Below are 57,671 nucleotides of genomic sequence, written 5' to 3' on the forward strand. Positions count from 1 at the left end.
CATGACCCAGGCAGGTGTGCAGCGTGCCGGTACAGGTCATGCGGATGCGGTTGCAGCCGGCGCAGAAATTCGCGGTCAGCGGCGTGATGAAGCCGACCCGCCCGCCGGTCTCGCCAATGCGCACATAGCGCGCCGGACCGCCTGTGCTGTCGGGCAGATCGGTCAGCGTCCAGCGCTGTTCCAGACGGTCGCGGATCGCGGTGAGGGGTAGGAATTGGTCGGCCCGGTCCGATCCCACATCGCCGACCGGCATGACCTCGATCAGGGTGAGGTCGAAACCCTGCTCATGGGCCCATTCGATCATCGCCGGGATTTCGTCCTCGTTTTCATTCCTGAGGGCGACCGTGTTGATCTTGATGCCGATTCCGGCGCGCCGTGCGGCCTCGATCCCCCTGAGTGTACAGGCGATGTCGCCGCCGCGGGTGAGGCGCGCGAACCTGTCACCTTGCAGTGTATCAAGTGATACATTGATGCGACACAGGTGCGACATAGCGAGCGCATTGGCGTGACGTTCCAGTTGCGTTGCGTTCGTTGTCAGGGTGAGCTCGTCGAGCCCGCTGCCGACATGCCGGCCGAGATTTTCGATCAGCCGGACGACATCGCGCCGGACGAGAGGCTCGCCGCCGGTGATGCGGATTTTCCGGATGCCGCGGCGGATGAAGGTTTCCGCGACGGTGGTGAGCTCTTCCAGCGTCAGAAGTTCGGATTTGGGCAGAAAGTCCGGCCGTTCCGCCATGCAGTAGACGCAACGCAGGTCGCAGCGGTCGGTCACCGACAGGCGCAGATACTCGATCCGGCGGCCGAAGCGGTCGGTCAGCGCCTCGCTGGCGGGGATAAAGGCGGGGGTGCGGTCCAAATCCTGTGTCTTTCGCCCTGTATTGAGTGTCCGGTCCTGACCCTATCGGGTGCGCCGGCGATTGACGACCGGCCTCACGCCGTCCTCCGGCAAGTGTGATCGCGCTGAAGGATTTTCCGGCGCGCACCGCCATTCTCGCATGATCTGGTGTGACCGGGGATAAGTTTCAACGAATGTTCTCTGTGACCGGGAGATTGTCCAACCATCTTGTGTTGCGCTGCAGCGGCGCCGGTCGGATCGAGGAATAAAATTGCAGTTGAAGTGCCGTTGTGTTTCTGACAAGGCATAAGCATCCCTTCAAATCGGGATATCGGGCAAAAAGTGCTAAAGGGTCGCGTGGCCGCCATCTTGTGCGGCGGCGGGGTCTGTGCTGCACTAGCGAATTCGTGACCAGATGAGGGGCATCGCTTGCTGAGATTTGTAGACATCGACCAGGCCTATCCGGAGAAGCGTTCCGAGACGGAAAGACGGCAGGATTTCAACGAGATCTATCGTCCGTTCGACCCGGTGAAGGCGAAGGACCAGGCGTCGCGGTGTTCGCAATGCGGCATTCCCTTCTGCCAGTCCGGCTGTCCGCTGCACAACAATATCCCCGACTGGCTGATGCTCGCGGGCGAGGGGCGGCTGGAAGAGGCCTACGAGATCTCCTCGGCGACCTCGACCATGCCGGAGATCTGCGGCCGCATCTGTCCCCAGGACCGTCTGTGCGAAGGCTCCTGCGTGGTGGAGAAGTCCGGCCATGGCGCCGTGACCATCGGCGCGGTCGAGCAATACATCACCGACACGGCCTGGAAAGAAGGCTGGGTGAAGCCGATCCGTCCGGGCGCGCCGCGCGGCGCAAGCGTCGGCATTGTCGGGTCCGGCCCGGCCGGCCTGGCGGCCGCGGAAAAGCTGTGCGAGGCCGGCTATGCGGTGACGGTCTATGAGCGCTCCGACCGCGCCGGCGGACTTTTGATGTACGGCATTCCCGGCTTCAAGCTGGACAAGGCCGTCGTGCAGCGCCGGCTCGACCGGCTGACCGAGGCCGGCGTGGAGATCCGCACCGGTTTCGAGGTCGGCCGCGATGCGACGCTGGCCGATCTGCGCAGTGAGCATCATGCGGTCCTGCTGGCGACCGGCGTCTATGCCGCGCGGCAGCTGACCTGTCCGGGTGCGGGCGACGGGGTCATCGCGGCGCTGGACTATCTCACCCGCTCCAATCGCAATGATCTGGGCGATGCGCCGGACAGCGGCGACCGCCTGTCCGCCAAGGGCAAGCGTGTCGTGGTGATCGGCGGCGGCGACACGGCGATGGACTGCGTGCGCACGGCCGTGCGCCAGGGCGCGGCCTCCGTGACCTGCCTCTATCGCCGCGACCGCGAGAACATGCCGGGCTCGGCCCGCGAGGTGAAGCACGCCGAGGAAGAGGGCGTCGTTTTCGAATGGCTGTCCTCGCCGCTCGCCGTGCTGACCAAGGGCGAGGCGATCACCGCCGTGCGCGTGCAGGGCATGCGCCTGGGCGCGCCGGACGTGTCCGGCCGCCGCGCACCGGAGCCGGAACCGGGCCGCACTTTCGATGTCGGCGCCGACATGGTGATCTCGGCCCTGGGCTTTTCGCCGGAAGACATTCCGGCCCTGTTCCAGGCGCCGGATCTGGAAACCCACCGGGATGGCCGGATCGATGGCGATCTGGCTACCAAGATGACCAGCCTGGACGGCGTCTTCGTCGCCGGCGATCTGCATCGCGGTGCCTCGCTGGTCGTCTGGGCGATCCGCGACGGCATGGATGCCGCCCGCTCGATCGAGAGCTATCTGTCGAACCGCCTTCAGGTTCTGGGAGCTGCCGAATGACACACCAAACCTGGAATGAGGCCCGCACGCGGGCCGGCTTGTCCCTGCTCGAAAGCACGGGTCTGTGGCGTCCGGAAGACGAGCGTGATGCCTGCGGCGTCGGCCTGATCGCCGACATGCAGGGCCGCGCCCGCCGCGACATCGTGGAACTGGCCATCGACGCCCTCAAATCGGTCTGGCACCGCGGCGCGGTCGATGCCGACGGCCTGACCGGCGACGGGGCCGGCCTGCGCGTCGGCGTGCCCCAGGACTTCTTCAAGGCGGCCGTGGCCCGCACCGGTCACGAGCCGGAACGCGGCGATGTCATCGTCGGCATGGTCTTCCTGCCACGCACGGATTTCGGCGCTCGCGAACGGGCCCGGGCGATCATCGAAGCGGAAATCCTGCGCGAGGGCTTCGCCTTTTATGGCTGGCGCCAGCCGCCGGTCGACACCTCGGTGCTGGGCGACAAGGCGCGCGCCACCCTGCCGGAAATCGAGCAGGTGCTGTTCCGCGATCCGCGCGGCCGCGACATCGATACGGTCGAGCGCATGCTCTACATCGTGCGCCGGCGCATCGAGCGGCGCGCGCGCGAGGAGAATCTGCGCGACCTCTATGTCTGCTCCCTGTCCTCGCGCGACGTGATCTACAAGGGCCTGTTCCGCGCCCAGGATATTGACGGTTTCTTCCACGATCTGCGGCACCGGGACTTCGTCTCGCCCTTCGCCATTTTCCACCAGCGCTATTCCACCAACACCTTCCCGGAATGGCGGCTGGCCCAGCCTTTCCGGATGCTGGCGCACAATGGCGAGATCAACACGATCCGCGGCAATACCAACTGGATGAAGAGCCACGAGATCCACATCGCCGAAACCGCCTTTCCTGGCGAGGAGCGCGATGTGCGGCCGGTGATCCAGCCGGGCGCGTCGGACAGTGCGGCGCTCGACCAGGCCTTCGAGATCCTGGTGCGGGCCGGGCGCTCGGCACCGATGACCAAGACCATCCTCATCCCCGAGGCCTGGTCCAAGCGTGCCGACGTGATGCCGGAAGGCTGGGCGCGCATGTATGAATACTGCAATGCGGTGATGGAGCCCTGGGACGGGCCGGCCGCGATCGCCGCCTTCGACGGGCGCTGGGCCATCGCCGGCATGGACCGCAACGGGCTGCGGCCGATGCGCTATGCCACGACCGAGGACGGTATCCTGGTCGCCGGGTCGGAGACCGGCATGGCGCCGATCGACCAGTCCAGAGTGGTCGAGCGCGGCTCGATCACGCCGGGCCGGCTGATCGCGCTGGATATCGAGAACGGCCGCTTCTACCGCGAGCAGGAAATCCTCGACGAGCTGAGCGAACAGCATCCCTATTCGCGCTGGCTGGGCGAGATGGAAGATATCGAGCCGGTGATCGGCCCGGGTGCCGAAACACAGGCCTACAGCGATGACGAGCGCACGCGGCGCCAGGCCGCCGCCGGCTTCTCCTTCGAGGGGATCGAACTGGTGCTGAACGCCATGGCCGAGGACGGCAAGGAAGCCGTCGGCTCGATGGGCGATGATGCGCCGCTGGCCGTGCTGTCGGAAAACTACCGGCCGCTCTCGCACTTCTTCCGGCAGAATTTCTCCCAGGTCACCAACCCGCCGATCGACCCGCTGCGCGAAGGCCGGGTGATGGGTCTGAAGACCCGGTTCCGCAATCTTGGCAATATCCTGGCCCAGGGCGAGGCGCGCGCCAGCGTGCTGGTGCTCGACAGCCCGATCCTGACCAATGGCGCCTATGAGCGCTGGCGCGAGCATATGGGCGGGGCGGTCAAGGAGATCGACTGCCTGCTGCCGGTCGAGGGTGCGACGGGCAATGGCCACACCCTGCGCAAGGCGCTGGACGGTGTGATCGCCGAAGCCGTCGCTGCCGTGCGTGACGGTGCGGCCCACCTGGTGCTGACCGACCACCGCCAGGACGACAGGCGGGCGGCGCTGCCGATGATCCTGGTGGCCGGCGCGGTGCATTCCACACTGACCCGAGAGGGGCTGCGCAATTTCTGCTCGATCAATGTGCGTTCCGCGGAGTGTTTCGACTCCCACTATGCCGCCGTGCTGATCGGTCTCGGTGCGACGACGGTGAACCCCTATCTCGCCTTTGACACGGTCACCGCGGGACGCGAGACCATGGGCGGCGATCCCTGGGCCCAGGGCCGGGCGCGCCGGCTGAAGGACGCGCTGGATGGCGGGCTGCTGAAAATCCTGTCCAAGATGGGCATCTCGATCATCTCCTCCTATCGCGGGGGCTGTAATTTCGAGGTGCTCGGACTGTCGCGCGCCCTGGTGGAAGCCTATCTGCCGGGCGTGGTCAGCCGCATTTCCGGGATCGGCCTGCCGGGTCTGGAAGCGCGCACGGTCGACCTGCACCGCAAGGCCTGGGCGGGCGCGGCGCGCCTGCCGATCGGCGGCTTCTACCGCCAGCGGGCGTCCGGCGACCGGCACGCCCTGTCGGCGCGCGTGATCGACGAGCTGCAGACGGCGGTGAAGGATAACGACGCCTCGGCCTGGGGCCGCTATCGCGAAGCGGTCGCCGCCCAGGGGCCGATCCATCTGCGCGATCTGATCGACATGCGTCCGCTGGGGCCGGGCATCGGGCTCGACCGGGTGGAATCGATCAACGGTATCCGCCGGCGTTTCGTGACGCCGGGCATGTCGCTGGGCGCCCTGTCGCCGGAAGCGCATGGTGCGCTGAATGTGGCGATGAACCGGATCGGCGCGAAATCGGTGTCCGGCGAGGGCGGCGAGGACCCGGTCCGCTACAAGCCGATGCCCAATGGCGACAACATGAATTCGGCGGTCAAGCAGATCGCGTCGGGCCGTTTCGGCGTGACCGCGGAATATCTCAACCAGTGCCGCGAGTTCGAGATCAAGGTCGCCCAGGGCGCCAAGCCCGGCGAGGGCGGGCAATTGCCCGGCTTCAAGGTGACCGAATTCATCGCCCGCATGCGGCATGCGACGCCGGGCGTCAGCCTGATCTCGCCGCCGCCGCACCATGATATCTATTCCATCGAGGACCTGGCGCAGCTGATCTACGATCTCAAGCAGATCAATCCGAAGGCGCGCGTCGGTGTGAAACTGGTGGCGGCCGCGGGCGTCGGCGCCGTCGCGGCGGGTGTCGCCAAGGCGAATGCCGACATCATCAACATTTCCGGCTCGGTCGGCGGGACCGGCGCTGCGGCGCTGACCTCGATCAAGTTTGCCGGCGGACCGCTGGAACTCGGCCTGGCCGAGGCCCACCAGATGCTGTCGCTCAACGGGCTGCGCGAACGCGTCACCCTGCGGGCCGATGGCGGGATCCGCACCGGCCGCGACGTGGTGATTGCCGCCATGCTGGGCGCCGAGGAATTCGGTATCGGCACGGTGTCGCTCCTGGCGCTGGGCTGTCTGATGGTGCGCCAGTGCCATTCCAATACCTGCCCGGTCGGGGTGTGCACCCAGGACGAGGATCTGCGCGCCCGCTTTGGCGGTTTCCCGGACCATGTGGTCAATCTGATGACTTTCCTGGCGCAGGATGTGCGCGAGATCCTGTCGGGTCTCGGCGCGGCTTCGCTGGAAGACGTGATCGGCCGTTCCGATCTTCTCGCCCAGGTCTCGCGCGGCTCGGAATCGCTGGACGATCTCGACCTGTCGCTGATCATGTCGCGCGCCGACGCGGTGGAGCGGCCTGCCCGCTCGACCCGCAGCCAGCGCAACGAGGTCACGCCCAGCCTGGACGAGCAGATCATCGCCGATGCCGCTCCGGCCTTCGACCGCGGCGAGAAGATGCAGCTGGACTATGGCGTGAAGAATACCGACCGCACGGTGGGTACGCGCACCTCCTCGGAGATTGTCACGCGCTTCGGTCCGGACGGTCTGGGCGAGGATCATCTCACCCTGCGCCTGCGCGGTTCGGCCGGTCAGTCGCTGGGGGCGTTCGCGGCGCGCGGTCTGCGCATCGAGCTGGACGGCGATGCCAATGACTATGTCGGCAAGGGCCTGTCCGGCGCGACCCTGATCGTGCGGCCCTATGGCGGGTCCAGCCCGGCCAACGAGGCCCACGCCATCATCGGCAATACCTGTCTTTACGGCGCCACCTCCGGCCGCCTGTTTGCGGCGGGCCGGGCCGGCCAGCGCTTTGCCGTGCGCAATTCCGGCGCCGAGACGGTGGTCGAGGGCTGCGGCACGAATGGCTGCGAATACATGACCGGCGGCACGGCCGTGATCCTCGGTCCGGTGGGCGATAATTTCGCGGCCGGCATGACCGGCGGCGATGCCTTCGTCTATGATCCCGACCGGCGGCTCGATGCCCGGCTCAACCCGGAAACCGTGCTGGCCTTCGATCTGGAAGGCGAGGCCGAGCAGCGCTGCCTGGCGCTGATCGAGGCCCATGCGAAGGCCACCGGATCGGTCGTGGCAGCCCGTCTGCTGGCGGCCTGGGAGGCCGAGCGCGGCTATTTCGTGCACCTGCGCGGCGAGGAAGTGGTCAAGCGGGAACGCGTCCGTCTGACCCCGGCCAATGAGAGCCGCTCGGCCTGACGAAAACCTGTATTGCGGTGCAGCAGAGGCATTGGTTCCGGCCCGGGAACAGCGTAAGAGGTCGCCAGTTTTTCTCGTGGCCTCGCGCTCCGGCTTGCCGGCGTGTCCGTCTGGCCCCGATCGACCGGCCGTAAGGAGCATGCGATGCGGATCGACAAAATCTCCGCGGGTGAGAACCCGCCCGAGGACATCAACGTCATCATCGAAGTCCCGGTGGGCGGTCAGCCCGTCAAATACGAGATGGACAAGGATGCCGGTACGCTCTTCGTCGACCGCTATCTGCACACGCCGATGAGCTATCCGTGCAATTACGGCTTCATGCCGCACACCCTGTCCGAGGACGGCGACCCGATCGACGTCATGATCATCGGTCACACCACGCTGGTGCCGGGCTGTGTCGTGCGCGCCCGTCCGATCGGCGTGCTGATGATGGAAGACGAGAGCGGTCTGGACGAGAAAATCCTCTGCGTGCCGCACCACAAGCTGTCGCCGCTCTATGACGAGATCAAGGAATATGGCGATGTCGCCCAGCCGCAGCTGATGCGCATCAAGCATTTCTTCGAGCACTACAAGGATCTCGAGCCCAACAAGTGGGTGAAGGTCACCGGCTGGGGCGACAGCGCCAAGGCCCGCCAGCTGATCCTCGAGTCGATCGAACGCGCCGGCCCGGACGCGTAGGTCGAAGCTCGATGCCGACATGCAAAGCCCCGGTCGGAAGGCCGGGGCTTTTTCTTTCCTCCCCATGGAATGGGGAGGGGGACCCGCGAAGCGGGGGAGGGGCCGCTGCGGTACGCGGCGGAATGGAGGAGCGAGGTTCGAACGCCCCCGGCGCTTTGCGCCGCCCCTTCGACCCGATGCTGCGCATCGGCCCACTTCCCCACGATGTGGGGAAGAAAATCTCAGATCCGCCGTCTGAAATCCCGCAGGATCTCCCGGGCCGCGTTGTGGCCGGGGGCGCCGGTGACGCCGCCGCCGGGATGGGTGCCGGAGCCGCACTGATAGAGGCCTTTCACCGGGCTGCGATGATCGGCATGGCCCAGTACGGGGCGGGCGGAGAAGAGCTGGTCGAGGCTCAGCGCGCCGTGGAAGATGTCGCCGCCGACCAGGCCGAATGTGCGCTCCAGATCCTTCGGTGACAGGATCTGCCGGCCGAGGACCAGACCGGAAAAGCCCGGCGCCCAGCGCTCCACCGTGGCGATCATGTGGTCGGCCACCGCGTCGCGGCAATCGTCCCAGTCGCGCCCGCCGGGCAGGACGGGAGCGACATGCTGGCAGAACAGGCTGGCGACATGCTGTCCCGGCGGGGCGAGCGTGTCGTCGAGCGTCGAGGGGATCAGCATCTCGATCACCGGTTCGCGCGACCAGCCCTCGCGCCGGGCATCGCTCCAGGCGCGGTCCATATAGTCCAGGCTGGGGGCGATAATGATGCCGGCGGTGAGGTGGTCGCCCGGTTCGGGCCGGGCGGTGAAACGCGGCAGGTCCTTCAGCGCGACATTCATCCGGAACGTGCCCGAGCCGCAGCGATAATGGGCGATGCGTTCGCGGAAATCGGCGGGCAGCTGGGCGTCGTCGACCATGGTGCCGCCGAACAGGAGTTTCGGGTTGAGATTGGAGACGACGGCGCGGGCGCGGATCGTCTCGCCGCTTTCCAGCACCACGCCCTGGGCCCGGCCCTTTTCGGCGATCACTTCGCGCACGGCTGCGCCGGTGCGCAGCACGACGCCGCGCTCGCGGCAGCAGGCCGCCATCGCCTGGGTGATCGCGCCCATGCCGCCGATCGCATGCCCCCAGGCGCCCTTCTTGCCGTTCACCTCGCCGAACAGATGGTGCAGCAGCACATAGGCGCTGCCGGGCGTGTAGGGACTGGCGAAATTGCCGACAATGCCGTCAAAGCCGAACAGCGCCTTGATCGGTTCGCTCTCGAACCAGCCGTCCAGCCAGTCGCCGGCGGACTTGGAGAAAAGGTCGAGCAGGTCGCGCTTGGCGGTCATCGACAGCCCGCCCAGCCGGCCGCCCAGTCCGAGCGCCTTGAACAGGTCGGGCAGGGCGCCGGTCAGGCTGCCCTCGCGCAGATTGGGCGGGGTTTCCAGCACCAGCTGGCGCAGCGTGTCGGCGATGGTTTCCAGCCGTGCTTCGTATTCGCCAAGGCGGGCGGCGTCGCGGGTGGAGAATTTCGCGACCTCGTCATGCGTCAGGCCTGGTCCGGCGAGCAGACAGCCCTCATCCAGCGGCAGGAAATTGCCGACCTTGCGCTCGACGATCCTGAGGCCGTGCCGGTGCAGGTCGAGATCGGCGATCACTTTCGGATTGAGCAGGGAGACGGTGTAGGCGGCGACGGAATTGCGGAAACCGGGATGGAATTCCTCGGTGACCGCCGCCCCGCCCAGCACGTCGCGCCGTTCCAGCACGGTGACTTTCAGGCCGGCTGCCGCCAGATAGGCGGCGCAGACGAGGCCGTTATGGCCGCCGCCGATCATCACGATATCGGTGTCCGGCGCGGTCCGGGCGGCGGGTTTCAGCACGGCGTTCATGGCCGGCGAGTTTCCACGGCGCCCATGAAAAGCGCAATCCCGCGCGCAGGTTGTGGCGTCAGGCAAAGGCGCCGGCGACATCGCGCGCCAGTACGAGGGCGCGGCCGCGGGCGACCAGAGTGCCGTCCTGTGTGCGGCAGGTGGTGGCGAGGTCCACCAGATGCTTGTCCGGCCGCAGGCGGGTGATCTCGACCGTCGCGGTCACGGGCGCGTCCAGCGGCGCATCGGCGAGAAACTCGGTTTCCTGCTTGAGATAATTCGTACCCTGGCCGGGCAGGTCGACGCCCAGGAGATAGGAAAACATCCCGTTGATCAGCGCTTCGGGCACGCTGGTGCCGCTGTCGGGGGCACCCGTGAGACGCTGCAGGGCGTCGATATCGGCGCGGGTGAAAGTGCGGGTCGTCTGTGCGCTCAGGCCTTCGCTCAGCGGCATGGGGCCACCTCCGTTTCGCCGCGGCAGGTCACTTCGCCATCGGCCAGCCGGGTCACGGTGAGGGCGATTGTGATCCGGTCCGCGGTCTCGCCGGTCGTCTCGGCTTCAAAGCGCAGGGCTTCACCGGCGGGCGAGGGGGCGGGATACATGGTCGACTGGCGGATCTGCCGTCCGCCGGGCACGATCTCCTCGACCAGGCCGCGCAGCACCGAACACAGGAGCGCGCCATGCGCGACAGTGCGGCCGAACCGGGTGCGGGCCGAGAAGTCCGGGTCGACATGGATCGGGTTATCGTCGCCGGAGAGGGCGGCGAAGGCGTCGAAATCGGCCTGGGTGAAGGTCTTCTCCAGCGTCGCGCGGCGGCTCATGTGAGAGCCTCGGGCACGGGCAGGAGATGCTTCTGGACCTTGCCGGCAGCGGTGCGGGGCAGGTCGTCGGTGAAGCGGAAATGGCGCGGCACCTTGTAGGCGGCGAGCCGTTCGCGGCACCAGTCCGACAGGGTTTTCGCGTCGGCGCTCCGGCCCTGGCGCAGGATGATGTGGGCGCAGCCCACCTCGCCCCATTTCTCGTCGGGCACGCCGGCGACGGCGGCTTCCTGCACGGCCGGGTGGAGGGACAGCACGTTCTCGACCTCGGCCGGATACACGTTCTCGCCGCCGGAGATGTACATCTCCTTGATCCGGCCGGCGACATAGCAATAGCCCTCGTCGTCGAAGCGGCCGAGATCGCCGCTCTTCAGCCAGCCATCGGGTGTGAAGAGGGCGGCGGTTTCCTCCGGCCGCTGCCAGTAGCCCGGGGTGAGGCCGGGGCCGAAGAACTGGATCTCGCCGGTCTCGCCGGGCGGCAGGGCGCGGCCGTCCGGTCCGGCGACGCGCGCCTCGACAAGCACCTGCGCCTTGCCCACCGAGCCGATCTTGCGCAGGGCGTTGGCCTCATCGGAGAGGAAGGCGGTGGGCCCGGTCTCGGTCATGCCGAACCCGTTGCACACCAGCGCCCCCTTGCGGGCCATGGTCTCGACCAGCACGTCCGGCAAGGGCGCGCCGCCGCAGGACCAGTGGCGCAGCCGGGTCAGTTCGGTGGTTTCGAAATCGGGATGCAGGGTCAGTTCGCGATAGACCGCCGGCACGCCGATGAAGACATCCAGCTCGCCGGCATCGATCAGGGCCAGCGTTGCGGCCGGATCGAAGCCGGGCAGGATGTGCACCTTGCCGCCGTTTATCAGCACCGGGAGGGTGTGAAGATTGATGCCGGCCGTGTGGAAGAGCGGCAGGAAGTTCAGCGTCGCATCGCCCGGACGCAGGCCGATCGCCTGGCCGATATTGATCGCGTTCACCAGGGCCATGCGATAGGTCTGGATCACGCCCTTGGGCCGGCCCGTCGTGCCGGAGGTGTAGATCAGATACCAGGGCTCCCCGCCCGGCCAGGCCGTGCGGCCGGCGTGGGGTTCGAGGGCGTCGCGGCGGCCGGCATAACCGGTTTCCAGATCGAGGCTGGCAAGGCTGTGCGTGCGGGCCAGCACGGCGGCGGTCTCGCGATCCTCATCGCCAAAAACGATGAGTTTCGGTGTGCAGTCTTCGACCAGCCCGTCCAGCTCGCTGGCCGGCATGCGCCAGTTCAGCGGCACCAGGATGGCGCCCAGCTTGGCGCAGGCGAACAGGATCTCGAAGAACTCGACCCGGTTGCGGCACAGGATGGCGACCCGGTCGCCCGCATCGATCCCTTCGGCCGCGAGCAGGCTGGCGGCACAGGCGCTGCGCCGGTCGAGGGCGGCATAGCTCAGCGTCTCGCCGGTCTCCACAATGTGGAAGGCGGTCGCGTCAGGTGCCAGCGCGGCGCGGCGCGCCGTGATATCGGTCAGTATGTCCATGCCAGTCCTCCCGAATGGGCATGCTATTTCGCGCCGGCGAGGAAGGCGTTCATGCGCGCTCTTGTGTCCTCGCGGGCAATGCGGTCGAGAAATTCGCTTTTTTCCTGGTCCAGGCGTCCGGCCAGGTCCGGCCCGGCGATCTGCGCGTCGAGCAGGTGCCGGGATGTCAGGGCAAGGCCGGGATCGAGCGGTTCGAGTGCGGCGAGCTGCCGGTCGATCTCCGCATCCATGCCGCCCGTTTCCACCACCCGGTCGACCAGACCGATGGCCAGCGCGCCGCGGGCGTCCAGCCGTTCGTCGAAGGCGAGCCAGCGGGCGGTGCGGGCGCGGCCGATGCGTTCCGGCATCAGCGCCGTCCAGCCGCCATCCGGCGCAAAGCCCATGCGGGCATAATAGGGCTGGATGAAAGCCGTCGCGTCCATGAGGATCATGTCGGCCGCGAGCATCAGGCCCACCGATCCGCCCGTCACCGGTCCGTTGACGGCCGCGATGACCGGGCAGGGCATGTCGCGCAGGCGCAGGATCACCCGGTTCAGCGTGCCGACCACGCGCTCCGAATAGGCCAGCAGCGCCTCGCGGTCGTCCGCGCGGGCACGGAATTCCCCGACATCGCCGCCGGCGGAAAAGGCGCGCCCGGCCCCGGTCACCACCACAGCGCGGATATCGCCGGCCGTGTCCAGCGCATCGAGACAGCCGTCCAGCAGGTCCGGGACGAGCGCATTGCCCCGGTGCGGCCGGTCGAGCACCAGCCGCAACACGCCGCTGCGCGTCTCTGCCCGGACGGTGCCGGTGGAGGCTGCAGCGGCCGCGCTCACGCTTCCAGGCCCCGGCGGATCAGGTCGGCGGCCTTGCGGGCGACGTCCTCGGCACTGCTTTGCGTATCCCAGATGCCATAGCGCAGACCCAGAAACACGCTCATCCCGATCAGCGCCCAGGCGCGCACCGTCTCGTCGCCCTCGCGGATCTCGCCACGCTCGGCGGCCTCGGACAGGTTGCGGCAATAGCGTTCGGCGAACCGGTCATAGTGGGCCTTGTAGGCGTCCGGTGCGACGAACTGGGCCTCCTCGATGATGCGGTAGAGATTGGGGTGGGCGCGGGCAAATTCGATATAGGCGACCAGGCCGAGGTGCTCGGCCTCCATGCGGTCCCTTGCCCCCTTCACCCGTTCGGCGATCCAGCCGCGCACCATCTCGCCCATATGGGCGACGAGGGCGCGGAAAATCTCGTCCTTGGAGTCGAAATAGACGTAGAACGTGCCCAGAGCCACCGACGCACGGCGGGTGATGTCGCCGATCGATGTGGTGTGGAATCCGCCTTCCCCGAAAGCCCCTTCCGCCGCATCCAGCAGCTTTGCCCGGGTGCGCTGGCCGCGCGCGGTCTTCGGCTTTTTCGCCGTCGTGGTCGTGTTCAAAGTTGACATATGATTCAGTTTTCACAAAATTGCTTCCCACGCAATATGGCATGAAAGCCAGGGCGGGGGAGGATCCAGGAGTTGTCGGAACCGTGCTGAATATCCGCTCGGACAATCCGGCCGGCCGTGACGGGGTGCTGAAAAGCCTCGCACTGCCGGATGGGACGGACATGGCCTACCGGGATGCCGGGCAGGGGCCGGTCCTGCTGCTCGTGCATGGCTGGGCGGCCTCCGGACGGTTTTTCGATCCGATTGTCGATCTCCTGAAGCAGGACTTCCGCGTCATCATTCCCGATCTGCGGGCGCACGGACAGACGCCGGCGGGGCCCGGCAGGCCGGATATCGACACGCTTGCCGACGATCTCGTTGTGCTTCTCGACACGCTCGACATCACCGGTGCCGTCGCGCTGGGCTGGTCGATGGGCGCCCAGGTGCTCTGGAGCCTGATCGAACGCCATGGAGCGGACCGTCTGGCCGGCCTCGTGGTCGAGGATATGAGCCCGCGCATTCTCAACACGGACGACTGGCCGCTCGGCATGGCCAGCGGCATGGATACGGCCGGCAGCCAGCGCGCGCTCGACGCGATGCGCTCGAACTGGCCGGCCTACGCGGCCGCCTTTGTGCGCCACATCTTCTCCCGCGATCGCGCCAGCCGCGATCCGGATCTCATTCAGCGCGTGCTGGTGGAACTGCACCAGTGCGACGCCGAAGCCATGGCGGCCCTCTGGGAATCCATGGCCGGACAGGATTTCCGTCCGGCCCTGCCCGCCATGTCTCTGCCGGTTCTGGTGACCTGGGGCGAGGCCAGCCAGGCCTACAACCCCGCCACGAGCCGGTATCTCGTCGACACCTTGCCGAATGCGCAGGGCAAGGCCTTCGCCCAGTCCGGGCACGCGCCGCATCTCGAGCAACCCGAAGAGTTCGCCGAAGCGGTCCAGCAATTCGCCAGCCAGGTCCAGGCCGGCGTCACCCACCCAGAAAATATCGAGGGGAGTTTCTCGTCATGAAGAAAACGATCACCAAAGCCGTCCTCCTTGCGAGCACGGTCGCCTCGGCCGCGCTGATTTCGGCGCCGGTCCTGGCTCAGGACGATGCCGGCGCGGCTGAAACCCGCGACGTCATCACCGTCACCGCCCGCCGCCGCGAGGAAACGCTGCAGGACGTGCCGCTTTCCGTCTCCGCCCTGTCGGGTGCCGAGCTCGAGCGCACCGGCGCCATCGACATTACCGCCGTGGCGGAAGTCACGCCGAACGTCACGCTGGAAGTCTCCCGCGGCACCAATTCGACGCTGACCGCCTTCATCCGCGGTATCGGCCAGCAGGATCCGGTCGCCGGCTTCGAGGCCGGTGTCGGCATCTATGTCGACGACGTCTATTTCAACCGTCCGCAATCGGCCGTTCTGGACATCTATGATGTCGAGCGCATCGAAGTGCTGCGCGGCCCGCAGGGCACGCTGTACGGCCGCAACACGGTCGGCGGCGCCGTCAAATACGTCACCAGCCGTCTCGACCCGGACGCACCGACCCTGGATGCCCGCATCAATGTCGGGTCCTACAACCAGCTCGACCAGATCGTGTCCGGCAGCGTGCCGCTGACCGACACCTTCCGCGTCGGCGGTGCCGTGGCCAACCTGCAGCGCGACGGTTTCGGCGACAATCTCTATACCGGCCAGGACAACTACAACAAGGATGTGCTGGGCTATCGCGTCAGCGCCGAATGGGAGCCGACGGCCGACCTGTTCTTCCGTCTCGCCTATGACCGCGTCGAGGATGACTCCAACCCGCGCGGCGGCCACCGCCTGATCCCGAGTGCGCCGGGCTACACGCCGAGCTATCCGGTTCTGGACGATGTCTTCGACACCCGCGCCGGTCTGGACGTGGTCCGGCAGAGCGTCGAGGCCGAGGGCCTCTCGCTGACGGCGGAATGGGAAATCAACGAGCACTTCACGGTGCGCAACATCCTGTCCAGCCGCGAAGACGCTTCGGTCACGCCGATCGATTTCGACAGCCTTCCGGAAGGCGACTTCGACGTGCCGGCGATCTACGAGAACGAGCAGTTCTCCGAAGAATTCCAGCTGCTCTATTCCAGCGAGCGCCTGAACGGTGTGATCGGCTACTACTATCTCGACGCCAGCGCCTACACCGTGTTCGACGTGCTGCTCGACACCACGCTGGCCGGCCTCAACGCCCAGACCTATGGCGATGTGGACACCAAGACCTGGTCGCTGTTTGCCAACTTCACCTATGACCTGACCGATCAGCTGAGCCTGACGGTGGGCGGCCGCTATACCGAGGACGAACGTACCTCGCGCGTCCTGCGCCGCACCTATCTGGGCGGTTTCTCCGAATATTTCGGTGGTGCAGGCGTGTCGATCGCGACCACGTCGGATTTCCTGGGCACCAATACCTGGGATGATTTCAGCCCGTCGATCTCGCTGGCCTGGCAGCCGGATGCAGAGAACAATTTCTACGCAACCTTCAGCCGCGGCTTCAAGGGCGGCGGTTTCGACCCGCGGGCCCAGACCACGGGTGCGCCGGACTTCGACCAGAACGGCACCGTCAGCGAAGCGGAAGTCTTCGAGTTCATGAGCTTCGATCCGGAGACCGTGAACAGCTATGAAATCGGCTGGAAGTACGAGAATGGCCGCTACCGCCACGCACTGGCCTATTTCTACATGGACTATACCGACGTCCAGGTCCCGGGTTCGGTGGGTATCGATACCGACAATGACGGCGTCAACGACACCTTCACGGGCGTGACGACCAATGCCGGTGCCGCCACCATCCAGGGCATCGAGTATGAAGGCATGCTGGACATTGCCGACGACCTCATCAATCCAGGCGACAATCTGAACCTGGTGTGGGCGGTCGGCATTCTGGACGGCCAGTACGACCAGTTCATCAACGCCTTCGGCGTCGACATCTCCGACGATGTGGAAATCCAGAACACGCCGGACATGACGGCCAGCGCCACGCTGACCTACATGACGCCGTTCGCGGGCGGCGACCTGACCATGCTGGGCACGGTGAGCCATCGCGGCGACTCCACCCAGTTCGAAGTGCCCTTCGAGGCGCTCGACCAGGAAGCCTACACGCTGTTCAACGCCTCTGTGGTGTGGGACAGCGCCGACGATCGCTGGCAGCTGGGCCTTCATGGCCGCAATCTGACGGACGAGGAATACATCGTCGCCGGCTATGACTTCGTCAACAACACCACCTTCGCACCGGAGCTGGGCCAGGCGGGCACGCTGACCGCCTACTACGGCAACCCGATGACGATCACCGGAACCATCGCGTTCCGTTACTAGGCACAGCCAGGGCGGGCTGGTCCCTCCCCGGCGCGCCCGAAAGCTGCCAGACTGGGCCGGCGCTGCGATCTGCAGTGCCGGCCATTTCCTTTCTCCCGCCCGGAGCTTCCGTCATGATGCGCACGCTTGGTCTCATCCTTCTTCTGCTGGCGATCGTCGCCGGTATCGCCTGGTTCGTCTTCGGACGCGGCGGCTCCGGACCGGCCCCTGAAGCGGCGATCGACTCGCCCTGGTGGAGTGCACAGGACCGGCTGGTCGATGTCGACGGTGTCACGGCGCGGGTTCGCGTCGAGGGACCGGACGATGCCCCGGTCATCGTGATGATCCACGGCTTCTCCTTCTCGCTGGAAAGCTGGGATGACTGGGCGGACGCGCTTTCCGCCAATTACCGCGTCGTGCGCATGGACCTGCCGGGCCATGGCCTGACCGGCCCGGATCCGCAGGCGCGCTACTCCGTGCCGCAAACGGTCGAATTCCTGGGCGGTCTGATGGACGCGATGGATATCGACCGCGCGACGCTGGTGGGCAATTCACTCGGCGGTCTGGTCGCCTGGCGCTATGCCGCCGATCATGGCGACCGGGTCGAGAAACTGGTGCTCGTCGCGCCGGGCGGCTTCTCGATCAATGGCGTCACCGAGGAACCGGTCGATGTACCGGTCGGCGTGCGCTTCTATCTCACCCAGGGTCCGCAGCCGGTTGTCGCAGGGGCGACGGCGGCGCTGTTCGGCGACCCGGCGCGCATGGATCCGGACCTGCCGGGCCGTGTGTACGGGCTGATGCAGGGCGAGGGCGTGGGCGAGGCGCTGGTCGAGCGGCTGGAGGTCTTCACCCTGCCGGCACCCGAAGCGGATCTCGCGCGGGTGACGGTGCCGGCGTTGATCCTGTGGGGCGGCCGCGACGGTATGGTGCCGGTCGATCACGCGGCCCGTTTCGAGGCGGCGATGCCGGATGCGCAGCTCGTTGTCTACGACGATCTCGGCCACATCCCGCACGAGGAAGCGCCCGACCGGACTCTGGAAGATGTGCGGGCGTTTCTGGCAGAAAACTAGCGCAATCTCATCGCCATTGCGGCCGATGAAATGGCTCTGGCTTTTGAGTGGCCGCATTTTCGAACCGCAAAACCGGTTCCCACTTTTGCTGAAAATGCTCTAACGCCGCGCAGCAGCCTTCTCGGCGATTTCCGCCTGCAGGTCGGCCCAGTCCTGCGGGTCGACATCGCATTCGCGCAGCACGACCACGCCCAGCCCGGTATCATTCGCCGGCGCATCGGCCGTCAGCAGGCGGCCGAGGGCGTGGGTGCGGGCGGTCTCGCGATTGAGGCACGGACGGTAGACGATCTCGCGCGCGGTGCGGTGCCGGTCGACGGCGCCCTTGCGGCGCAGACGCTGCAGCATGGCGAGGGTCTCGCCGGCCGGACGGCGGGTTGCAACCGACAGCTCGCCCACAGACGCACCGCCGCGGTCCCACAGGATGCGCATGGTCTTGTGTTCGTCTTCGGTGAGGGCCTGTTCGTTCGCCATCTTCGTCATCCCCTTAGCCTTCTACGCCGCGGCCCGAATTGCAACACTCGCGGCCGTTAAGGTTTTGTTTGCAATATCGGGGCCGGGCCGGGTTGACGGATGCAGGTTCGTCATATATTTCACCCATAAGCTATATAACTAAATGGTGAAATATGTCGGATCTCGACACGACGTTTACGGCTCTGGCCGATCCCACCCGGCGGGCCATTCTCGCCCGGCTCGCCAGCGGCGAAGCGACGGTGATGGAGCTCTCCGAGCCCTTCACGCTCAGCCAGCCGGCGATCTCCAAGCATCTCAAGGTTCTCGAGAAGGCCGGGCTGATTACCCGCAGCCGTGACGGGACGCGGCGTCCCTGCCGGATACAGCCCGAGACGCTGGCCCAGGCGACGCACTGGCTGGAGGAATTCCGCAAGCTCTGGGATGCCCGCTTCCGGGCTCTCGACGATCTGCTCGACGACATGAAGGCCGGCCACGAGCCCGGCCCCCGCGACCACTGATCACAAAATCTCTGGAGGAAATCCCATGTATCGACACACACTTGAGGTCGCCCCGAAAGGCGAGCGCGAGCTTGTCATGACCCGCCGTTTCGACGCGCCGAAGGCGCTGGTCTTCCGGGCGCTCACCGAGCCGCACCTGGTCAAGCGCTGGCTGCTGGGACCGGACGGCTGGATCCTGTCGGTCTGCGAGATCGACCTGCAGGTGGACGGCCTCTATCGTTATGTCTGGACCCATGCCGAGCGCGGCGAGGAGATGGGGATGGGCGGACGCTATCTCGAGATCGAGCGTCCGGACCTGATCGTGCACACCGAACGCTTCGACATGAGCTGGTATCCTGGCTCGGCCATCGTCACCACGCGATTGACCGAGGCGGCCGGTGTGACGACCTTCGAAATCACCATCACCTATGAAAGCACCGAAGCCCGCGACATCGTGGCGGCCAGCCCGATGCGGGAAGGTGCCGGGGCCAGCTATGACCGTCTGGACGGCGTTCTGGCAGGCCTGGCCACGGTCTGAGGACGTCTCAGGCGCGGCGGGGCAGGACGTTCGGATTGCGCAGGATGGCGGCCGAGACGAGGCTGACCAGCACGCCGACGGGGAAGATCTCGGTGAAGGTGACCGGCATGCGGAACCACCAGTTGGCATAGAGCGCCATGGACTGGCGCAGGCTGGCCTCGTGGGCGGCGAGCTCGCCGGCGGTGAGGCCCCGCTCGCGCTGGCCTTCGATCTGCGCGGTGATGTAGGCGTCCATGAAGGCGCCGCCGGTCATGTTGAAATAGATCTCCCAGGTGATGACGTAGAACAGGCCGGCAATGGCCGCGACGCCGAGCCCGGTCGCCAGCGCCGGCCAGAAGCGGATCACACCGCCCAGATTGACGTCACGATGGCGCTTGATCGCGACGAAGATGAAGGCGAGCGCCAGCAGCATGGTGAGATAGCCGGCCGTCTCCGAGCCGACCCCGTCGGGGCCGGCCAGGAGGGTCATGCCGATGACCATGAGAAGCGAGACGATGAGACCGGCAATGATGCCGAAGGTGAGAATGATGCGTGCCATGTGCGGCCCCTTTAATCGGATGTGCGATCGACGGGGGCAGGTTGGCGTGGCGGGCCGGATCGGTCGTCACCCATCGGGGTGATTTCGCCGTTTTCACCCGACCGGACGGTCGCGGCCACCGGGTCGCCCTGGCTCGGGATCAGGCGCAAGGCCCGCGCTTTCTCGATCGCCTGGACCCGGCTGGACACGTCCAGCTTGTCGTAAAGGCGTGCGATGTGGGTTTTCACGGTGTTGGGCGAGACGCCGAGCCGCCGGGCCATGGCCTTGTTGCCGTCCCCCATGACGAGGGCCCGCAGGACATCGTATTCCCGGCGGGTCAGGCCGAGGCTTTCCATCGCCCGGTCATTGCGTTCGAAGGGTTGCGGCGGAGCCTGACGGGTCAGCCGCACGCCCAGCCAGATGCCCAGCACGATACAGCCCGTTCCGACGATCGGCACGAAGAGTTCCACACCGATCCGGCGCGCCCAGAACCGGTATTCCAGCCACTCCAGAGCAAACACGGCCAGGGCAAGGACGACCGCGAATATCAGGATCGTGCGCCTCATGGGGATAGGATGTCCCAGCTTCGTCCCGGCGGCAATTGTGCGATAGCGCGTCAGTCGACGATGCCGTCCGTCATGCCGCCGACCTCCACGCCATGGCCCTCAAGCCCGGACATGGCTTCGCTCATGGCGCCTGCCAGGTTGGCCTCGCCGAAACCCGTTGTTTCGGCTTCAGCCTGCACCTGGATCGCGCCGGTTTCGATATCGATGACCCGCGCAAAAACCACGAAACCATCCGGGTCCTCCACGCGCGTGATCTTGAAATCCAGCATGTAGCGTGGCGGATCGACGGTTTCCGGGTCGGCGCTGCAGATCAGGCGTTGGCGCGTTCCGGCGCGGCTGGCCGGCAGGAACTCGCGGTCGATATTGAGCAGGTAGGAGATGTTCTCCTCGACCGTCCGGTGCTCGATACCGTAGTGCTCGGCCGTTTCCGTACGCACGCTTTCGCTCGATCGGAAATAGTCGCGATAGGACAGGTCCCGTTCCGGCGGTTGCAGTCCGCGATCGCGAAGGAATTGCTCGGCGGCGCTGTCCTTGACGCTCAGGTCCTGGTTATTGCCGTCCAGAATGCAGTCTTCCGGCTGGTTTTCCGTGCCGGAGATGCGGGTGAGGCGCATGCCGCGATTGACGGTGACCCCGCCGCGACCCACGGCGGTCATGTGGCTCATCAGCAGGCCCGGCGTGACCGGGTCGAAGCTGTAGACGCGCCGGGCGTCGCTGTCGGTCAGCTCCCCGGTCCAGCCATCGCCCGTGGCCGAGGGCGTCAGGACCATCTGCTGGCCGTCCCCGACCAGGCGGATGCGGTCGCAACTGTCATAGGTCAGGTGAAGCGGCCCCACGCTGCGATTGCGGGGCGACACGACAACAATGGGACCGGGGCCGGTCAGCGTGACCGTTCCGGTCACGGCTTCATAGGTTCCCTGGCACGGCAAGGCGGTTTGCGCTGCGGCTTGCGACGCTCCCAAGGCCAAGGCTGCGGCAAGGCCCGAGCAGAGGCGTGTTGCATGCTTCAGTTCAGTAAATCTAAACATATTCATAGCTTAGGCGCGCGATGCTGCGCTTGTCCAGCCTATGCCGGGTCAAAAAGAAACGCCCCGGCGCGCGGGCGCCGGGGCGTTTCGGGTGAGGGGCTGGAGAGAGCCCTAGTCCTGTTCGTGCAGCCAGGCGGCATGCTTGGGCGCGCGCTTGGTCTGGCTCCATTCCTCGATCATCGGACGGGCGACGCGCTTGAGCTCGGCCATCTGTTCCTCGGTGCCGGTATTGGCCGCCAGTTCGAGACGGTGGCCGTTCGGGTCGAAGAAGTAGATCGACTTGAAGATGCCGTGATTGACCGGGCCGAGCACGTCCAGGCCTTCGGCCTCGATATGCGCCTTGGCGGCCAGGAGGGCGTCCATGTCCTCCACCTCGAAGGCGATGTGCTGGACCCATTCCGGCGTATTGCCGTCGCGGCCCATCTCCGGCGAATTGGGCAGTTCGAAAAAGGCCAGGACATTGCCCATGCCGGCGTCCAGGAAGACGTGCATGTAGGGGTCCGGCGCCTTGGTCGAGGGAACCTCGTTCTCGGCGATGGCCAGTTTGAAATCCATGCCCATGACGCGCTGGTAGAACTCGACGGTCTCCTTGGCGTCCTTGCAGCGATAGGCAACGTGGTGGATGCGCTTGAGATTGACGCTCATGTCTGCCTCCTCATGGGGGACATGTACCTTGGGTACGTGTCCCGGGAAATTTCATCCTTCCCCTTGACGGGGAAGGAGGGCCAGCGCGCAGCGCTGGGTCGGAAGGGGTGAAACCCGGTGCTTGTCCAGGAGACACCTCGCCCCCACCCCCTCCACCGTACGTTCCGTGCGGTCCCCCTCCCCCATCAAGGGGGAGGATGAGGAATGGCTGGCGATATCTGAACCCTACGCGTTTTCCGTTTCCTTCGTTTTCAGCACGCCGCGCTTGATCTGGTCGCGCTCGATCGACTCGAACAGGGCCTTGAAATTGCCCTCGCCGAAGCCTTCGTCTTCCTTGCGCTGGATGAATTCGAAGAAGATCGGGCCGATGGCCTTCTCGCCGAAGATCTGCAGCAGCAGGCGCGGATTGCCGCCCTCGGTCGTGCCGTCGAGCAGGATGCCGCGCTTGCGGAATTCGGCGACCGGTTCGCCATGGCCCGGCAGGCGCTCGTCCAGCATGTCGTAATAGGTGTCCGGCGGCGGGGTCATGAATTCCACGCCGCACTCCTTCAGCCGGTCCCAGCATTCGATGAGATTGTCGCAGGAGAAGGCGATGTGCTGGATGCCTTCGCCCTTGTACTCGCGCAGATATTCCTCGATCTGGCCGACGCCGTCCGACTTTTCCTCGTTCAGCGGGATGCGGATCAGACCGTCCGGCGCCGTCATGGCGCGCGACAGGAGGCCGGTATACTCGCCCTTGATGTCGAAATAGCGGATCTCGCGGAAGTTGAAGAGGTCCTCGTAATATTTCGCCCAGTAGTCCATCCGGCCCTTGTAGACATTGTGGGTGAGGTGATCGATCACGTTGAAGCCGCAGCCCTTCGGGTGACGGTCGACGCCCTCGATGTATTCGAAATCGATGTCATAGATCGACTGGCCGTCCTCGAACCGGTCGATCAGGTAAACGGTGGCGCCGCCAATGCCGCGGATGGCCGGCAGGCGCAGCTCGGAGACGCGCGTTTCGGTCTCGACGGGCTGGGCACCCTTTTCCAGGGCCATGGCGTAGGCGCGCTTGGCATTCCTGACGCGAAAGCCCATGCCCGAGGCAGACGGGCCGTGCTCGGCGGCGAAGAAGGCGGCCGGGGTGCCGGGCTCGTAATTGATCAGGAAGTTGATATCGCCCTGGCGCCACAGCTCGATGTCCTTGGAGCGGTGATTGGCGATGTGGGTAAAGCCCATCGTCTTGAAGACGGGTTCGATGAGGCCGCGTTCCGGCGCCGTGAACTCGACGAACTCGAAGCCGCAAAGGCCCATCGGGTTTTCGAACAGGTCTGCCATGTTTCGTCTCCAGGGGTCGGGGTTCCGCGCCGAAGGCCTGACAGGCCGTCACGACGCCCATTGGAGCGGCACAATACGCGTTTGGTTGCTATTGCGTCAAGTTGTGATTGCAACTAAAATGACGCCATGAGCGAACCGCGATCCCTGTCTGCCGCCGCGCCGGGCGATGCCATCCAGCTGGACAGCTACTGGCCCTACCAGGTCACGGTGCTGGCCGACCTGATTTCACGGCGCACGGCCGAGATCGTGCGGCGCGAGGGCGATCTCAACCTGTCGCAATGGCGGGTTCTCGCGGCAATTGCCGAGCGGCCCGGCCGTACGGCAGTCGAGGTCGTGGCGATGACGCCGATGGACAAGGGCATTGTCAGCCGCGCCACCAAGGCGCTGCTGCTGGCCGGCCTTCTGGTGCGCGAGGCCTCGCAGGTCGATGGCCGCGTCAGCCATCTCTATCTCACGGACAAGGGCGACGCGCTCTACCAGCGCCTGCGTCCGCATGTGGAAGCGGTCGCCCAGGCGGCGAGCGCCGTGCTGGCGCCGTCCGGCCAGGCCGAGTTCTGCGCCCTCGTCAGGCAGCTGGCCGACGCCATGCCCGCCACGCCCGAAACCCGCTGACATATCTTCCGGGCTTGCCACTTTGCGGACCGCGAAACCAGTGCCCGTTTTCGCCAGAAAGCACGCTCATCAAATATCACGCACGGGCCGCCTTGCTTTGTGTATAGACAATATCTGGAGGCGCCGGTGCTGGTCAGAAACCTCGTCATCGCTGTGATGCATCTTGTCATCGCAGCGGCTCTTGCCGCTGTGGCGGCGACGTGCGTCCAGAGCATACTCGGCGAAGCACTGCACGCGGCACGGGCCGAAACCCTGCAGACCTATATCCGCATGCGCGGCGAGCGCGAGCAGGCGGTGTTCGACCGGGCGCAGACCTTCATCCTGGCCGCCGAGACCGCCTTTGTGCGCCGGCTCGAAACGCTGGGTGACGAGGAGGTCGAGGCTGAATTCGACCGCTTCTTCCCGCCCTATGGTGACGGCACCCGCCGCAGCGCGCCGGCCCTGTTCCAGGGTGTGGATCTGGATGGCGGCGACCATGCCTACGGGATCGGGGCTTTTCTGGGCGATGGCGAGGCGATGACCCTGGAAGAGCGGCGGCGCTATCTGGCCGGCCTGCATGTTGTGCGAACGGTGGGCGAGGCCTGGCTGCAGCAATTCTCCAGCCTCTATTATTTCACCCCCGACCGCCGGATGGTGATGTTTGCGCCCGGACGCGAGGACCGGCTGGAATTCTACCGCTTCGAGGCCCCGGCCGACTTCCCGCTGCAGGCGGACGAGGATCCGCGCCTGTTCTCGCGCGAAACCAATCCGGACGGCGTGATGCAGTGCACCCAGCTTTCGCGCTTCGTCTACCGCGATGCGGGCGAGCGTTCGGCGACGGCCTGCCGCAAGCCGGTTCTGAAAGGCAATGTCCTTCTGGGCGCGTTCGGAACGTCGATGATGATGAACGATCACCTCGCCCGCGCTCTGGAAGAGCCCCCGGCCGGCGGCGTCAACCTGATGCTGGGACGGGATCACCAGGTGATCGCCCGCGGCCGTCCGGCCGCGCAGGACAATACCGTGCGTGTCGATCCGGCCGCGCTGGCCGGCTATCTCGCCGACGATCCGCGGCCGCGCGGGATCGTGCGCGCCGAGGCGCTGGGGCAGATGATCGCCTTCAGCCGGGTTGCCGGCCCGGACTGGTATTTCGTATCCGTCGTGCCGCTGGCGGATATCGAGGCCTCGGTGTCCGAACGTACGCGCCAGGTCTTTCTGATCGTCTTCTTCGCCGCGCTCGTCGTGTCGGCGCTCGCCAGCCTGGTCTGGCACTACCTGCCGGCTCTGCGTCTGCCCGGCCAGACGGCGGCCCGTACCGACGCGGCCCCGGAATAACAACCGGCACTGAACAAGCCCTGCCACGGAATAAGCACTGGCCAGCCCGCGCCTCACAGCGTATGAGGGCGCGCCCTTTCACCACAGGAAAAGTAGAGCCCATGAGCGCGTCCCTCGACAAGCTGCGCAACATCGCCATCGTGGCGCACGTCGACCACGGCAAGACCACGCTGGTCGACCAATTGCTGCAACAGTCCGGTACGCTGGGCGAACGGGCCAATGTGTCCGAACGGATGATGGACTCCAACGACCTGGAAAAGGAACGCGGAATCACCATCCTGGCCAAGAATACCGCGGTGACCTGGGGGGACTGGTCGATCAATATCGTCGACACGCCCGGCCACGCCGATTTCGGCGGCGAGGTGGAGCGCGTGCTGTCGATGGTCGATGGCGTACTGCTGCTCGTCGATGCGGTCGACGGTCCGATGCCGCAGACCTCCTTCGTGACGAAGAAGGCGCTGGCGCGCGGCCTGAAGCCGATCGTGGTCGTCAACAAGGCCGACCGCCCCTCCGCCCGTCCGGACTGGGTGGTCGACCAGACCTTCGACCTGTTCGACCGGCTGGGCGCCAATGAGGACCAGCTCGACTTCCCGGTTGTCTACGCCTCCGCCCTGCAGGGCTGGGCGTCGAACGAGGCCGGCGAGACCGGCACCGACATGAAGCCGCTGTTCGAGATGATCACGGCGCACACGCCCAGGCCGGACGTCGATCCGGACGGCCCGCTGCAGCTGCAGGTCTCGGCGCTGGACTATTCCTCCTTCACCGGCGTGATCGGTATCGGCCGCGTTGCCCGCGGCCGGGTGAAGAAGAACCAGCTGGTCACCGTCGCCAAGGCCGATGGCCGCAAGGTGAAGGGCAAGATCCTGCAGATCTTCGGCTTCCACGGTCTGGAAAAGGTCGAGCGCGACAGCGCCCAGGCGGGCGATATCATCACCTTCACCGGTATCGAGGATCTGAAGATCTCCGACACGGTGTGCGATCCGGAGCATGTCGAGGCGCTGCCGCCGCTCTCGGTCGACGAGCCGACCCTGTCGATGACCTTCCAGGTCAATGACAGCCCGTTCGCCGGCCGCGAAGGCAAGTTCGTGACCTCGCGCAATATCAAGGACCGTCTCGACCGCGAGCTGATCCACAATGTGGCGCTGAAAGTCGTGCAGCAGGACGATGCCGACAAGTTCACCGTCTCCGGCCGTGGCGAACTGCACCTCTCCATCCTGATCGAGACCATGCGCCGCGAGGGCTTCGAGCTGGCCGTCGGCCGGCCGCGCGTGGTGTTGAAGGAAGAAAACGGCGAGACGCTGGAGCCCTATGAGAGCCTCACCGTCGACGTCGAGGAAGTGAACCAGGGCGCCGTCATGGAACGCCTCGGCCAGCGCAAGGCCGAGATGAAGAACATGGTGCCGGACGGTAATGGCCGGGTGCGGATCGACTATGTCGTGCCGACCCGCGGCCTGATCGGCTTCCGCTCGGAATTCCTCACCCTGACGTCCGGCTCCGGCCTGATGTTCCACACCTTCGACCATTATGGTCCGCGCAGCCAGGGCGAGCTGGGCCAGCGGCACAATGGCGCCATCGTCTCGATGATCGACGGCAAGGCGCTGGGCTTTGCCCTGTTCAACCTGCAGGAGCGCGGCAAGCTGTTCATCGGCCATGGCGTGGAAGTCTATGAAGGCATGATCATCGGCGTGAATGCCCGCGAAGAGGACATGATCGCCAACCCGACCAAGGGCAAGAAGCTGACAAACATGCGCGCCTCGGGTACGGACGAGAATATCGTCCTCACCCCGCCGGTCCGCCTGACGCTGGAATACGCGCTGGAATTCATCAATGACGACGAACTCGTCGAGGTGACCCCCCAGTCGATCCGTATCCGCAAGGTCTGGCTGAAAGAGCACGAACGCAAGAAGGCCAGCCGCGCCGGGTAGGGGCTTCACGCGCTACCCGCTCTCTCCACTTTCCCCGGCCTTGTGCCGGGGCCCGGCTGAGCCTGCGCCTGAAAGGCCACCAGACCCCGGAATAAATCCGGCGAAAGCGGTACTCTCTCTTTCTTCCCCACCTTGTGGGGAAGTGGGCCGATGCGCAGCATCGGGTCGAAGGGGCCGGCGCGTGAGCGCCGGGAGGCGGTGGAGCTCGGCATCGACATTACGCCGCTATGCGGCGCCCCTCCCCCGCTTCGCGGGTCCTCCTCCCCATGAAATGGGGAGGAAAGGCCCCCAGCACGAAACCCTCCACGGGCAGAACCCTGGAGCGATGAGAGGGGTGCGGGATGCACGGCGGACATCGTGTCCGATTTGAAGGTTTGGTGGTGATGCCCGGGGCATCCCGCACGCGGAGATTTACCCGGGTCCCTTGCGGGCCCCGTCTCGAAACCTGCAGGCACGGGCCGGTCGAGCTTTGTGCCGGTGTCCCCGCAGATGGCCACGCCGGAGCCTGATGCTGTCACCCACCAGGCGCGGACGAGCTCCGCACGCTCCCGGGCACAAGGGACTGAGCTCATGCCTCCCATCCCGGAAACCGTCTGCGAGCATACGCGCAGTTGAGCGGGCGGGGATAAGTTTCCGGCCACGGCCCCACACTCCGTCATCCTGACGAAGGTCAGGACCCAGATCGCAAAGGGAGATTTTCGCCAGGTGGGCTCGGATCGTACTGCGCCATCATGGGGGATAAGTGTGAGATCGCGGCCACCCGGCCCTATGAACTGGGCCCTGACCGAAGCCTGCGCCCGCGAAAGCGGGTGTCAGGGTGACGGTGCTTGTTGCGGCGTTCTCACTCTGTCTTCCAATTCTCTCATTTCTCCCGGACGGAAGCCTGCGCAGGCAGGCTGCAGATCCGGGATCTACCGAAGATCACTTCAAGCGACGAGTTTCCGGTAGATCCCGGCACTGCGCCCGGCCTTCGCCGGGCTTTCAGCCGGGAAAAAGCGGGGGGGGTAGGGTGATGGCCCTCCCAGACCCAGAAACAAGAAAGGGCGCGCGGGTCCGTCCCGCGCGCCTTTTTCATTTGTGCCGAAGTCGCGCCTAGAGGACTTCGAACAGGCCTGCCGCGCCCATGCCGCCGCCGACGCACATGGTGATGACGACGTATTTGGCGCCCTGGCGCTTGCCCTCGATCAGGGCGTGGCCGACCATGCGGGCGCCGGACATGCCGTAGGGGTGACCGATCGAGATCGCGCCGCCATTGACGTTCAGCTTGTCGGCCGGAATGCCCAGCTTGTCCTGGCAGTACAGCACCTGGACGGCGAAAGCCTCGTTCAGCTCCCACAGACCGATATCGTCGGCCTTGAGACCGAAGCGCTCGAGCAGTTTCGGAACGGCGAAGACCGGGCCGATACCCATCTCGTCCGGCTCGGTGCCGGCCACCGCCATGCCCATATAGCGGCCCAGCGGTGCCAGGCCGCGCTTGGCCGCCAGTTCCGCTTCCATCACCACGCAGGACGATGCGCCGTCGGAAAGCTGCGAGGCATTGCCGGCGGTGATCGTGCCGCCCTCGACGACGGGGTTCAGCCCCTGCAGGCCTTCCAGATTGGTCTCGGGGCGATTGCCCTCGTCCTTTTCGAGGAAGACTTCCTGCTGCGAGGTTTCGCCGGTGGCCTTGTCGACGACGATCTTGGTCGACTTCATCGGCACGATCTCGTCGTCGAACTTGCCGGCGGCCTGGGCAGCGGCGGTGCGCTGCTGCGACTGCAGGCCGTACTCGTCCATGCGGTCACGCGAAATGCCGTAGCGCTTGGCGACCACTTCGGCGGTCTGCAGCATCGGCATGTAGATGTCCTTGTGCATGGCGACGAGTTCCGGATCCGGCGCGACGCGCATCTCCTTGGTCTGCACCATGGAGATCGACTCGACGCCGCCGGCGACAACGATGTCCATTCGGTCGACGATGACCTGTTTGGCAGCCGTCGCGATCGTCATCAGGCCGGAGGAGCACTGGCGGTCCATCGACATGCCGGCCACGGTGACCGGCAGGCCGGCGCGCAGCGCAGCGGTGCGCCCGATCGTGTGCTGCACGCCCTGCTGCAGGGCGGCGCCGTAGACCACGTCCTGGACTTCGGCCGGATCGATCTTTGCGCGTTCGACAGCCGCGGCGATGGTGTGACCGGCCAGGGTCGGCGAAGGCGTGGCATTGAAGGCGCCGCGATAGGCCTTGCCGATCGGGGTGCGGGCGGTGGAGACGATGACGGCATCACGCATGGAGGTTCTCTCGTTCTTTGTGTGATCGGATCGGGGTTCGGATGTCCGGCGTCGACCGGCGCTGGACGGCTTGCTCGAAAACCGGGTTCGAAGACCTGGCTTGCTGATCGGCGAAGGGAGAGCGGTGCGAAATCAAAACCGGTTCCGATGCGATTGGCGGGCGAGCGACTGTCAGGGTTTTGTCATCCGGACCGGCCTCAGGCAAGAAAAAACCGGACCGTGTCTTCAAAATTGAACAGTCTTGTGTGTGTATCCGCATCCGACCTATTCAAAATCCTATAAACCGGGCGGTCTTGCCGGTTTTCAAAAAACAGGTATGCTCGTACCCAAGATACGAAAACGGATCGGCGGAGACGGTGACATGGCATGGGATTTCGAGACCGAGCCGGACTTCCAGGAGAAGCTTGACTGGATCGACAGCTTTGTGAAGCACAAGGTCGAACCGCTCGTTCATCTCGGCTTTCATCCCGCCGATGTGAAGAATCCGAAACACCGGGCCATCGTCAAACCCTTGCAGGAAGAGGTGAAGGCGAAGGGCCTTTGGGCCTGCCATCTCGGCCCGGAGCTGGGCGGCAAGGGCTATGGCCAGGTCAAGCTGGGGCTGATGAACGAGATTCTCGGCCGTTCCGCCTTCGCGCCGACCGTGTTCGGCTGCCAGGCGCCGGATACCGGCAATGCCGAGATCATTGCCCACTACGGAACCGGGGATCAGAAGGCGAAGTATCTTGAGCCGCTCCTCAACAACGAGATCGTTTCCGCCTTCTCGATGACCGAGCCGCAGGGCGGGTCCGATCCGCTCCTGTTCACCTGTTCCGCTGTCGAGGATGGCGACGAATGGGTGATCAATGGCGAAAAATGGTTCTCCACCAATGCCAGATGGTCCGAATTCCTGATCGTCATGGCGGTGACCGACCCCGATGGCGATCCTTACCGCCGCATGTCCATGTTCATCGTGCCGACGAAGACGCCCGGCGTGGAGATCGTGCGCGACGTTGCCGTCTACGGCCAGCAGGAGGGGTCGGAAGGCTATGTCCGCTACACCGATGTGCGCGTGCCGAAGGATCATCTTCTGGGCGAGCGCGGCGGCGCCTTCGTGATTTCCCAGACCCGTCTGGGCGGTGGCCGGATCCACCATGCCATGCGCACGGTGGGCGCCTGCAAGCGGGCGCTGGATCTGATGTGCCGCCGGGCGGCCAGCCGGCGCACGCGCGACGGTGTGATCGCCGACAAGCAGGCCGTGCAGATGCAGATCGCCGACAGCTATATGGAGCTGGAGCAATTCCGTCTCTATGTGCTCAAGACGGCCTGGATGATCGACAAGTACAAGGACTACAAGAAGGTCCGCAAGGACATCGCCGCCATCAAGGCGCTGATGCCGAAGGTCTATCGCGACATCGCCGGCCGCGCCCTGCACATTCACGGCTCGCTGGGCGTATCCCCGGAAATGCCGTTTGCCGCGCAGGTGATCGGCTCCTTCGTGATGGGGATCGCCGACGGTCCGACCGAGGTGCACAAGGTCACCGTGGCGCGCCAGCACATGCGCGAATACCGCAATATCTCCGATCCCATCTTCCCCGACTACTCGATCCCGCAACTCAAGGAAGCCGCGCTCGAGACGTACGGGGACATCGCCGACACGGTCCGCGAGCTCGCGGAAACGGCCGGCGCCGACTGAGTTTGCAGGGCCGGCGCTGGGCCGGCCACAACCAAGACGCCGAAAACGGCGCGTTTGAACCGGGGAGGAGGGCGACACCGATGACGGGGCCGTCAGTGTCTGTCCTTCCGCACATGTCTGTGGAGGACAAATGACCGAGACAGTTTCGCCCGCGGCGCCGCCGCCCCTGAAGTTCCAGACCAAGTTTCTCTACGGTCTGGGCTCGATGGCGTATGGTATCAAGGATTTGGCCTTCCGGGTCTTCCTTCTCTACTACTATAATTTCGTGGTGGGCGCCCCGGCCGCGCTGGTCTCTGCGGCGATCATGGTTGCGCTGGTCATCGACGCCTTCTCCGACCCGATCGTGGGACAGATCTCCGACAATCTGCGAACCAGATGGGGGCGCCGCCACCCGCTGATGTATCTGTCGGCGATCCCGGCCTCGCTGTCCTTCTTCTTCCTGTGGCTGCCGCCGGAGGGGCTCGAGGGAACAGGCCTCTTCCTCTATCTGGTGATCCTGGCCTCGGCGGTGCGCACCTTCATCACGCTCTACGAAATCCCCAGTTCGGCGCTGGCGCCGGAACTGGCAACGGATTACGACGAGCGCACCACGATTGCGGGCTATCGCTTCTTCTTCGGCTATATCGGCGGGATCGGGCTCTATGTCCTGTCGCTGGCCGTGCTGTTCCCGCCAACGCCGGAACACCCGCTGGGCATCACCAATCCGGCCGGCTATCTGCCCTTCGGCATTCTCGGCTCCGGGATCATGATCTCGACGGTGCTCCTGTCGACGCTGGGGACGCATCACCGGATCAAGTACATGCGCAAACTGCCGGCGCCGCAGCGGCGCAACCCGCTGCAGACGCTGAACCTGATGCGCCAGACCTTCTCGCATCGCGGTTTCCTGGCGATCCTGGGCTTTGGCGTGCTGAAATATACCGGGCTGGGTATCAGTTCGGCGCTGGCGCTGTATTTCGGCTCGCTGTTCTGGGCGCTGTCCTCCGGCGAGCTTGCCATCCTGGCGGCCGACGCGGCGCTGGGGGCGACGCTGGCGCTGATCCTCGCACCCCGCCTGTCCAGATCCCTGGGCAAGAAGGGCGCGGCCTTCGTGCTGGCGCTGACGGCGATCCTGTTTACCTGCGCGCCCTATGTGCTGCGTCTGCTGGGTCTGTTTTTCGAGAATGGCAGTCCGATGCTGCTGCCGGCGCTCTTCATCCTGTCGGCGATCTACACGATGTGCGGGATTTCCTCGGCGATCCTGGTGCACGCCATGATCGGCGATGTCATCGACGACAGCTCCCTGCGCACCGGCCGCCGGGCGGAGGGCCTCTTCTATGCGGCCAATTCCTTCATGCAGAAATGCTCGTCCGGGCTGGGTGTCTTCGCCGCCGGCATCATGCTGTCCGTTGTCGGAATGCCGGACGGTGCACGCCGTACCGGCGTCGAGCCGGAAGTGATCGTTCACCTCGTCCAGCTCTACATCCCTGTGATCGCCGTGCTCTACCTGACCGGGGCTTTCTTCCTGCGCTTCTACAAGATCGACCGGGCCAGCCATGAGGCGACCCTGGCCTCGATCCGGGCGAAGGAAGCCGCACAGCTGACCGAGAACACCACCTCATGACCACCGCACCGAATACCGGGAGACCCCATGTCACTGCGTAACCGCGCCTATATCGCCGGCGCGTTCGAACACCCCACCCGCCTGGCGCCGGACAAGTCGACGCCGCAACTGCATGCCGAGTGCGCGGCCGGTGCGCTGGCCGATGCCGGGCTGAGCCTGGAGGATGTGGACGGGTATTTCTGCGCCACCGACGCGCCGGGCTTCGGCCCGATCTCGATGATCGACTATCTCGGTCTCAAGGTCCGTCACACGGATTCCACCGAGATGGGCGGGTGCACCTATATCCAGCATGTGGCCCACGCCGCCGAGGCGATTGCCCTGGGCAAGTGCAGGGTGGCGCTGATCACACTGGCCGGCCGGCCGCGCTCGGAGAATGTGATGCGGTTCCGGCCGGGCGCGCCGGAAAGCGCGTTCGAGCAATTCACCGGCCTGACCAATCATACGTCCTACGGGATGTGTGCCGTGCGGCACATGCACGAGCATGGCACGACCTCGGAGCAGCTGGCCTGGATCAAGGTCGCAGCCTCGCATCATGCCCAGCACAATGAACACGCCATGCTGCCCAAGGTGGTCACGGTGGAAGAGGTGCTGGAAAGCCCGATGATCGCCGATCCGCTGCACCGGCTCGATTGCTGCGTGACGACGGATGGCGGCGGCGCGCTGGTCGTGGTGGCGCCGGAGATTGCACGCTCGCTGAAGCGTCCGCTGGTCGCCCTGCGCGGGGCCGGCGAGGCGACGAAAGGACCGTCCGGCGGGCTGGGGCTCGACCTGACGACATCCGCCGCAGCACGCTCGGGCCCGGCGGCCTTCGCCGAGGCCGGGGTGAAACCGTCCGACATCAAATACGCCTCCATCTATGACAGCTTCACCATCACCGTGCTGATCCAGCTGGAGGATCTCGGCTTCTGCGCCAAGGGCGAGGGCGGCAAATTTGTCGCCGACGGAAACCTGATCTCCGGGACCGGCAAACTGCCCTTCAATACCGATGGCGGCGGGCTGTGTTCCAACCACCCCATGTTCCGCGGCGGTATCACCAAGGTGATCGAGGCTGTGCGGCAATTGCGCGGCGAAGCGCATCCGGCCGTGCAGGTGCCCGACTGCGATCTGGCGGTCGCCACCGGCATCGGCGGGTCGCTCGGCGCGCGGCACGGCGCGGCCACAGTCATCCTGGAGCGGCAATGATGAGCGAGCGTCGATACCCCGCACCCCAGCCCAATGCGGAAACCCGGGTCTTCTGGGATGCGGCGGCTGAAGGCGTGTTGAAGATCAAGAACTGCCGCAGCTGCTTCAGGGCGCACTACTATCCGCGTGCGATCTGCCCGCATTGCGGGTCGGACAAGACCGAGTGGGTGACCAGCGAGGGCGCAGGCGAGATCTATTCGGTCTCCGTCATGCGCCGCGGCGAGGGCGCGCCCTTTGCCGTCGCCTATGTCACGCTCGACGAAGGTCCGGCCGTTCTCACCAATATCGTCGACTGCGATCCCGACAGCCTGGCCATCGGCCAGCGTGTGCGGGTCGCGTTCAAACCGAGCGAGGAGGGGGCGCCGCCCGTTCCCACGTTCACACCGAGTGGAGACTAGACATGGCCACTGCAGAACTCACCAATCCCGCCGACGCCCTGGAGGCTTTCCGCAAGGAAGCGGCCGGCTGGCTGGCGGAGCATTTCCCGAAATCCCTGGTGGGCAAGGAAAACGTGCTCGCCACCGTCGAGGGCGGGTCCGATCCCGATCCCGAGGCCGTCGCCTGGAAGAGGGCGATGGGCGAAAAGGGCTGGGGCACACCGACCTGGCCGAAAGAGTATGGCGGCGGCGGGCTGAGCTATCCCGAAGCGCGGGTGCTGCAGGAAGAGATGGGCAGGATCGGCGCGTGGAACCCGATCGGCGGCATGGGTGTGATGATGCTCGGGCCGACCCTGCTGGAGTTTGCCTCGGAAGAGCAGAAGCAGCGGCATATCCCGCCGATCTGCCGCGGCGAGATCCGCTGGTGCCAGGGTTATTCCGAGCCGGGCGCCGGCTCCGACCTCGCCAGCCTGCAGACCAGGTGCGAGGACAAGGGCGATCACTGGCTGGTCAATGGCCAGAAGACCTGGACGTCCGGCGGGCAATGGGCCGACTGGTGTTTTGCCCTGGTGCGCACCGATACGTCGAAGAAGCATGAGGGCATTTCCTTCATCCTGCTGGACATGAAATCGCCGGGTGTCGAGGTGAAGCCGATCCGGATGATTTCCGGCACCTCGCCCTTCTGCGAGACCTTCTTCACCGATGTGAAAGTGCCCAAGGAGAACATCGTCGGCGATCTCGGCAATGGCTGGACGATCGGCAAGCGCCTGCTCCAGCACGAGCGCACCAATTTGTCCGGCGGCGGCAGCCTGGGCCGTGGCCAGGGACCCTCCCTCTCCGACATCGCCAAGCATTATGTCGGCACGGATGCTGAGGGCCGGATCGCCGATGCCGATCTGCGCATGCGCATCGTGCGTCACGAGATGGAGGCGCAGGCCTTCAAGGCGACGGCGCGCCGCGTGATGCTGGAATCCAAGAGCGGCAATATCTCGCTGGGCTCGTCCATCCTGAAGAATGTCGGCGCCCGCATCACCCAGGAACGCGCCGAGCTGACGCTGGAAATCATGGGCATGAACGGGCTGGGCTGGTCCGGCGACGGGTTCAATCCGGCCGAGCTGGGCGCGACCCGCGGCTGGCTGTGGGGCAAGGCGGTGTCGATCTATGGCGGCACGACGGAAATCCAGAACAATGTGATCGCCAAGCGCATCCTCGGGATGCTGGATCACCAGTAGGTGAAGGGGAGATAACGACATGGCCGTCCTGAACGAAGAACAGAGCATGCTGCGCGACATGGCGCGCGACTGGGCCAATGAGCAATCGCCGGTGACCGCTTTCCGCAAGGTGCGCGATGCGGGCGAGGCGATCGGCTTCGACCCGAAGGCTTTCGCGGCCCAGGCCGAGATGGGCTGGACCGGGGTGATCATTCCGGAAGCCTATGGCGGGTCGGATTTCGGCTATCTCAGCCTCGGCCTCGTGCTGGAGGAAACCGGCCGGACGCTGACGGCGAGCCCGCTGGGCACGACGGCGCTGGCGGCGACAAGTGCGCTCCTGCTGGCGGGCAGCGAAGCGCAGAAACAGGCCTGGCTGCCGAAGATCGCCTCGGGCGATGTCATTGCGGCGCTTGCGGTAGACGAGGGTCCGCGCCACGACCCGTCGAAGATCGCCACGAAAGCCGAGAAATCCGGCGATGGCTGGACGCTGAGCGGCACCAAGAAGTTTGTTGCGGAGGGAGACGGGGCGCACCTGTTTGTCGTTGCGGCACAGACCGGCAGCGGCATCGGCCTCTTCCTGGTGCCCGCCGATACCGGGGGCGTCAGCCGCGCTTCGCGCAATATGGTCGACGCCCGCAGCCATGCCGAAGTCAGCTTCGACGCGGTGAAGCTGGGCAGCGATGCGTTGATCGGGCCGGAAGATGGCGCTGGATTGCTCGACCAGGTGCTCGACCGGGCCCGGGCCGGTGTCGCGGCGGAGATGCTGGGGCTTGCCGTCCAGGCTTTCGACGACACGCTGGCCTATCTGAAAACCCGCGAACAGTTCGGCGAGATCCTGTCACGCTTCCAGGCGCTGCAACACCGCATGGCACACCAGTTCACCCAGATCGAGCTGATGCGTTCCGTTGTCGAGGGCGCGCTCGAGGCGATCGATACGGACCGCGACGACATCGCCGCGAAGGTCTCGCTGGCCAAGGCGACGGCCTGCGACACGCTGCACCTGGTCTCGCGCGAGATGATCCAGCTGCATGGCGGGATCGGCATGACCGACGAGCATCATGCCGGCTTCTACATAAAGCGGGCGCGCATCCTCGAGAACGCCTGGGGCAATGCCGCCTTCCACCGGGAGCGCTTTGCGCGCCTGGCCGGGTATTGAGCGGCGAACCCGGCAATCCCGCCCCGGCGGCCAATCGCACAAGAGCGGATGGTGGCGCGGGGCGGGAGCGTGCCTATGACCGGTTTGTCGAAGGCAATCTGAAGCGCAATTACGTCGCCCATTTCACGCACGGCATGCTGGGCATGACGGGCTTCCGCCTGATCTTTGCGCCGACCTTCGTGCCGGCCTATCTGCACATGCTGACCGGCTCGCCCTTCATGGTCGGGCTGGGCCAGGCGCTGATCCAGGCCGGCGCGATCGCCTCGCCCATCATGGGCGCGGCCCAGATCGAGCATCGCCGCCACGTCATGCCGGCGGCGATGACGATCGGCGTGCTGATGCGGCTGCAGCTGCTGGGGCTGGCGCTCGCCGGCTGGTTCCTGACCGGCCATGTCCTGCTGCTGGCGACCTTCCTGTTTCTCTTCCTGTTCGGCTTCTTCCTGGGCTCCCAGCGGGTCGCCTTCCAGGTGGTGCTGGCCAAGGTGATCCCGATCCGCCTGCGCGGGCGGCTGCAGGCCTGGCGCAACCTCGCCGGCGGGGCGATCGCGGCGGGCCTGTCCTGGTGGGCCGGGGTTTATCTGATCGACCCGAATGTGTTCGGCAATGGCTATGCGACGACCTTCATGGTCGCCTTCCTGCTGACCAGCGCCGGACTGGCCGCGCTCTGGCTGTTCATGCGCGAGCCCAGCAGTCCGACCGTCAAAACCCAGATGGGCATGCTCGACCGTATCCGGGAATTCCCGCTGCTCCTGGCCGACAGGGACTACCGCAACTTCCTCCTCTCCCTGGTCTTCGCGACCATGGGCCGGATCGCCATCCCCTTCTGTATCATCCATGCGGGCCGGCAGATGGAGGTGGACGGCGCCGCCATTGGCCTGTTCTCGCTGGCCTTTCTTGGTGCGGACACGGCGACCAATCTGATCTGGGGCACGATGGGGGATCGCTATGGATTCCGGATCACCTTCATCGGCACGCTGATCGTATGGCTCGTGTCGCTGGGGGCGATGATCACGGCGGTGGCGCCCTGGCAATTCCTGCTCGCCTTCTTCGGTCTGGGGGCAGCCATGTCCGGAAACATGATGAGCGTGACCACGCTCGTTCTGGAATTCGGCCACCGTGATGACATTCCCATGCGCCTGGCCCTGTCGACGACGGCGGAGACCTCGGTCGCGACCGCCGGTCCGCTCGTGGGCGGGCTGATGGCGGCGACGCTGGGACTGGTTCCCGTCTTTGCCCTGTCGATGGCCTGCCTGGCGATAGCGCTTTGCATTCTCGTGTTGGGAGTACGCGAACCGCGTCATCTGAAATAAGTTTACGTTTACGGAAACGGCAACTCTATTGCTCAATAATAACTAGATATATCGATGTATCTTTCTTGACGGCGTCAAATCTCATTGCTCTAATCGAATGCGCGGTATGTAAAAAATCATAAGCAGCCGCTCAGTCTGGGAGGAGATTATGACTGTGAAGGGTCTCATGCGTGCAAGCAGCGCGCTGACAGCCCTTGCGTTGACCGCGGGGCTTGGCTCCGCGGCATTGGCGCAAGACGACGCCCAGGGGCGTCAGGACGACGATGTCATCATCGTCACAGGTTCCGTTATTCAGGGGACACCCGAGAACGCCGCCCTGCCGGTCGATGTTCTCTCGTCGGAGGAACTCGCGCGGCTGGGCAATCCCTCGCCGGTCGAGTTGCTCAAGGCGCTGCCGGTTTCAAGCGGCGTCATCGGCGACACGAACCAGTTCGACAGCCGGTCGCAGGCGACCGAGGGCATGGCATCGGTGAACCTGCGCGGCCTCAGCCCGCAGCGCACGCTGGTCCTGCTCAACAACCGGCGCCTGGTGTCGGCGGGGACGGGGGTTCCCTTCGTCGACATCAACCTGCTGCCGCAGGCGGCGATCGGCCGGATCGAGATCCTGAAAGACGGTGCGGCGGCGATCTACGGGTCGGATGCCATCGGCGGCGTGGTGAACTTCATCACGCGGTCCGACCAGGACGGTTTCCGGGCCGGCGGGGACTACACCTTCATCGACGGCAGTTCCGGCGACTATACCGTCCACGGCAGCTGGGGTCGTCAGGGCGACAATTACAGCATCCTGCTGGCAGGGGGCTATCAGCATCGCGACGAACTGCTTGCGGTCGATCGCGACTTCGCTGTCATGGACTTTGAATCGAACCCGGAGGGCGGCTGGACCGGCGGCGGCAATCCCGCGACCTTCCTGCCGCTGGGGGTGATCCCGGGCGTCGGTGTTGCGCCGATCGGCGGGCTTCGCGCCGACCCGCAATGTGCGGCCCAGGGCGGTTATGTCACCGCGGCCGGATGGTGCCGGACGCAGTATACCGGCTTCGACGCCCTCGTTGAGGAAGAGGATCGCTACCAGCTCTACGGTCAGCTCGATGTCGAGATCGCCGAAGGCCTCGACTGGGATCTCAGCCTGCTCTACGGCAATGACGAGATTCCGCACTACCGGACTTCCCCGATGTATCTGCTGACCCAGGCACCGTCCGCGATTGCGGCGGTCGGCGGTTCGCCCAGCGGCTTCATCGTTCCGGGAAACAATCCGGGTTTCATCGAAATGGTGACCAATAATCCGGGCATCGTTCCGGCGGGCACTGTTGCGGCCCTGTTCCCGACCCTTCTCTTCCGTCCGCTGCTCGCGGGGGGGAACCCGGCCTTTATCGGCAATCCGGACGATCTGGGTGCCTCCACCGGGCGCCGCGAGAACGAGAGCTTCCGCATCTCGTCCGGCCTGACCGGGCAGATCTCGGACTCGCTGCAGTTCCAAGCGTCGGTCACCTATCACAAGTTCGAGCGCTATTTCGACGGCTACGACTCCTTCGGTGACCGTGTGCAGCTGGCGCTGCGCGGTTTCGGCGGTCCGAACTGCGATCCGGCGACTTCGGCGCCCGGGACGGGCGGCTGTCTGTGGCTGAACCCGTTCGGCAACCAGGTGAGCGGTGCCAATCCGAACACGCCCGAGCTGATCAACTGGTTCTTCGTCCACTCGACCAGCTTCCTGGAGACCGAGCTCTTCGTGGCTGACTTCACCCTGTCCGGCGATACCGGCTGGGAGCTGGCCGGCGGGCCGGTCCTGTTCGGGGCCGGGGCGCAGTACCGCAAGAACGACTTTGCGGCGACCTATGGCGACAACAACAATATTGCGGTGAATCCCTGCCGCGATACGCCGGTCACGGGATCCACCTCCTGCGCCCAGCAGAACGGGGCGCTGGCCTTCCTCGGATCGAATGCCGACTCGCAGGCAGACAATGACGTCTATGCCCTGTTCGGCGAGATGCAGCTGCCGGTGACGGACAATTTCAATGTCCAGCTGGCGGCCCGCTTCGAGGACTATGGCGGGGAGACCGGATCGACCTTCGATCCCAAGATCACCGCCCGCTGGCAGATCACCGACACCTTCGCCCTGCGGGGTTCTGCCGGTACGACGTTCCGCGGCCCGCCCGCGCAGCAATTGTCCGACCGGAATGTGACGTCGCTGCAGGTGATCGCGAACAGCTTCCGGCCGGTCGATGTCTACGGCAATCCGGCGCTGGCGCCGGAGACTGCGACGAACTACTCGATCGGTCTGCTGATCGACACGGGGGCCTTTACGGCCAGTGTCGACTACTTCCGCTACAAGATCGAGGACACGATCACCACCGAGCCGCTCTCCGGCATGGTGGCGACCATGTTCGCCGATCCCGCGAACTGCACGGATCCGGCGTTCGACGCCTTGCGTGAACGCTTCCAGTTCAATGATGGCGGCGGTGTCCCCGGGGCCGGAACCTGCGCTGTCGGGAATATTTCCCGCGTGCGGACCGGCTGGGTGAATGGCGGGGACCTGACCAGTTCCGGTGTCGACTTCATCGTCAATTACGACTTCGGTGACGTGCTGGGCGGCCAGCTCAATGCTGGCGTCACGGCCACCTACATGCTGGGCAACGAGCTTGGCGAAGAAGTGGTCGAGGGCATTGTCGTCCAGGACGGATTCGACGGTGTCGGCTTCCTGAACTTCCAGACCACCGCCTATCCGGTGCCGGAATGGAAGGCGCGCGGATTTGTCGAATATACCTACGGCAATTTCGATGCGCGGCTGACGATGAACTATATCGACAGCTATCGCGACCAGCGTGCCGACAGCGGCACGGGTCCGTTCGCGCCCAATACCAACATCCCCGGTGCGCCGGTGCTGATGCAGGGTGCGACGATCGACAGCCAGGTGACGACGGACTTCAACCTGATCTACAATTTCGGCGATGCGACCACGGTGTCCTTCACCGCGTTGAACATCACGGATGAAGATCCCAGCTTCGCGCGCCTGGACTACAATTACGATCCGTTCACCGGCAATCCGCTGGGCCGGGTCTTCCGTGTCGGGGTCAATACCGAGTTCTAGGTGTTATCCTGCCCGGACAAGAAGAAGGCCCCGGTCGTGCGACCGGGGCCTTTTTGTGTGTCTGGCAGGATGGCTAGCGCGGCCAGGCTTTCGGCGGGTCGGAGAACAGCCCGTAGGCGATTGTCGAGGCATAATAGGCAAAGGCCTGGGCCGGCGGCACGCGCTGGATCCAGTTGCGCAGGTCATAGGCCGAGTTGAGCGAGCCCATGACGGCCTGGCTGGCGATCAGTGGATCGATCGGCTTGACCGAGCCTTCCGTGATGCCGTCGATCATCATGCCGGCAAAGCGCCGCGCCATGCGGTTGGACTGGGCGATGACGTCATTGCGCAGCTCGTTCGGCAGGGCCTGCAGCGCGGTCGTGCGCACCAGCGGGAATTCCGAATAGAGCTGGATGTCCAAGAGGGTCGCGATCGAGGAGGCCAGTTGTTCCCAGTGGCTGCCACCGGCGCGAACGGCGGCGCGCTGGACCAGCGAGACGCGGCCATAGCTGCGGCGGAAGCATTCCAGCACCAGCTCGTCCTTGGCTTCCAGGTGGTGATAGAAGCTGCCCTTGGTGACGTTCAGCTCGGAGGCGATCTGTTCGACCGAAGCGCCGCGATAGCCGCGTTCATTGATCAGGAAGGTGGCGGCGCGGGCAAAATTGCCCGGCATGCCCTCGATCCCGACCCTCAGCGAGGACTCGTCGATCTGCAGCAACCGCGGCTCCCAGCTCGAGCCCTTCGGCGCAAAGCCGGTCTCGAACAGCTCGATGAGGCGCTTGCAGACGCGGTCATAGTCGCCGGTCGAGTATTGCGAGATCCAGGCCGGCAGCCAGAACATGTTCTGGACGAGCACGTGGGCGCGGATCGTGCCCAGCACCTTCTCCTCGTCATTGCGCGGCGGGTCGAAGAAGGTGCGCAGCTTGCGGAAGACCTGGACATAGCGCGCCGTCAGGTCGGAATTGTACGGCTCGTTGAGCGCGCGGATGTCCGAGAGCACCGCGACCGGGCGCTCCTCCTGCGCATTGATGGCGGCCTGGAGCTCGAAATTGCTGCGGATATAGCGGGCGATCCGCTCCTGCGGCGTGCGGCCCCGGGCCGCATCCTCGATCAGCGCCTCGATCCGCTCGAGCGAACGCTCCAGCACCGCCGAGGCCAGCAATTCCTTGCGCTTGAAGTAGTACGTGATGCTGGTCGTGTTGAGATCGACCAGCTGTGCGACATCGACAAAGGTCATGCCGCGCACGCCGTGCCGGTTGATCAGGGTGGCGGCGGCGTCGAGTATCCGCTCGCGTTTCTCCTGGAAGCGGCGCGTCTTCGCGCTGTCCAGTGTGTCAGGGGTCGCATTCATATCATTCGCTTAGCAGAGTTCGCGCCTATCGTCACGCGAGTGGGGAACCTCCCCGCCTTGCCTCCATTGAGCACATTATAACAGAAGCGGTACGGGTTTCGTTCAAAAAATTCCGTCTGCTCTTTGGTGTCTATACATCGGTGAAAACGTGACAATCCCCGCGGCTGAGTGTGGTGTCCCTGTGTTTACCGAAGAATGAGTATGCTGTAGCGTGCCGCTTGTGGTGCGCGGACGGGATTGATCCTTGCGCAAGCAGAAAATCCGAGGGAGGGGACATGTCCCTGTTCAGCCTGGACGGCCGCGCGGTGATTGAAGGCATGAAGGCGCGCCTGCCATGACCGTCTATGTCATCGCCCAGCTCGAGTTTACCGATGAGGCCCGCTACCGCACCTATCAGGCGGCGGCGACAAGGCTCTTCATGGAGAAGGGGATCCGCGTGCTGGCGGCCGACGAAGCGCCGGTCGTGCTCGAGGGTGACTGGTCTGGTGACAAGGTCGTGGTGATGGCCTTCGATGACGACGGCTCGGCGCGCGCCTTCCTGGAGGGGCCGGAATACCGGGCGATCTCCGAAGACCGGCGGGCGGGGGCACGCTCCACAGCCATCATGATCAAGGGGTTTTGAGCCATGCAATACCGGCAACTCGGCGACAGCGATCTGACCGTTTCGGAAATCTCGCTTGGCACCTGGCTGACCTTCGGTGTCGGTATCGAGCGCGAGAAGGCCATCGCCAGCCTGGACCAGGCCTTCGATCTGGGGATCAACTTCATCGATACGGCCAATGCCTATGGCTATGGCGCTGCGGAGAGCCTGCTGGGCGAGGCGCTGAAGGGCCGGCCGCGCGACAGCTATATCCTGGGCACCAAGGTCTTCGTGCCGATGAGCGAGACCGATTACGGCCTGTCCCGCGCCCAGATCGAGAAACAGCTCGACGCGTCGCTGAAGCGTCTCGATACCGATTATGTCGATCTCTACCAGTGCCACCGCTATGACGTGGATACGCCCCTGGAAGAGACGATGGAGGCGCTGAGCGATGCCGTGAAGGCCGGCAAGGTGCGCTATATCGGGTTTTCCGAATGGTCGCCCAAGCAGATCCAGGCTTCGCTGGACCTGCCCGGTGTCGAGAAATTTGTCTCCAGCCAGCCGCAATACTCCCTGCTGTGGCGGCGGCCGGAAAAGGCGGTCATTCCGCTGTGTGCTGAAAACGGGATTTCCCAGATCGTCTGGTCGCCGCTCGCCCAGGGCGTGCTGTCGGGCAAGTATCTGCCGGGCGATGCCCCGCCGCAGGACAGCCGTGCCTCCAGCGACAAGATGAACCGTCAGATGGGGCACTGGAACCGGCCGGAAGTGATCGAGGCGGTGCACCGGATGAAGCCGCTGGCCGATGAGGCCGGTGTCTCCATGGCGCAATTCGCCCTTGCCTGGGTGCTGCGCGAACCCAATGTTGCCTCGGCCATTGTCGGCGTCAGCCGGCCCGAACAGCTGGCGGCCAATGCGGCGGCCTCGGGCCTGAAGATCGATCCGGCCCTGTTTGAAAAGGCGGAAGCCATAGCTGCGGAGATACCGAGAGCGTGAGTCTGGTCGATATTCTTGCTGCCGCCGAAACGGGGGAGAACACCCTGACGGCGCGTGTTCCCGATACCTGGATGCAGGGCCGCACGGCCTATGGCGGCCTGTCCGCCGCGCTGGCCCTGGAGGCGGCGATCCGGTCCCAGCCGGACCTGCCGCCGCTGCGCTCGGCGCAGATCGCCTTTGTCGGCCCGCTGGCCGGTGAGGTGACGGTAGAAACCCGCCTCCTGCGCCGCGGCCGCACGGCGGCCTATATCGAGGCGAATGTCTTCGGCGATGGCACGCTGGGCCTGAAAGCACTCTTTGTCTTCATGACGGCGCTGGAGTCGGCCATCGACTATGCCGATGCGGCACGCCCCGATGCGCCGGCTCCGGAAGAGGCTGCGCCGGCCATGGCCAATCCGGATCCGAAATTCTTCACCGGCAATCTGGAATACCGCCACGCCCTGCCGATCGAGGAGCGGCACACCCCGGATTTCATGCGCTGGGTGCGCCTGAAGGCGCGCGAAGGTCTGCACCCGATGGTCGAGCTGATGGCGATCGGCGATGCCCTGCCGCCGGCAGCCATGGCGCTGTTCGAAAAGCCCGGCCCGATCAGCTCGATGACCTGGATGCTGAATGTCCTCACTGCAGAACCTGTGACGCGGGATGGCTGGTGGCTGTCCCGTTCGACCGCTGACCTCGTGCGCGACGGCTCGTCCAGCCAGGTGATGCAGATGTGGGATGCCGACCGCCAGCCGGTCGTCACCGGCATGCAGAGCGTGGCGATCTTCGTCTGACCAGGATTTTCAGCTGAAACAAAAAAGAAAGGCGGGCCCGCAAGCCCGCCTTTTGCACAAGAGGGAGCGGTTAGTGGCCGTAGGCGGCCGCCTGGCTTTCCACCAGAGCGATGAGATCGGCCTGGGCGATGCCGACATCGAGAAGATGCAGGCCCCAGTCGGGGAGGATCTCGCCATTGGCTACGACATCGCCGACGATGTCGTCGGCGCGCGGGTCGGCCGGGTCGCCATGGACCGTGACGGCGAAATAGTGACCGGCCTCACTGTTCACGCACTGGCCGGTCAGAAGGCCGGGCACGCGGACATAATCCGTCTCGATCTCCGGTCCGTCTGCGATCCAGGGTCCGGCTTCGGCCGATGAGGTAAAGGCGCCGCCTGTTGCGAGATAGGCGCCCAGCGGAGCGTCGGCATTGCCCGCAAGGTCGGCGGGATTGGTGCAGGCGACTTCCAGCGCGGGATCGCTCGTCTTGCCGAAGCGCGAGCCCTCCGGCGGCGGTGCGTCGGCGCGGAAGGTGACATAGCCGATGAAGCAGCCGGTCTCGTCCGGGGAACTACAGGGCAGGATGGCGTCGAAGGAGCCGCCCAGCGGCGCATCGACCGGTGTGGTGATGTTGAAGCCGATCAGCATCGCCGACAGCATCCGGTCCTGCACCGGCTGGCCGTCGACTTCGTTGGCGACGAGGGTTTCCAGCATCCGCGCGCCCTGGGAATGGCCGATCAGCACAAAGGGCCGGCCGTCATTGTCGTGTTCCAGATAGTGGGCGAACGAGGCGCGGACATCCATGTAGGCCTGCATCCCGTCGGCGCCGGTTCCGGTATTGCCCGCCATCATCTGGCGCAATGCGGTCAGCGTGACCTGGCGGTACATCGGCGCGAAGGTGCGGCACACCGAGCCGAAACGTGCAAACTGGGCAGCAATGACCCGGTTCTCCTCGTCATTGGCGACGAGGTCGCTGTTTCCGCCGGGATCGTTCGAGACGGTCGGATAGACGTAGAAACAGTCGACAGCCGGGTCGGACGCGGCTTCATGGGCCTCGATTTCCGTCGTGCCGTCGGCATGGACGATCGTGGTGTCCAGATCGATGGTGCAGGCATCCTCGCGGCCGGGCCGGCAAAGCCAGTTTTCCGCGGCGTCATAATCGGGCGGCGTATAGCCGGCGGGCTGGGCCAGGCTGGCAGCGCCGGCCAGGACGAATGTCGTAAACAGCATGCAGGTCTCCCCTAGACGGCTTCGGCCGCCTCCGTGTCGAACATGGGTTTCAGCTCGCTCTTGATGATCTTGCCATTGGCGTTGCGCGGCAGGGTCTCGCGGGTGAAGAGGATGCGCACCGGCGTCTTGAAGGCAGCCAGGTGCTGGCGCACCCAGTCCTGAAGTTCGGCCTCGGTCGCGCTCATCCCCGGGGCGAGGTGAACGACGGCAGCGGGTTCCTCGCCCAGCGTGCGGTGCGGGATGCCGACCAGGGCGGCATCGGTGACGGCCGGGTGGTCGTAGAGGACGTTCTCCACCTCGCTGGAATAGATGTTCTCGCCGCCACGGATGATGATGTCCTTGGCGCGGTCGACGATGTAGCAGAAGCCTTCCTCGTCGACGCGGGCGAGATCGCCGGTGCGCACCCAGCCATCGATGAAGGTCTGGGCTGTGGCCTCCGGATTGTTCCAGTAGCCGGCGACGATCTGCGGGCCGCGGGCCCACAGCTCGCCGACTTCGCCAACGGGAAGTTCCTGCGTGCCGTCCGGGCTCATGATCTTGATGTCGGAGACGGCGACCGGCGTGCCGCAGCTGTCGGGCCGGTTGAGATAATCTTCCGAGGCGTGGTGGGTGACGGTGGCCGAGGTCTCGGTCATGCCCCAGCCATTGCTCGGCAGCGCACCGAAGACCGAACGGATCTTGCGCACGAGGTCAGGCGCGGAGGGGGCGCCGCCATAGGCGATCGATTCCAGCGAGGAGAGGTCATACTTCTCGCGGTCAGGGTGTTCGATGAGCTGCCAGGCAATGGTCGGAACGCCGCCGGTGACGTTGACCTTCTCGCGCTCGATGATGCGGAAGGCGTCGACCGGATCCCATTTGCGCATGAAAACCATGGTGTTGCCGGCAAAGATGGCGCCCATCAGCGCGGCATTGCAGGCGGTGACGTGAAACAGCGGTATCACCGTCAGCATCGTCTTGGGTACCGGGTCCGGCGGAACTTCGCCGCGGCGGGCAAGGGTGCGGGCACCGGAATAGGCCGAGGAGAAGATATTGGTGAGAATGTTGCGATGGGTGCCCAGCGCGCCCTTCGGGTGCCCGGTGGTGCCGCTGGTGTAGAAAATGGTCGCATAAGTGTCCGGTTCGAGCCCCATAGAGGGAAGGTCCGTGTCACCTAGAGTGCCATAGCCGGACGGTGCGCCGATCACATCCTCCAGCCGGCGGGCCGGCGCGGCGAGCGGCGTCTTCGCGCGGCTGACGAGGACGGTCTCCAGTCCGGGAAGCTCGCCCATCACGGGAGCGATCCGTTCCCAGCGCTCCGCATCGCAGATCAGCGCGCGGGCGCCGCTGTCGGACAGGCCGTAGGCCAGCTCGGCGCCGGTCCACCAGGCGTTCAGCGGTACGGCGATCGCGCCGATGCTTGTGATGGCGAAGAAGGCGACCGGCCATTCCGGCAGATTGCGCATCGACAGGGCGACCCGGTCGCCGGGTTTCACACCGCTCCGCGCCAGCTCGGCGGCCAGTGTGGCCGTGGCGCGGAACCAGGCGTCATAGGTGATGCGCTCGTCCTCATAGATGGTGAAGAGCCGGTCCGGGTGTGTGGTGCGGGCATGGCGGGCGAGGTCGGGCAGCGATGGCAGGGCATTCTTCCACACGCGTGTGGGAACGCCGCGGATCTCGACCGTCTCCATCTCGAAGCGCGCGCCCGGAGCGCACAATGCCTGATTGATCGCGTCGAGCGAGGCGGCCGGCCAGCCTTCGGGCAATTGGTATGCCGGCGCCGTGTCAGGCGCCCCGGTTTGCTTTTCCATCCCAGGCAATCCTGTTTTCGGTTTGCGATTATCTTTGTTGATTGAACGATAGTGTTGATCGGGATGGGGCACAAGGCTTAAGCTAAATGCCAGTCGCATTGATGCGGTTGTCAACGATATCGAATGAAGGGTATGCATCCATCGCGGTGCATGCTTCCACCACAGAACATCAAAGGCCGCCGGTGCACGGGGCGCCGGAACGGTCCACACAACAGGAGACGGCAATGTCCGTGATCACCACACGCAGGGAAGGCGAGGTCCTGGTCGTGACCTCCAACAATCCGCCGGTCAACGCGCTGGGCCAGGCCGTGCGCGCCGGTCTGGCGGACGCCATGGCCGAGGCCGCCGGCGACGACGCCATCCAGGCGGTCGTGATCTGCTGCGAGGGGCGGACCTTCTTTGCCGGTGCCGACATCACCGAGTTCGGAAAACCGCCGGTCGGCCCGTCCCTGCCCGAAGTCATCGACGCCATCGAAGCGAGTGCGAAGCCCGTCGTCGCGGCCATTCATGGCACCGCGCTGGGCGGGGGGCTGGAAGTCGCGCTGGGGTGTCACTACCGGATCGCCGTCGCCTCTGCCAGGCTCGGACTGCCCGAGGTCAAGCTTGGCATCCTCCCCGGCGCCGGCGGTACCCAAAGACTGCCGCGCGTGGTCGGCGTGGCCGAGGCGCTGCCGATGATCGTCACCGGCAATCCGATCCCGGCCGCCCAGGCCGGGAAGATCGGCCTGGTCGACAAGCTGGTGGCGGAAGACGGGCTGGCTGAGTCAGGTGTGGCTTTCGCCCGCAGTGTCATCGGCAAGGCGGACCACCCGGTCTCTTCGAAGCGGACTGACAAGATCGGCGAGATCCCGTCGGACAGCGATTTCTTCGACGAGTTTCGCAAGACCCAGATGCGCCGCCTGAAAGGGTTCGAGGCGCCGGAAGCCTGTATCGAAGCCGTAAAGGCCGCGATCGACCTGCCTTACGAGGAAGGGGTGAAGAAGGAGCGTGAACTGTTCGGCAAGCTGGTCACCGGCACGCAGTCGAAAGCGCTGCGGCATGTCTTCTTTGCCGAACGGGCGGCTGCCAAGATCGACGGTATTCCGGCCGACACGCCGGTCCTGCCGGTCAAGAAGGTGGGCATTCTCGGTGCCGGCACGATGGGCGGCGGGATCGCGATGAATTTCCTCACCGCCGGCTATGCCGTCACCATTCTGGAGCGCGAGCAGGAGGCGCTGGATCGCGGCGTCTCGATCATCCGCAAGAATTACGAGCGCTCGGCCGCCAAGGGCCGTTTCACGGCCGACCAGGTCGAGCGGGCAATGGGCCTGCTCACGCCTACACTCGACATGAATGATCTGGCCGATTGCGATCTGGTGATCGAGGCCGTGTTCGAGAACATGGATGTGAAGAAGGACGTGTTCCGCAAGCTCGACGGCATCGTCAAGCCCGGCGCCATCCTGGCGTCGAACACCTCCTATCTGAATGTCGACGAGATGGCGGCGGAGACGAAGCGTCCCGGATCGGTGCTGGGCCTGCACTTCTTCTCGCCGGCCAATGTGATGCGCCTGCTGGAGATCGTCCGTGCGGCAAAGACCGAACCGGCCGTGCTCAAGACGGCGATGGATCTGGCCAAGAAGATCGGCAAGGTGGCGGTCGTGTCCGGCGTGTGCTTCGGCTTTATCGGCAACCGCATGCTGTCGCCGCGCCAGCGGGCCGCCCAGGCCATGCTGTTGCAGGGCGCCAAGCCCTGGGATGTCGACAAGGCGCTGACCGATTTCGGCATGCCGATGGGACCGTTCCAGATGTCGGACCTGGCCGGTCTCGATCTGGGCTGGGACAAGGCGAATTCGAAGAGCGAGACCATCCGCGACGTGCTGTGCGAGCGCGACCGCCGCGGCCAGAAGACCGGCAAGGGCTTTTACGATTACGACGAGAACCGCCGGCCGTCTCCGTCAAAGGAGGTCGAGGCGATTATCGACGAATTCGCGGCGAAATCCGGTCTGGAGCAGCGTGTCTTCTCGCAGGATGAAATCCGCGAGCGCCTGCTCTTCCCGATGATAAACGAGGGCGCGAAAATCCTCGAGGAGGGCATGGCCCAGCGCGCCTCCGACATCGATACGGTTTGGATCAACGGCTATGGCTGGCCGGCCTATACCGGCGGGCCGATGTTCTGGGCCGACACGATCGGGCTGGACAAGGTCGTTGCCGGCCTGAAGGCGCATGCTGCCGCGTCGGGCGCCGAGCCGGACATCTGCAAACTCCTCGAAGACAAGGCGGCCAAGGGCGAAACCTTCAACTAGGTCAGCCGTCCCTGGACGCAAGGGAGCGGGCCCCAAAACTCCCCGGGCCCGCTCCTTTTTTGTCTGGCGAGTGATGGCTTCGGCGGGGGGCGGCGAGCCGGCGCCTCTCCGGGAAGGGCGGGTTTCCGGGTGCACTGCGCGCGAAGTTGCGCTATAGTGCGGGTGTGAGCGACGCGGTGAAATTCTGCCTGCCGTAGCACTGCCGTCTGTTTGGACTGCAGGAGCGCTTTATGGGGTTCATGGCAGGCCCCATCTCACGCAAAGGGGGCTCCGGCCCCCTTTTTTGTTGATGTGTCGGCTTTATCGATGCGCGCGCAGCACGCGGCGGCCCTTTCGAAGCTCCTTTCGGTAGACGCGATCATTAATTCTGGTCAGCGAAACGAGGTAGATTTCGCGGCCGCATGCGGTTCCCTTTACGTATAGCCGGAAAACGGTGTGGAACTGGCGGGTGTCGACGTACAGGACGACGGCCGCCCTGGGCCTCTTGTTGCAGCGGTGGAACGCACCCATGCGCAGCGCAGAATGGACGATCTGATAGTGGCTGATGGGAAGTTCGGGATGGTGTGCCAGCTGCTTCTGTACGGTTTCGTAGGATAGAAGCACTTTGTTCGACCGGCACCCGAGATAGACCGAGACAACCGGGTCTACATGGCAGACGACCATTGTGTCTGTCCGTGATCCGGTATGCAGGCCGAGAAGGTGTTTGAAATCCATACGACGCCTGCCGGCATTGGGTGGTCGGGCGCCCTTTTATATTATTCTGATTGCATTGTGTGTAAATGCTCCTTTTCCGTGTTATTTCGGCCACCTCCCGGAACGCCTCCCGTCTATGGGCGTTGCTTTGGTGACGCTGAAAAGGAGATGTCCGATGAATGCCACGCAATTGAAGGGCAAATGGGAACAGTTCACCGGCGATGCCAAGCGCCAGTGGGGCAAGCTGACCGATGACGACATTGCGGTCGTCGAAGGCGATGCCGGCAAGCTTGCCGGCAAGATCCGCGAGCGCTACGGCAAGGACAAGGAAGAGGCCGAACGCGAGGTGAAGGACTGGATCGACGGTCTCTGATCGCTGCGGCTTTGCGCAAACGAAAAGGCCGGACACGCCGATAGCGCGGGTCCGGCCTTTTCATGTCTGGGATCGCTATCCGTCCCCGTCGAGACCGAGTTCGCGGCGGATATCCCGGGTGTGTTCGCCATGGCCGGGCGAGCGGCCGGTCTCGCCGACCGGGGCGCCGGACATGCGGATCGGGCTGCGGACGCCGGGAATGCCGTCGCGTTCGATACGGATACCGCGATGGGCAACCTGCGGATCGTCCAGGGCTTCCGCGACGGTGTTGATCGGCCCGGCCGGAATGCCGGCCGTTTCCAGCGCGTCGAGCCAGTAGCCGCGTGAATTGTGCTGCATGATGTTGGCGATATGCGTCGTCAGCTGTTCGCGATTGCCGACACGCTGGGCGTTGGTGCGGTTTTCCGCCAGCGTCTCTTCGCCCAGATCAAGCAGGCCCGCAAGGCGTTCGAACTGGCCGTCATTGCCGCAGGCGATGATGATATGCCCGTCCGAACAGGGAAATTCCTGATAGGGCACGATGGAGGGGTGGGCATTGCCGATCCGCTTGGGCGATTTGCCGGTGGCCAGATAATTCATCGCCTGGTTGCCCAGCACGCTGATCATCGAGTCCAGCAGGCCCATATCGATATGCTGGCCCTGGCCCGTTCGCTCACGCTGCAACAGGGCGGCCTCGATGGCGATCGTGCCGTAAAGGCCGGTGAAGATATCGGCGAAGGCAACGCCGAGGCGCTGGGGCGGCCGGTCCGGCTCGCCGGTCAGGTCCATGACGCCGCTCATCGCCTGGATCGCCAGGTCATAGCCGGCGCGATGGGCGTAGGGTCCGGTCTGGCCGAAACCGGTCACCGAACAGTAGACGAGGCGCGGATGGTCGGCTTTCAGGCTGTCATAATCGAGCCCGAACCTGGCCAGTCCGCCCACCTTGAAATTCTCCACCACGACGTCCGCCGTGCCGATCAGCGCTTTCACCATCGCCAGATCGTCGGCATTGCGGAAATCGGCGACGACCGACCGCTTGCCGCGATTGCAGGAATGGTAATAGGCGGCCGCCCGGCCGGAGGCATGATCGATCCAGGGCGGGCCCCAGGTGCGGGTATCGTCGCCGGCCGGGCTTTCCACCTTGATCACATCGGCGCCGAGATCGGCCAGCGTCTGGCCGATCCAGGGGCCGGCCAGGATGCGGGCCAGTTCGACGACGCGGACGCCGTCCAGCGCGCCACCTGGCAGGCCGCTGCCGGGCAGGGCGGTGCTCATCGCCCGATCTCGCCGGTATCGAGGAAGGGCGAGGCGTCCAGGTCCTCGGCATCCATCAGTTCCGCGATGCGCTGGAGCGAAGCGATCAGCATGTTCTGTTCCCACGGCTGGAGTGTGCGGAAGGATCGCAGGAAACCGGCCTGAAGCAATTCGGGCGAATTGTCGCCGGCTTCGCGGCCCTTGTCAGTCAGCTGAGCCAGGACGACGCGTTTGTCCCTGTCGCTCTTGACACGCTCGACCAGGCCGGCCTGGGTCAGCCGGTCAAGGATGGAGGTGATCGTCGCCTGGCTGAGCGATACGGCCCGGGCGATGGCGCTGGGCGACATCTCGCCACCCTTGCGCAATGTGTCGATCACCACGAGCTGCGGTGCGGTGAGGCCCGTCGCCTTCACCAGGCGTTTCGACTGCAGGTCGATGGCGCGGGTGATGCGCCGCAGGGCAATGAGAATTTCGTCGTGATCGCTCATTCGTTCAACCGTTCGCGTCCTGTCCGATCGATGTATCGCCGCTTTCCGGGCAATCCAACAGCTAAAGCCCGGGGCCGGCGATATATGCTTTGAATGCGTATCATGTGGCCGCCGTCTGCAATGGAGGTCCCGGGATGGTGAATTGCATCCGGACTGTCGCTTCTATGTAACGCTTCTTCAAAAGTATCGCAAAAACAAGGAGAACTGACGGCCCGACGGTGGCGGGCATTGCAACGCATCCATGCTGGAATTGATTTCAACTCGAAGCAAGTATGGCCAATTTGCAGACAAGGCTCTAAACCGCTCCCGATCCACTCATTAACGAAATTCAGGGGGCTTCCACCGCGTTATGCTGAAGCAACGAGCACTTACAACCACGATCCTGTCCGCCGCCGCGCTGTCTATCGCCGGCACCGCCCACGCCCAGGTCGATGTCATCACGGTGACTGCGACCAAGCGCGAAAGCTCCACCCAGGACATCCCCGTTGCCGTCAACGCGATGGATGGCGAAACGCTCGAGGAACTCGGCGTCACCATCTTCACCGACTATCTCCAGCAGATGCCCGGCGTGACCGCCGGCGGCGGCGGCCCCGGCCAGAACACGATCTATATCCGCGGCCTCGCTTCGACGACGCCGAACCTGACGGTCGCCGGTGTGGCCGGCCTGGCGCCGAACGTCGCCTTCTATCTGGACGAGCAGCCGCTGGCGCAGCCGGGCCGCAATCTGGACGTCTATGCCGTCGACCTGGAACGCGTCGAGGTCCTGCCGGGACCGCAGGGCACGCTCTACGGTGCGAGCTCGCAGGCCGGTACGGTGCGCCTGATCACCAACAAGCCGGTGCTGGGCGAATACTCCGCCTACGCCAATTTCGACGTGTCCTTTACCGAAAGCGGTGAGCGCAGCCAGAGCGTCCAGGCCGTGGTCAACATCCCGGTCGGTGACAATTTCGCCCTGCGTGGCGTCGCCTTTGTCGACGATCGGGGCGGCTTCATCGACAATGTCCACGGCACGCGCTCGACGGCCGAGTCGGCGCGCTACCGCTCCGCCGGTACCGTGCGCGACAATGGCCTGCCGGTCGCCCCGCGCCGCGAAGGCTTCCAGGCCAATGACGACCTGTCGAACGTCACCTTCATCAATGCCGACAACAGCGCGCTGGTCGAGGACGACTTCAACGACACGACCTATTCCGGCTTCCGCGTCAGCGGCCGCTACGAGTTCAACATCGACTGGCGCGCCACCGTCTCGGTGATGCAGCAGACGCTGGATAGCGAAGGCGTCTTCTTCCAGGACCCCGAACTGGATGACTGGGAAATCCAGCGCTACCAGCCGGACGAACTGGAAGACGAGTTCACCAATGTGGCCTGGACGATCGAGGGCCGCGTCGGTGCTCTGGAAACCGTCTATACCGGTGCCTATACCGACCGCGAGACGGACCAGGTCATCGACTACACGGACTACATGTTCGTCGGTCAGTACTTCCCGGTCTACACCTGCGACAGCTCGGTGAGCTATCCGGGGGGCGGTCTGGATCCCTATGGCACCTGCCATGCCCCGACCGCGAACGTCACCTCGCACACCGAGACCACGGTCGAGAGCCATGAGTTCCGCTTCAACACGCCGGAAGAGAACCGCTGGCGCGTTACCGCGGGCGTCTTCTACTCGAAGACGGAACTGGCCGAGCGGAATGACTACAACTATCTCGGTTCCATGGACCGCGTGAATGCGGACGGCTCCGTCGGCATCAATGCGCTGGGAATCGACCAGTATCCGCTGACCAATGGCGCCGCGACGAACGGCGACATCGCCAATGAGACCCAGGGCTATTTCTCGGATCCGGGTCCGATCCTGGCGCCGACCATCTTCCGCAATGACGTGCTGCGGACCGACGAGCAGCTCGGCTTCTTCGGCGAGTTCAGCTATGACCTCGTGCCGGATGTGTTCGAGATCGTACTCGGTGCGCGCGCCTACGACGTGGAAGTCGATCTCGAAGGCAGCGCCAACTCGGTCTACGATATTCTCTATCCGTTGACCGATGCCAATGGCGACCCGGTCGACGCCCAGACCTACGGCACCAATATCTCCCGCCAGTTCGGTCCGAACGGCCCGGCCGGGGCACCGCAGGTCGCTGCCAGCGACGGCACCATCTTCAAGGTGACCGGCAACTGGACGCCGAACGACACGATGCTGTTCTATGCGACCTATTCGGAAGGCTATCGTCCGGGTCTGCTGAACCGTCCGGGCGGTATCACGCCGGCCAGCGTGCCCGACTACACCACGCCCTATGCCATCGACACCGACGAGGTGCAGAATTACGAGCTGGGCTGGAAGCTCGACCTGTTCGACCAGCAGGTCCGCTTCAACGGCAATGCCTTCTTCGTCGAGATCGAGGGCCTGCAGACGACGATCTTCGATCCGGAAATCACCAATCTCTTCTTCTCGGACAATGCGGCCAACGCCGAAATCCGGGGTGTGGAGGGTGATGTCACCTATGCGCCGATCGAGATGCCGGGCCTGACCGTTGCCGGTGCCTTCTCGATCCTCGACACCGAGATCACCGAAGTGCTCACGCCGACCGATGACGTCGTGCTGGGCTCCGAGCTGGCCTTCGCGCCGGAATTCCAGGCGAACCTGCGGGCGCGCTACGAGTGGCCGGTGTTCAACGACTACACGGCGCACGTCCAGGGCCAGATCGTCCACACCGGCGACAGCCGCACCGACATCATCGAGATCAACTCGATGGATCTGGACGGCTACACCACGCTGGGTGTCCGCACCGGCGTGCGGTCGGACCAGTGGAATGTCGAGCTCTACGTGAACAATCTCACGAACGAGAATGCGGCCCTGTCCGGCAACTTCATCTTTGACCGGGCCCGGGTGAGTGTCACGCGGCCGCGTACCATCGGCGTTCGCGTCGGAGTGCAATACTAGGTCGGGAGCCGTGACGGTTCATCTGACCTGATCGCATGTATAACCGGAAAGCGTCCCGCCCGGCGGCGGGGCGCTTTTCGTTCTGTCTCTCCAGCCCGGAGTCCGTGTGTCCGAAGCCGATCTTTCCGAAGCCCTCAAGACCGCCCAGGCCGAAATGTATGCCGGCCGGTTCGACGCTGCGCTCGTCCAGCTCGACGCGCTTCTGGCGGCCGATCCGCAGCATGTCGACGCGCTCTACATGAAAGCGGTCTGCCTGCGTTACGGCAAGGATCATGCAGGCGCCCGCAAGGCGCTGGACACGCTGAAGGCACAGGCCCCGGATTTTGGCCGGGCCCTGCAGGAAGAGGGGCATCTTTTCCGCGAGACCGGTGACGATGCCGCCGCGATCGCCGCCTATCGTGCCGCGACGATGGCGAACCCGGCCCTGCAGGCCGCCTGGCTGGGGCTTGCCGAAGCGCTCGAGCGCACAGGCGAGCCGGCCGAGGCCCGCCAGTGCCGTGCCCAGGCCGAGGCGCTGACCCGCCTGCCCAAGCCGCTGCTGGCGGCCATGAACCATCTGCACGAGAACCGCCTGCACAAGGCCGAGGGACTGGCGCGCGCCTTCCTGCAGAAGAACCCGAAACATGTCGAGGGGATGCGCATCCTGGCCGAGATCGGCAAGCGGTTCGGCGTGCTCGACGACGCCGAATTCCTGCTGGAAAGCGCAGCAGAGTTCGAGCCGGACAATATCGCCGTGCGGCTCGACCATATCGAGGTGCTGCGCAAGCGGCAGAAGCACGCCGAGGCGCTGTCGCAGGCCGAAGCCCTGCTGGCGCGGGATCCGGACAGTCCGGTCTTCCTGTCGCGCCACGCCGTCGAGGCGCTGGCCGTGGGCGAATACGAAACGGCGCTGGCCGGGTTCGACAAGGTGCTCGCCGCCCTGCCGGACGATGCCGGCACGCATGCCGCCCGCGCGCACGCACTCAAGACGATGGGCCGCACCGGCGAGGCGGTCGAGGCCTACCGCCGGGCCTGCGCGTTGCGGCCGGACTATGGCGAGGCCTGGTACGGGCTGGCCAATCTGAAGACCTATCGCTTCACCGAAGACGAGATTGCGCGGATGCACGAGCAGGAGGCCGCGCCGGGCCTGCGCACCCATGAGCGCATCCACATCTGCTTTGCCCTGGGCAAGGCCTATGAGGACGCCGGCGCCTATGACATGTCGTTTGAATACTATGAACGCGGCAATGATCTGAAGCGCATCCAGACGCGCTATACCTCCGACATCATGGCGCAGGAGCTGAATGCCCAGGCGGCGACGTGCACGCGCGCGCTGTTCGAGGCGCAGGGCGGCAAGGGCTGTCCGGCACCGGACCCGATCTTCATCGTCGGCCTGCCGCGCGCCGGTTCCACCCTGCTCGAACAGATCCTGGCCTCGCACAGCCAGGTCGACGGCACGCTGGAACTGCCTGACATTCTCGCCACCGCCCACCGGCTGCGCGGCCGTACGCGGGGCGAGGACGGGGCGGGCCGCTATCCCGCCATCCTGCACGAGCTCGATGCCGGTCAGCTGCGCGAGCTGGGCGAGGCCTATATCGAAAACACCCGTATTCACCGCCAGGGCGCGCCCTTCTTCACCGACAAGATGCCGAACAATTTCCGGCATATCGGTCTGATCAAGCTGATCCTGCCCAACGCCAGGATCATCGATGCGCGCCGCGCGCCGATGGCGTGCTGTTTCTCCGGCTTCAAGCAGTTGTTCGCCGAAGGCCAGGAATTCACCTACGGGCTCGACGAGGTCGGCCGCTATTATCGCGGCTATGTCGAGCTGATGGATCACTGGAACCGGGTGCTGCCCGGCGAGATCCTGCGGGTGCAGTACGAGGATGTCGTGGCCGATCTGGAGACCCAGGTGCGGCGCATCCTCGACTTCTGTAACCTGCCCTT

The 57,671-nt window shown here is 65.2% G+C and carries 46 protein-coding genes (2 of these 46 cut by a window edge); 26 read left to right on the plus strand and 20 right to left on the minus strand.

The genetic code is table 11. The features are described from left to right. On the minus strand, positions 1–856 hold the 5' portion of the coding sequence (gene moaA / locus PKE71_RS06655; protein WP_271186166.1) for a GTP 3',8-cyclase MoaA. 164 nt of this gene lie to the left of the window's left edge; only the first 856 of its 1,020 coding nucleotides appear in the window; it begins with the start codon at positions 854–856; its stop codon lies beyond the left edge, outside the window. Positions 857–1,264: 408 nt separating this feature from the next. On the opposite strand from moaA, the gene PKE71_RS06660 reads away from it, so the two are divergent. From PKE71_RS06660 to ppa, 3 genes are all read left to right on the plus strand, one after another. Then, positions 1,265–2,686 carry an NAD(P)-dependent oxidoreductase gene (locus PKE71_RS06660; RefSeq protein WP_271186167.1) on the plus strand — a complete coding sequence of 474 codons (1,422 nt, stop codon included), beginning with the start codon at positions 1,265–1,267 and terminating at the stop codon, positions 2,684–2,686. Beyond that, positions 2,683–7,212 carry a glutamate synthase large subunit gene (gene gltB, locus PKE71_RS06665; protein ID WP_271186168.1) on the plus strand — a complete coding sequence of 1,510 codons (4,530 nt, stop codon included), beginning with the start codon at positions 2,683–2,685 and terminating at the stop codon, positions 7,210–7,212. Before PKE71_RS06660 ends, gltB begins: the two co-directional genes overlap by 4 nt. A gap of 144 nt (positions 7,213–7,356) precedes the next feature. Then, on the plus strand, positions 7,357–7,890 hold the full coding sequence (gene ppa / locus PKE71_RS06670; RefSeq protein WP_271186169.1) for an inorganic diphosphatase: 534 nt from the start codon (positions 7,357–7,359) through the stop codon (positions 7,888–7,890). Positions 7,891–8,111: 221 nt separating this feature from the next. Here the strand turns inward: ppa and PKE71_RS06675 are convergent, their stop codons facing one another. Genes PKE71_RS06675 through PKE71_RS06700 form a run of 6 tightly spaced genes read right to left on the minus strand, consistent with a single transcriptional unit; the run spans position 8,112 to position 13,463 of the window. After that, positions 8,112–9,743 carry a phytoene desaturase family protein gene (locus tag PKE71_RS06675; protein ID WP_271186170.1) on the minus strand — a complete coding sequence of 544 codons (1,632 nt, stop codon included), beginning with the start codon at positions 9,741–9,743 and terminating at the stop codon, positions 8,112–8,114. Between the two features lie 58 nt (positions 9,744–9,801). Further along, entirely contained in the window at positions 9,802–10,176 is a 375-nt protein-coding gene (locus PKE71_RS06680) for a hotdog family protein (protein ID WP_271186171.1), read from the minus strand. Beyond that, positions 10,167–10,544: a MaoC/PaaZ C-terminal domain-containing protein gene (locus PKE71_RS06685; RefSeq protein WP_271186172.1), complete on the minus strand. Its 378-nt coding sequence runs from the start codon at positions 10,542–10,544 to the stop codon at positions 10,167–10,169. Before PKE71_RS06685 ends, PKE71_RS06680 begins: the two co-directional genes overlap by 10 nt. Continuing rightward, complete coding sequence (locus PKE71_RS06690; RefSeq protein WP_271186173.1) at positions 10,541–12,043, minus strand: AMP-binding protein; 1,503 nt, start codon at positions 12,041–12,043, stop codon at positions 10,541–10,543. Before PKE71_RS06690 ends, PKE71_RS06685 begins: the two co-directional genes overlap by 4 nt. A gap of 23 nt (positions 12,044–12,066) precedes the next feature. Further along, positions 12,067–12,858 carry an enoyl-CoA hydratase/isomerase family protein gene (locus PKE71_RS06695; RefSeq protein WP_271186174.1) on the minus strand — a complete coding sequence of 264 codons (792 nt, stop codon included), beginning with the start codon at positions 12,856–12,858 and terminating at the stop codon, positions 12,067–12,069. Then, positions 12,855–13,463: a TetR/AcrR family transcriptional regulator gene (locus tag PKE71_RS06700; RefSeq protein WP_271186175.1), complete on the minus strand. Its 609-nt coding sequence runs from the start codon at positions 13,461–13,463 to the stop codon at positions 12,855–12,857. The genes PKE71_RS06695 and PKE71_RS06700 overlap by 4 nt, the downstream gene beginning before the upstream one ends. 83 nt (positions 13,464–13,546) lie before the next feature. Here PKE71_RS06700 and PKE71_RS06705 point away from each other — a divergent pair, with 83 nt between their 5' ends. The 3 genes from PKE71_RS06705 (at position 13,547) to PKE71_RS06715 (ending at position 17,810) form a co-directional block, all read left to right on the plus strand. After that, positions 13,547–14,461 (plus strand): alpha/beta fold hydrolase, encoded by a 915-nt coding sequence (locus PKE71_RS06705; RefSeq protein WP_271186176.1) that lies wholly within the window; start codon positions 13,547–13,549, stop codon positions 14,459–14,461. After that, positions 14,458–16,761, plus strand: a complete 2,304-nt coding sequence (locus PKE71_RS06710; RefSeq protein WP_271186177.1) for a TonB-dependent receptor — start codon at positions 14,458–14,460, stop codon at positions 16,759–16,761. The genes PKE71_RS06705 and PKE71_RS06710 overlap by 4 nt, the downstream gene beginning before the upstream one ends. 113 nt (positions 16,762–16,874) lie before the next feature. Further along, a complete protein-coding gene (locus PKE71_RS06715) occupies positions 16,875–17,810 on the plus strand; it encodes an alpha/beta fold hydrolase (protein ID WP_271186178.1) in 936 nt (311 codons plus the stop codon). Positions 17,811–17,909: 99 nt separating this feature from the next. Here the strand turns inward: PKE71_RS06715 and PKE71_RS06720 are convergent, their stop codons facing one another. Further along, positions 17,910–18,281, minus strand: coding sequence for a BlaI/MecI/CopY family transcriptional regulator (locus PKE71_RS06720; RefSeq protein ID WP_271186179.1), 372 nt, complete (start codon positions 18,279–18,281; stop codon positions 17,910–17,912). A 152-nt stretch (positions 18,282–18,433) separates the two neighbouring features. Here PKE71_RS06720 and PKE71_RS06725 point away from each other — a divergent pair, with 152 nt between their 5' ends. Beyond that, the gene (locus PKE71_RS06725) at positions 18,434–18,778 is read left to right on the plus strand and encodes an ArsR/SmtB family transcription factor (protein WP_271186180.1); all 345 of its coding nucleotides are present in this window, start codon (positions 18,434–18,436) and stop codon (positions 18,776–18,778) included. A 25-nt stretch (positions 18,779–18,803) separates the two neighbouring features. Next, positions 18,804–19,295 carry an SRPBCC family protein gene (locus PKE71_RS06730; RefSeq protein ID WP_271186181.1) on the plus strand — a complete coding sequence of 164 codons (492 nt, stop codon included), beginning with the start codon at positions 18,804–18,806 and terminating at the stop codon, positions 19,293–19,295. A gap of 7 nt (positions 19,296–19,302) precedes the next feature. Here PKE71_RS06730 and PKE71_RS06735 read toward each other — a convergent pair whose 3' ends face one another. The 5 genes from PKE71_RS06735 to hppD form a co-directional block, all read right to left on the minus strand. Further along, positions 19,303–19,833 carry a DUF4199 domain-containing protein gene (locus PKE71_RS06735; RefSeq protein WP_271186182.1) on the minus strand — a complete coding sequence of 177 codons (531 nt, stop codon included), beginning with the start codon at positions 19,831–19,833 and terminating at the stop codon, positions 19,303–19,305. Positions 19,834–19,844: 11 nt separating this feature from the next. Beyond that, positions 19,845–20,378: a helix-turn-helix transcriptional regulator gene (locus PKE71_RS06740; RefSeq protein ID WP_271186183.1), complete on the minus strand. Its 534-nt coding sequence runs from the start codon at positions 20,376–20,378 to the stop codon at positions 19,845–19,847. A 50-nt stretch (positions 20,379–20,428) separates the two neighbouring features. Next, entirely contained in the window at positions 20,429–21,280 is an 852-nt protein-coding gene (locus tag PKE71_RS06745; RefSeq protein ID WP_271186184.1) for a hypothetical protein, read from the minus strand. Between the two features lie 237 nt (positions 21,281–21,517). Then, the gene (locus PKE71_RS06750; protein WP_271186185.1) at positions 21,518–22,051 is read right to left on the minus strand and encodes a VOC family protein; all 534 of its coding nucleotides are present in this window, start codon (positions 22,049–22,051) and stop codon (positions 21,518–21,520) included. A 225-nt stretch (positions 22,052–22,276) separates the two neighbouring features. Continuing rightward, positions 22,277–23,368, minus strand: coding sequence for a 4-hydroxyphenylpyruvate dioxygenase (gene hppD, locus PKE71_RS06755; RefSeq protein WP_271186186.1), 1,092 nt, complete (start codon positions 23,366–23,368; stop codon positions 22,277–22,279). 126 nt (positions 23,369–23,494) lie between these two features. Here hppD and PKE71_RS06760 point away from each other — a divergent pair, with 126 nt between their 5' ends. From PKE71_RS06760 to typA, 3 genes are all read left to right on the plus strand, one after another. Then, on the plus strand, positions 23,495–23,980 hold the full coding sequence (locus PKE71_RS06760) for a MarR family winged helix-turn-helix transcriptional regulator (protein ID WP_271186187.1): 486 nt from the start codon (positions 23,495–23,497) through the stop codon (positions 23,978–23,980). A gap of 126 nt (positions 23,981–24,106) precedes the next feature. Next, a complete protein-coding gene (locus PKE71_RS06765; RefSeq protein WP_271186188.1) occupies positions 24,107–25,291 on the plus strand; it encodes a hypothetical protein in 1,185 nt (394 codons plus the stop codon). A gap of 101 nt (positions 25,292–25,392) precedes the next feature. Beyond that, complete coding sequence (gene typA, locus PKE71_RS06770) at positions 25,393–27,216, plus strand: translational GTPase TypA (protein WP_271186189.1); 1,824 nt, start codon at positions 25,393–25,395, stop codon at positions 27,214–27,216. A 1,092-nt stretch (positions 27,217–28,308) separates the two neighbouring features. Here the strand turns inward: typA and PKE71_RS06775 are convergent. Then, on the minus strand, positions 28,309–29,481 hold the full coding sequence (locus tag PKE71_RS06775) for an acetyl-CoA C-acyltransferase (RefSeq protein WP_271186190.1): 1,173 nt from the start codon (positions 29,479–29,481) through the stop codon (positions 28,309–28,311). A gap of 361 nt (positions 29,482–29,842) precedes the next feature. Here PKE71_RS06775 and PKE71_RS06780 point away from each other — a divergent pair, with 361 nt between their 5' ends. The 8 genes from PKE71_RS06780 to PKE71_RS06815 all read left to right on the plus strand — a co-directional run bounded on the left by PKE71_RS06780 (position 29,843) and on the right by PKE71_RS06815 (position 41,074). Continuing rightward, a complete protein-coding gene (locus tag PKE71_RS06780; RefSeq protein WP_271186191.1) occupies positions 29,843–31,156 on the plus strand; it encodes an acyl-CoA dehydrogenase family protein in 1,314 nt (437 codons plus the stop codon). Between the two features lie 130 nt (positions 31,157–31,286). Then, positions 31,287–32,756, plus strand: coding sequence for an MFS transporter (locus PKE71_RS06785; RefSeq protein WP_271186192.1), 1,470 nt, complete (start codon positions 31,287–31,289; stop codon positions 32,754–32,756). 27 nt (positions 32,757–32,783) lie between these two features. Further along, a complete protein-coding gene (locus PKE71_RS06790) occupies positions 32,784–33,938 on the plus strand; it encodes a thiolase domain-containing protein (RefSeq protein ID WP_271186193.1) in 1,155 nt (384 codons plus the stop codon). Then, positions 33,935–34,336, plus strand: a complete 402-nt coding sequence (locus tag PKE71_RS06795) for a Zn-ribbon domain-containing OB-fold protein (protein ID WP_373878796.1) — start codon at positions 33,935–33,937, stop codon at positions 34,334–34,336. The genes PKE71_RS06790 and PKE71_RS06795 overlap by 4 nt, the downstream gene beginning before the upstream one ends. A 2-nt stretch (positions 34,337–34,338) precedes the next feature. Continuing rightward, a complete protein-coding gene (locus tag PKE71_RS06800) occupies positions 34,339–35,547 on the plus strand; it encodes an acyl-CoA dehydrogenase family protein (RefSeq protein WP_271186195.1) in 1,209 nt (402 codons plus the stop codon). Positions 35,548–35,566: 19 nt separating this feature from the next. Next, the gene (locus PKE71_RS06805) at positions 35,567–36,682 is read left to right on the plus strand and encodes an acyl-CoA dehydrogenase family protein (RefSeq protein WP_271186196.1); all 1,116 of its coding nucleotides are present in this window, start codon (positions 35,567–35,569) and stop codon (positions 36,680–36,682) included. Beyond that, positions 36,679–37,992 (plus strand): MFS transporter, encoded by a 1,314-nt coding sequence (locus PKE71_RS06810; protein ID WP_271186197.1) that lies wholly within the window; start codon positions 36,679–36,681, stop codon positions 37,990–37,992. The genes PKE71_RS06805 and PKE71_RS06810 overlap by 4 nt, the downstream gene beginning before the upstream one ends. Before the next feature lie 166 nt (positions 37,993–38,158). Continuing rightward, positions 38,159–41,074 (plus strand): TonB-dependent receptor plug domain-containing protein, encoded by a 2,916-nt coding sequence (locus PKE71_RS06815; protein WP_271186198.1) that lies wholly within the window; start codon positions 38,159–38,161, stop codon positions 41,072–41,074. A 73-nt stretch (positions 41,075–41,147) separates the two neighbouring features. Here the strand turns inward: PKE71_RS06815 and PKE71_RS06820 are convergent, their stop codons facing one another. Then, positions 41,148–42,404 carry a TetR/AcrR family transcriptional regulator gene (locus PKE71_RS06820; RefSeq protein WP_271186199.1) on the minus strand — a complete coding sequence of 419 codons (1,257 nt, stop codon included), beginning with the start codon at positions 42,402–42,404 and terminating at the stop codon, positions 41,148–41,150. A gap of 334 nt (positions 42,405–42,738) precedes the next feature. On the opposite strand from PKE71_RS06820, the gene PKE71_RS06825 reads away from it, so the two are divergent. The 3 genes from PKE71_RS06825 to PKE71_RS06835 are packed head-to-tail and all read left to right on the plus strand — an operon-like array spanning position 42,739 to position 44,750. After that, positions 42,739–43,026, plus strand: a complete 288-nt coding sequence (locus tag PKE71_RS06825) for a DUF1330 domain-containing protein (protein ID WP_271186200.1) — start codon at positions 42,739–42,741, stop codon at positions 43,024–43,026. Between the two features lie 3 nt (positions 43,027–43,029). Further along, positions 43,030–43,977, plus strand: coding sequence for an aldo/keto reductase family protein (locus PKE71_RS06830; RefSeq protein WP_271186201.1), 948 nt, complete (start codon positions 43,030–43,032; stop codon positions 43,975–43,977). Next, a complete protein-coding gene (locus PKE71_RS06835; protein WP_271186202.1) occupies positions 43,974–44,750 on the plus strand; it encodes a thioesterase family protein in 777 nt (258 codons plus the stop codon). The genes PKE71_RS06830 and PKE71_RS06835 overlap by 4 nt, the downstream gene beginning before the upstream one ends. Before the next feature lie 70 nt (positions 44,751–44,820). On the opposite strand, the gene PKE71_RS06840 is transcribed toward PKE71_RS06835, so the two are convergent. Together PKE71_RS06840 and PKE71_RS06845 are read right to left on the minus strand one after the other, a co-directional pair. After that, positions 44,821–45,960, minus strand: coding sequence for a DUF3089 domain-containing protein (locus tag PKE71_RS06840; protein WP_271186203.1), 1,140 nt, complete (start codon positions 45,958–45,960; stop codon positions 44,821–44,823). A gap of 11 nt (positions 45,961–45,971) precedes the next feature. Beyond that, the gene (locus PKE71_RS06845; protein ID WP_271186204.1) at positions 45,972–47,747 is read right to left on the minus strand and encodes a class I adenylate-forming enzyme family protein; all 1,776 of its coding nucleotides are present in this window, start codon (positions 47,745–47,747) and stop codon (positions 45,972–45,974) included. A gap of 224 nt (positions 47,748–47,971) precedes the next feature. Here PKE71_RS06845 and PKE71_RS06850 point away from each other — a divergent pair, with 224 nt between their 5' ends. Continuing rightward, positions 47,972–50,029: a 3-hydroxyacyl-CoA dehydrogenase NAD-binding domain-containing protein gene (locus tag PKE71_RS06850; RefSeq protein ID WP_271186205.1), complete on the plus strand. Its 2,058-nt coding sequence runs from the start codon at positions 47,972–47,974 to the stop codon at positions 50,027–50,029. A 300-nt stretch (positions 50,030–50,329) separates the two neighbouring features. Here the strand turns inward: PKE71_RS06850 and PKE71_RS06855 are convergent, their stop codons facing one another. Further along, a complete protein-coding gene (locus PKE71_RS06855; RefSeq protein WP_271186206.1) occupies positions 50,330–50,743 on the minus strand; it encodes a hypothetical protein in 414 nt (137 codons plus the stop codon). Between the two features lie 154 nt (positions 50,744–50,897). Between PKE71_RS06855 and PKE71_RS06860 the strand changes: the two genes are divergently transcribed. Then, positions 50,898–51,095, plus strand: coding sequence for a CsbD family protein (locus tag PKE71_RS06860; protein ID WP_271186207.1), 198 nt, complete (start codon positions 50,898–50,900; stop codon positions 51,093–51,095). Positions 51,096–51,170: 75 nt separating this feature from the next. Here PKE71_RS06860 and PKE71_RS06865 read toward each other — a convergent pair whose 3' ends face one another. Beyond that, positions 51,171–52,349: a CaiB/BaiF CoA transferase family protein gene (locus tag PKE71_RS06865; RefSeq protein ID WP_271186208.1), complete on the minus strand. Its 1,179-nt coding sequence runs from the start codon at positions 52,347–52,349 to the stop codon at positions 51,171–51,173. Then, positions 52,346–52,816 carry a MarR family winged helix-turn-helix transcriptional regulator gene (locus PKE71_RS06870; protein ID WP_271186209.1) on the minus strand — a complete coding sequence of 157 codons (471 nt, stop codon included), beginning with the start codon at positions 52,814–52,816 and terminating at the stop codon, positions 52,346–52,348. Before PKE71_RS06870 ends, PKE71_RS06865 begins: the two co-directional genes overlap by 4 nt. Before the next feature lie 349 nt (positions 52,817–53,165). On the opposite strand from PKE71_RS06870, the gene PKE71_RS06875 reads away from it, so the two are divergent. Both PKE71_RS06875 and PKE71_RS06880 read left to right on the plus strand, forming a co-directional pair. Further along, positions 53,166–55,745: a TonB-dependent receptor gene (locus PKE71_RS06875; RefSeq protein ID WP_271186210.1), complete on the plus strand. Its 2,580-nt coding sequence runs from the start codon at positions 53,166–53,168 to the stop codon at positions 55,743–55,745. A gap of 106 nt (positions 55,746–55,851) precedes the next feature. Then, a protein-coding gene (locus tag PKE71_RS06880; RefSeq protein ID WP_271186211.1) for a tetratricopeptide repeat-containing sulfotransferase family protein crosses the window boundary here: on the plus strand, positions 55,852–57,671 show its 5' portion. The gene runs 181 nt beyond the window's last position; only the first 1,820 of its 2,001 coding nucleotides appear in the window; the start codon lies at positions 55,852–55,854; the stop codon falls past the right edge of the window.

The sequence above is a fragment of the Maricaulis virginensis genome, from assembly GCF_027922185.1.
In the GTDB taxonomy this organism is placed as follows: domain Bacteria; phylum Pseudomonadota; class Alphaproteobacteria; order Caulobacterales; family Maricaulaceae; genus Maricaulis; species Maricaulis virginensis.

What these genes read in the sequence shown, in the direction of transcription:
- PKE71_RS06805 (WP_271186196.1), top strand. Translation starts at nt 35,567, where the DNA reads ATGGCCGTCCTGAACGAAGAACAGAGCATGCTGCGCGACATGGCGCGC.
- PKE71_RS06710 (WP_271186177.1), top strand. Translation starts at nt 14,458, where the DNA reads ATGAAGAAAACGATCACCAAAGCCGTCCTCCTTGCGAGCACGGTCGCC.
- PKE71_RS06850 (WP_271186205.1), top strand. Translation starts at nt 47,972, where the DNA reads ATGTCCGTGATCACCACACGCAGGGAAGGCGAGGTCCTGGTCGTGACC.
- PKE71_RS06740 (WP_271186183.1), bottom strand. Translation starts at nt 20,378, where the DNA reads ATGAGGCGCACGATCCTGATATTCGCGGTCGTCCTTGCCCTGGCCGTG.
- PKE71_RS06760 (WP_271186187.1), top strand. Translation starts at nt 23,495, where the DNA reads ATGAGCGAACCGCGATCCCTGTCTGCCGCCGCGCCGGGCGATGCCATC.
- PKE71_RS06690 (WP_271186173.1), bottom strand. Translation starts at nt 12,043, where the DNA reads ATGGACATACTGACCGATATCACGGCGCGCCGCGCCGCGCTGGCACCT.
- PKE71_RS06685 (WP_271186172.1), bottom strand. Translation starts at nt 10,544, where the DNA reads ATGAGCCGCCGCGCGACGCTGGAGAAGACCTTCACCCAGGCCGATTTC.
- PKE71_RS06875 (WP_271186210.1), top strand. Translation starts at nt 53,166, where the DNA reads ATGCTGAAGCAACGAGCACTTACAACCACGATCCTGTCCGCCGCCGCG.
- PKE71_RS06785 (WP_271186192.1), top strand. Translation starts at nt 31,287, where the DNA reads ATGACCGAGACAGTTTCGCCCGCGGCGCCGCCGCCCCTGAAGTTCCAG.
- PKE71_RS06865 (WP_271186208.1), bottom strand. Translation starts at nt 52,349, where the DNA reads ATGAGCACCGCCCTGCCCGGCAGCGGCCTGCCAGGTGGCGCGCTGGAC.
- PKE71_RS06700 (WP_271186175.1), bottom strand. Translation starts at nt 13,463, where the DNA reads ATGTCAACTTTGAACACGACCACGACGGCGAAAAAGCCGAAGACCGCG.
- PKE71_RS06820 (WP_271186199.1), bottom strand. Translation starts at nt 42,404, where the DNA reads ATGAATGCGACCCCTGACACACTGGACAGCGCGAAGACGCGCCGCTTC.
- PKE71_RS06715 (WP_271186178.1), top strand. Translation starts at nt 16,875, where the DNA reads ATGATGCGCACGCTTGGTCTCATCCTTCTTCTGCTGGCGATCGTCGCC.
- PKE71_RS06825 (WP_271186200.1), top strand. Translation starts at nt 42,739, where the DNA reads ATGACCGTCTATGTCATCGCCCAGCTCGAGTTTACCGATGAGGCCCGC.
- PKE71_RS06780 (WP_271186191.1), top strand. Translation starts at nt 29,843, where the DNA reads ATGGCATGGGATTTCGAGACCGAGCCGGACTTCCAGGAGAAGCTTGAC.
- PKE71_RS06840 (WP_271186203.1), bottom strand. Translation starts at nt 45,960, where the DNA reads ATGCTGTTTACGACATTCGTCCTGGCCGGCGCTGCCAGCCTGGCCCAG.
- PKE71_RS06680 (WP_271186171.1), bottom strand. Translation starts at nt 10,176, where the DNA reads ATGCCGCTGAGCGAAGGCCTGAGCGCACAGACGACCCGCACTTTCACC.
- PKE71_RS06720 (WP_271186179.1), bottom strand. Translation starts at nt 18,281, where the DNA reads ATGGCGAACGAACAGGCCCTCACCGAAGACGAACACAAGACCATGCGC.
- PKE71_RS06790 (WP_271186193.1), top strand. Translation starts at nt 32,784, where the DNA reads ATGTCACTGCGTAACCGCGCCTATATCGCCGGCGCGTTCGAACACCCC.
- gltB (WP_271186168.1), top strand. Translation starts at nt 2,683, where the DNA reads ATGACACACCAAACCTGGAATGAGGCCCGCACGCGGGCCGGCTTGTCC.
- PKE71_RS06775 (WP_271186190.1), bottom strand. Translation starts at nt 29,481, where the DNA reads ATGCGTGATGCCGTCATCGTCTCCACCGCCCGCACCCCGATCGGCAAG.
- PKE71_RS06815 (WP_271186198.1), top strand. Translation starts at nt 38,159, where the DNA reads ATGCGTGCAAGCAGCGCGCTGACAGCCCTTGCGTTGACCGCGGGGCTT.
- typA (WP_271186189.1), top strand. Translation starts at nt 25,393, where the DNA reads ATGAGCGCGTCCCTCGACAAGCTGCGCAACATCGCCATCGTGGCGCAC.
- PKE71_RS06750 (WP_271186185.1), bottom strand. Translation starts at nt 22,051, where the DNA reads ATGAGCGTCAATCTCAAGCGCATCCACCACGTTGCCTATCGCTGCAAG.
- PKE71_RS06735 (WP_271186182.1), bottom strand. Translation starts at nt 19,833, where the DNA reads ATGGCACGCATCATTCTCACCTTCGGCATCATTGCCGGTCTCATCGTC.
- PKE71_RS06675 (WP_271186170.1), bottom strand. Translation starts at nt 9,743, where the DNA reads ATGAACGCCGTGCTGAAACCCGCCGCCCGGACCGCGCCGGACACCGAT.
- PKE71_RS06830 (WP_271186201.1), top strand. Translation starts at nt 43,030, where the DNA reads ATGCAATACCGGCAACTCGGCGACAGCGATCTGACCGTTTCGGAAATC.
- hppD (WP_271186186.1), bottom strand. Translation starts at nt 23,368, where the DNA reads ATGGCAGACCTGTTCGAAAACCCGATGGGCCTTTGCGGCTTCGAGTTC.
- PKE71_RS06870 (WP_271186209.1), bottom strand. Translation starts at nt 52,816, where the DNA reads ATGAGCGATCACGACGAAATTCTCATTGCCCTGCGGCGCATCACCCGC.
- PKE71_RS06725 (WP_271186180.1), top strand. Translation starts at nt 18,434, where the DNA reads ATGTCGGATCTCGACACGACGTTTACGGCTCTGGCCGATCCCACCCGG.
- PKE71_RS06855 (WP_271186206.1), bottom strand. Translation starts at nt 50,743, where the DNA reads ATGGATTTCAAACACCTTCTCGGCCTGCATACCGGATCACGGACAGAC.
- PKE71_RS06860 (WP_271186207.1), top strand. Translation starts at nt 50,898, where the DNA reads ATGAATGCCACGCAATTGAAGGGCAAATGGGAACAGTTCACCGGCGAT.
- PKE71_RS06730 (WP_271186181.1), top strand. Translation starts at nt 18,804, where the DNA reads ATGTATCGACACACACTTGAGGTCGCCCCGAAAGGCGAGCGCGAGCTT.
- ppa (WP_271186169.1), top strand. Translation starts at nt 7,357, where the DNA reads ATGCGGATCGACAAAATCTCCGCGGGTGAGAACCCGCCCGAGGACATC.
- PKE71_RS06845 (WP_271186204.1), bottom strand. Translation starts at nt 47,747, where the DNA reads ATGGAAAAGCAAACCGGGGCGCCTGACACGGCGCCGGCATACCAATTG.
- PKE71_RS06795 (WP_373878796.1), top strand. Translation starts at nt 33,935, where the DNA reads ATGATGAGCGAGCGTCGATACCCCGCACCCCAGCCCAATGCGGAAACC.
- PKE71_RS06800 (WP_271186195.1), top strand. Translation starts at nt 34,339, where the DNA reads ATGGCCACTGCAGAACTCACCAATCCCGCCGACGCCCTGGAGGCTTTC.